The sequence below is a fragment of the Lysobacter soli genome (genome assembly GCF_003382285.1).
GTDB classification, from domain to species: domain Bacteria; phylum Pseudomonadota; class Gammaproteobacteria; order Xanthomonadales; family Xanthomonadaceae; genus Lysobacter_J; species Lysobacter_J soli.
The window spans coordinates 114,614-171,161 of sequence record NZ_QTJR01000007.1 but is presented as its reverse complement, the minus strand read 5'-3'; the positions used below and the strand labels follow the sequence as shown (position 1 = coordinate 171,161).

Below are 56,548 nucleotides of genomic sequence, written 5' to 3'. Positions count from 1 at the left end.
AACGGAGGACGCCGAGCAGGACGAAGACGAAGCTCCGCGCGTCACGCTGGAACAGGTGTTCGGTCGCGTGGCAGACGAAAGCGGCCTGCGCGACGGCGTGAACGCGCAGATGACCCCGCAGCCCGCGCCGCCGCCGACGGTGGTGACGCCCGGTGGTGAAGGCGCCGGCGGCGCAGCGCGCGGCTCGGGTGCCGGTCGTCCGCTCGCGGGCGACGGCGGCCTGCGTCGCGCGGTGGGCAAGGCGTATGAGGATCCGACCGTCTCGCCCAAGCGCAAGGTCGTCACCTGGAAGAAGCGCGACGCGAAGAAGCCCGAGCCGAAGAAGGTCGATCCGCCGCCACTGGGCTGGCTCGGCGAAACGATCGCGACCATCGGCGAGTTCGGCCTGTGGATCGTGTTCGCCGCGCTGCTGGTGGTGCTCGCCATCACCGCGCCGAAGTGGCTGGCGTGGTTCCGCGGCGGGCTTGCGCGCGCCGGTCGCGAGGAGGATGAAATCCGCCGCGACCGCGCCGACGAACCGCCACCGCCGTTGCCCGAAGACATCCCCAGTGCGATCCGCCGGCTCTGGCGCGAAGGCCGGGAGCGCGAGGCGCTCGCGATGCTCTATCGCGCCAGCGTCGAGACGATGGTCGCGCGCACGCAGGCGGTGCTCGTGCCGGGCGCGACCGAGGCCGAAGTGTTGCGTGCCTCGCGCAAGCTGCCACGCGGCGAGGATCGCGACGCCTTCGCGCGCGCCGTGCGCACCTGGCAGTACGCGGCGTACGCGCACAGCTTTCCGGCCGGTGGCGACTTCGAATTGCTGCTGGACGATCTGGCGTCGCGCTTCGGCTGGTCGCCGTCCGCGCGGAATGAATCGAGCGTGCCCGCATGACGTTCACGCGCCGGCACGGCTTCATCGCGCTGCTCGTGCTCGCCGTCGCCGGTGCGCTGGCCGGCGGCTATGCGTGGTGGCAGCACAACTTCGTGCGCGCCGAGGAGTGGGTCGATCTGCCGCGCACCGGCGAGGCGCGTCGCAATCCGCTGTACGTGCTCAAGCTCGCGCTGATCGGCGATGGCGTGAAGGCGCAGGCGCGTCCACGACTGCAACTGGACAGCATCGCGCTTGGCCCGCGCGACACGGTGCTGCTCTACAACGACCCGCGCACGATCTCCGACAAGGAAGAAGCCGCGCTGCTGGACTGGGTCGAACGCGGCGGCCACCTGCTGCTGCGCACGCCGCCGCCGGGGCCGCTGGACGTCGAGCTGCCGCTGCCGGTGATGAGCGCGTTCGGCGTGCATCCGCGTTCGGACCGGCTCTGCGCCGGGCTCGACGTCGCCGGCGAAGACCCGCACGTCGAGTTCTGCCGCGGCCGGCGCCTGGACGTGGACAACCTCGAATCCACCGCATCGCTGCACTGGGGCGAGCCGGAGATCGGCTACGTCTTCGCGCGCATCCCGCACGGGCGCGGGCACGTCGACGTGCTGTCGGATTTCGATTTCCTCGACAACGATTCGCTGAAGGACGGGCCGCATATCGCGCTGACGCGGCAGCTGCTCGATCCGAACTATCGCGCCGGCACGGTGCACCTCATCTACGAAGCGCAGATGCCGTCGTTCTGGATGACGCTGGTGCGCGAACACTGGCGCGTGTGGCTGCCGCTGCTGCTGGCGCTGATGGCGTGGCTGTGGCGGCGTTCGCAGCGCTTCGGGCCGCTGCTGGCCTCGCCGGCGGTGGAGCGGCGCTCGCTGCTGGAGCACGTTACCGCCAGCGGCGAGCACGTCTACCGCTACGGCTACGCGCACCTGCTGCACGAAGCCGCGCGCAAGGCCTTCCTTGCGCGGCTGCGTCGACGCGATCCGCAAGCCGCCGCGCTCGACGGCGATGCGCAGGCCTCGATGCTCGCCGAGCGTTTCGGCCTGTCGCAGAACGACGTCCGCGATGCTCTTTCAACGCCGATCGCGCGCGACCACGCCGCGTTCCGCAGCCGCATCGCGCTGCTCATGCGCATGCGCAATTCCCTTTGACCGAATCGAAACAGAGACCACGCCATGAACGCCGACGCCGCTCCCGCTCCCCTCGTTCCGATCACCGGCGAAGCCCTGGCCGCACGCGCCGCCGCGGTGCGCGAGGAAGTCGGCAAGGCCTTCATCGGGCAGGAAGCGGTGCTCGACCAGATCCTTATCGCGCTGCTCGCCGGCGGCCACGTGCTGATCGAGGGCGTGCCGGGCCTGGGCAAGACGCTGCTGGTGCGCGCGCTGTCGCGGGCGATCGATTGCAGCTTCGCGCGCGTGCAGTTCACGCCGGACCTGATGCCCAGCGACATCAGTGGCCACGCCGTGTGGAACCCGAAGACCGAGACGTTCAACATCCGTCGGGGCCCGGTGTTCACCAATCTGCTGCTGGCCGACGAAATCAACCGCGCGCCGGCGAAGACGCAGTCGGCGCTGCTGGAAGCGATGCAGGAGCTGCAGGTCACCATCGAAGGCCACAGCTTCCAGCTGACGCCGCCGTTCCTCACGCTCGCCACGCAGAACCCGGTCGAGCAGGAAGGCACGTACCCGCTGCCCGAAGCGCAGCTGGATCGCTTCCTGCTGAAGGTGCTGATCGGCTATCCCACGCGTGCCGACGAGAAGCGCATGGTCGCCGCGGTGAGCCAGGGCCGCGCGGCGTCGGACTTCGACCTGTCGCAGGTCGCGCGCGTGATCGGCCCGCAGGAGATCGTCGCGATGCAGGCCGGCACCGCGCTGGTCGCCGTGGACGATGCGGTGATCGACTACGCGGTGCGCATCGTCGCCGCGACGCGCGACTGGGCCGGCATCTCGCTCGGCGCGGGCCCGCGCGGCAGCCTCGCGCTGGTGCGTGCGGCGCGCGCGCAGGCGGTGCTGTCGGGCCGCGATTTCGTCACGCCCGACGACGTCCGCGAAATCGCCAAGCCCGCACTGCGCCACCGCATCGCGCTGGCGCCGGAGCTGCAGATCGAAGGCCAGTCGCCCGACGACGTGCTGCACGCGCTGCTCGCCAAGGTCGAGGCGCCGCGGAAGTAATCCCGATGAACGCCGTCGCCACCCCGCGCGCCTTCCCGCGACCTGCGCCCTTCGTGCTGGCGCTGCTGGTGCTGTGGTCGTTGCTGGGCATCGCGGTGGCGTTCGGGTTTGCCACCACCACCCAGTGGCAGGTCGCGGGCCTCGCGTTCGCGGCGCTGCTGCTGCTCGACTTCGCGCTGCTGTGGCGTGCGCCGACGCCGCAGGTGGAACGTCGCCTGGCCGACACGTGGCCCATCGGCATCGAACGACCCGTGACGCTGTCGCTGGAGACGCCCCAGCGTGGGCAGACGCTCGACGTGTTCGATCTGCATCCGGGCGGCTGGTCGATGCAGGGATTGCCGCGACGCCTGCGCCTGAAGCGCGGGGAGACCGCATCGGTCGACTACCAGCTGCGCGCGAAGGCGCGCGGCGATTTCCGCTTCGACGGCGTGCAGCTGCGCCTGCATTCGCCGCTGCGGTTGTGGTGGCAGTCGCGCGTGGCGGGCGGTGCGCAGGACGTGCGCGTGTTCCCGAACTTCGCGCCGCTGGCGAAGTTCGCGATGTTCAGCGCCGACCAGGCGTCGCGCCTTGTTGGCGCGCACCTGCGTCGTCGTCGCGGCGAAGGCACCGACTTCCACCAGATGCGCGAATACCGCATCGGCGACAGCCTGCGCCAGATCGACTGGAAGGCCACCGCGCGTGCGCGCCGCCTGATCTCGCGCGAATACCAGGACGAGAAGAACCAGCAGCTGGTGCTGCTGCTCGACACCGGCCGCCGCCTGCTCGCGCGCGACGGCGAACTGGCGCATTTCGACCACGTGCTCGATGCGGCGCTGGTGGTGGCGTATCTCGCGTTGCGGCAGGGCGATGCGGTCGGCCTGCTCGCCAGCGGCGGCGCGAACGCGTGGGTGCCGCCGCGACGCGGCGTCGGCGCGATCGACGAACTGCTGCGTGCGACGTACGCGCTGCAGCCGCAGCCAGTGGCGACGGACTTCCTCGCCGCGGCGACGGACCTGTCGGTGCGCCAGCGCCGGCGTTCATTGGTGATGCTGGTGACGAATCTTCGCGACGAGGACATGGACGACCTGCTCGCCGCGATCACGATGCTGCGCAAGCGCCACCTCGTCTGCGTGGCGAGCCTGCGCGAAGGGTCGCTCGACGCGGCACTCTCCGAACCGGTGAACGACCTGCCGGGCGCGATCCGCGCGGGCGCGACGGCGCAGTACCTCGACCAGCGCAACGCGGCGCACGAAGCGCTGCGGAATCATGGGGTGATGGTGCTAGACGTGGCGTGCGACCAGCTCGCGGCGTCGCTGGTGGAGCGGTATCTGGCGGTGAAGCGGGACGGGTTGTTGTAGCAGGTCGATCACGACGCGGCACGTTTCCAGTCGCACCATAGAGACTCTTGCAAAGGCCGATCGGGATGAGCGATCCGTACAAGACGCCGGCAGTCCGACCGGCGGCATCTGTGAGCAGCCTTGTCGCGTACGGGAAGCGGCTCGCGATCGCCTGGACGTCGTCCTTCGTTGTCGTCGCAGGCTATGCCTTGGCGCTTCAGATGGACTCGGAGATCAGCTCGGACGTCCTGCTGGCGATTGCACTGGTTGCGGCTGTCACGTCGCTGCTCGCCGGCAGCGTAGCGGCTGCCGTGTTCAGGTCGCGGCCCGTCGTGATGGTGGTCGCCACGCAACTGGCGTCTATCGCGGCGATCGGCGCGGTGTGGGCGTTGTAGGTCAGTCCGCGGTGACCAGCTCCGCGCGATGTTCGCGCAGCGTTTCGTACACCTCGTCGGTTTCCGGGCGCACGCCGTGCCAGCGCAGGAAGCTTTCCGCCGCCTGTTCCACCAGCATGCCCAGCCCGTCGATGCCGTCGTGCACGCCGGCGGCGCGCGCCCAGGCGAGGAACGGGATCGCCACTTCGCCGTAGCTCAGGTCCACCGCGGCGGTGCGCGGATTCGCCAGCGCCATCGGCAGCGACGGCAGGCCGTCGGCGCGCGCGGCGGAGGTGGCGTTCACGATCAGGTCGAACGTGCCCAGCGTGTCGATGTCGCGCAGGTAGCGCGGATGCACGCGGCCGGGCATCGCGAGCGCATCGGCCAATGCGTCGGCGCGCTCGGGCGTGCGGTTGACGATGTAGAGATCGCCGATGCCCGCGTCCAGCAGCGCCGGGGCGACGCCGCGCGCGGCACCGCCGGCGCCGATCAGCAGCGTGCGGCGCGAGCGCAGGTCCAGGCCCTGGCGTTCGGTGAGGTCGCGCACCAGGCCGACACCGTCGGTGTTGTCGCCTTCCCAGCCGGTGGCGGTGCGCACCAGCGTGTTCACCGCGCCGGCGCGGCGCGCGCGCTCGCTCAGCGTGGTGCACACGCTGACCGCGCGGTTCTTGTGCGGCAGCGTGACGTTGGCGCCGAGGCCGCCTTCGGCCGCGAACTCCGCGACGATCGCGTCGAACAGCTCCGGCGGCGCGTCCATCGCGGCGTAGTCCAGCGCGATCCCGAGCTGGCGGCCGAACGCGGCGTGGATGCGCGGCGACAGCGAGTGCGCGACCGGATGGCCGATCACCGCGAAACGCTTGACCAGGGCGGGATTTGCGACGGAGGCGAAGTCGGACACGGGGGACCCTCGCATAGACTGGAGTTCACACACCAAGGAGACGCACGATGCGACGCAGCCCGGCCTCGTTCGGCAGGTACCGCGTGGGCAGTGTAGTGGCGGCGCTCATCGTGGGCGGCGTTGCGTTGTCCGGCCCGGCGTCGGCCTTCCTTTCCGAATTCGGAATCGAAGGCATGGGCGTGGTGTCGACCAAGGCCAGCGAAATCCGCGGCAGCGTCAGCCCGGATGGCCAGCATATCGTCTGGGGCAGCACCGATCGTGAAGGCGGCGCCGGCGGCTGGGACCTGTGGCAGGCGCGCCTGAAGGACGGCCGCTGGCAGGACGCGCGCCCGCTCGACGTGAATTCGTCCGCCAACGATTTCGATCCGCTGTTCAGCGCCGACGGTCGCTGGTTGTACTTCTTCTCCAACCGGCCCGGTGGCATCGGCGGCGACGACCTGTACCGCGCCGCGGTGAAGCCCGACGGCCGCATCGGCAAGGCCGAGAACCTTGGCCGCGGCGTCAACACGCGCGGCGACGAATGGGCGCCCACGCCGAGCCGCGACGGCAGGCACCTGCTGTTCGCCAGCGACGGTCATGGCGGCGCGGGTCGGCACGACCTGTTCGTCGCGCGCTGGGATGGCACGGCGTTCGTCGAGCCGAAACCGGCGCCCGGCATCAACACGAAGGCGGACGAATTCGATGCCGCGTGGCTCGGCGACGGCCGCACGCTGGTGTACGCGCGTTCGCAGGATCCGGCGAGCAAGCCGGTGCGATTGTTCGTCGCGCATTGCGATGGCGCGCGCTACGACGACGCGGGGCCGCTGGCGCTGTCGTTCAACACCGACGACGCGACCACGCTTGGCCCGACGATCGACTGGAACAAGCCGGGCGAACTGCTCGTCAGCGGCGCGGCGAAGTCACCGCGCGCGGGGAAGCTGGACATCTACCGGATGAAGGCGCCGGCGGTGGCGGGGAAGGACGGGTGCGTGCTGTGAGCTTTGAGCCCCTCTCCCCCGGGGAGAGGGGTTGGGGTGAGGGCCGGTAGAGCGTCAAGGCGCGAACTCGCGGTGTCTGCTTCCAAGGTTGCCCACCATCACCGCGAAAGCAAAATGGATTCCAGCTTTCGCTGGAATGACGGTGAGGTTGTTCACCGGTCACGGCGTGCCCGAGCGCTGTCAGCCTGGGTCCCGGCTTTCGCCGGGATGACGGTAATTTGAAGTCAAACCACGGGACAAAGCCCCTCTCCCACCGGGAGAGGGGTTGGGGTGAGGGGCAACGAAGGGACAGCGCTGAACCGCAGCAACCGAACAGCGCTGCGATGTTGCTCCGAGGCGCGATCGCGACGATCAAAATGGATTCCAGCTTTCGCTGGAATGACGGTGAGGTTGTTCACCAGGCACGGCGTGCCCGGGCGCTGTCAGCCTGGGTCCCGGCTTTCGCCGGGATGACGGCACTTCGCCGGGATGACCGTACTTCGCCGGGATGACCTTACTTCGAAGTAAAGCCGCTGGATTTGGCCCCTCTCCCGCCTGCGGGAGAGGGGTTGGGGTGAGGGCAACGCAGCCCTACAACCCGCCCGCCACATCCACCAGGCTGCCCGTCATGTACGACGCCTCGTCCGACAGCAGCCACACGATCGCCCGCGCGATCTCGTCGGCTTCGCCGCCGCGCTGCATCGGGATGCGGGACTTCACGCGATCCACGCGTCCGGGCTCGCCGCCGCTGGCGTGGATCTCGGTGTAGATCGAGCCCGGGCGCACGCAGTTCACGCGGATGCCTTCGGCGGCAACTTCCTTCGCCAGGCCGACGGTGAGCGTGTCGATGGCCGCCTTCGACGCCGCGTAGTCGATGTACTCGTTCGGCGAACCCAGCCGCGCAGCGACCGAGGACACGTTGACGATCGCGCCGCCGTGGCCGCCATGCCGTGTGGACATGCGACGCACGGCTTCGCGCGCGCAGAGGAAACTGCCGACCACGTTCGCGTTGAACACGCGCGTGAGGCGCTCGGCGTCCATCTCCTCGACGCGCATCTGGCGTTCGAGGATGCCCGCGTTGTTCACCAGCGCCGTGACTTCGCCGAAGCGGCGATCCACCGCGTCGAACAACCGCATCACGTCGGCCTCGCGACCGACATCGGCGCCGACCGCCATCGCCTCGCCGCCGTCGCGTTCGATGGCGGACACGACGTCATCGGCCTCCTTCTGGCGATGGCGATACGCGATGCACACGCGATAGCCCGCCTGCGCGGCGAGTTTGGCCGTCGCCGCGCCGATGCCGCGGCTGCCGCCGGTGACGATGGCGATCCGGTTGCGTTCCATGCGTCTCCCGTCTGGATGGAAGGAAGTGCGTTGCGTTTCTCAGCGGTCCACGCGCCTGCGATACACGTGCTGCGTCTTGATGCGCTCGAATCCCGCGCGTTCGTAGAACGGATGCGACTCGTCGCGCGCGATGTTCGAACGCACGATCACTTCGGCGACGCCGATGTCGCGCGCCCAGTCGAGCGCGGCATCCACCAGCTGCTGGCCGATCCCGCGACGCCTGGCCGCATCGTCGACGACGAGGCCGACGATCTCGACGCGATCGCCCGTTTCCAGCATCAGCCGGTGTTCGATCGCGATGAAGCCGAGCAACATTGTGTCGTCGTCCGTTGCGACGATCACGGGATGATCGGCTGAAATCAGCAACCGACGCAGGCGGCGTTCGAATGCATCCGTCGCCTGCGGATAGCCCAGTTGCGCCGACAGGCGCGCCAGTTCGGCGGCATCGCCGATGCGGGCGCGGCGCAGCGTCGCGGTCGTCGGGGCGTCGCCCATGCTCAGTCTTCGCGCAGCCAGCGCGCCGCATCGAGCGCGTAGTACGTCAGCACGCCGTCGGCGCCGGCGCGCTTGAACGCGAGCAACGCCTCCATCGCGGTGGCGCGCTCGTCGAGCCAGCCGTTCTGCGCGGCGGCCTTCAGCATCGCGTACTCGCCGCTCACCTGGTACACGTACGTCGGCACGCGGAACTCGTCCTTCACGCGGCGAACGATGTCCAGGTACGGCATGCCCGGCTTCACCATCACCATGTCGGCGCCTTCTTCCAGGTCGAGCGCCACTTCGTGCAGCGCTTCGTCCGAATTGGCCGGGTCCATCTGGTAGGTGTACTTGTTGCCCTTGCCCAGCGCCGCGGCCGAACCCACCGCTGCGCGGAACGGGCCGTAGTAGGCGCTGGCGTACTTCGCGCTGTAGGCGAGGATGCGCGTGTTGACCAGCCCCGCATCTTCGAGCGCGCCGCGGATCGCGGCGATGCGGCCGTCCATCATGTCGCTGGGCGCGACGACGTCGGCGCCGGCCTGCGCGTGCGAGATGGACTGGCGCACCAGCGCCTCGACGGTGACGTCGTTGAGGATGTAGCCGCTCTCGTCGATCAGCCCGTCCTGCCCGTGCGTGGTGTACGGATCGAGCGCGACGTCGGTGATCACGCCCAGTTGCGGGAACCGTTCCTTTAGCGCACGCACCGCGCGCTGCACGATGCCGTCCTCGGACCAGGCGATCGCGCCGTCGTGCGTCTTGCGTTCGATGTCGGGCACGCCGAACAGCGTGATCGCCGGAATGCGCAGCTCGCTGCAGGTGTCCGCGACGCGCAGCAGTTCGTCGATCGACAGGCGCTCGACGCCGGGCATCGAGGCGACCGGATCGCGGCCGTCGCGCTCGTGCACGAAGACCGGGTAGATCAGGTCGTTGGTGGTGAGGACCGACTCGCGCATCAGGCGGCGCGAGAACTCATCGCGGCGCATCCGCCGCGGACGTGCATGGGGATAGGTGCTCATGGCGCGACATTGTACGCCGCGGCAGGGCTTGCCTTTCCGCCTGGGACGATGTGTCCGGGGAGCGTCAGCCCGCGCTCGAATACACCCGATACCGCAAAGGCACCAGCCTGAGCTCGCTGCCCGGTGCGGGCGTGGTGAGGCCCGGTGTCGCGGCGAAATCCAGTTCGACCGGACGCGCCTGGCCTTCGACGTGCAGTTCCAGCGTGATGCGGTCGGCGAGCCGGTGCGCGGCGACCACGCGCGCGGCGATGCCCTCGTCGCCCTCGCCGGGCGCGACGTCGTGCGCACGCGCGTACAGCCGCGCCGCGCCTTCGGGCACGCCGTCAGCGCTGAACGTGCGCGCGTGGCCGGGCAGATGGAAACGGCCGCCGCGTACTTCGCCTTCCAGCACGTTCGCGCGGCCGATGAAATCGAACACGTAGGCCGATGCCGGATCGCTGTAGATCTCGTCCGGCGTGCCGACCTGCTCGATGCGGCCTTCGCGCAGCACGACGATGCGATCGGCCAGTTCCAGCGCTTCTTCCTGGTCGTGCGTGACGAACAGCGTCGTCTGGCCCGTGCGTTCGTGCAGCTGTCGCAACCAGCGGCGCAATTCGACGCGCACCTTCGCGTCGAGCGCGCCGAACGGCTCGTCGAGCAGCAGCACCGTCGGATCGATCGCCAGCGCACGTGCGAGCGCGACGCGCTGCTTCTGTCCGCCGGAAAGCTGTTCGGGATAACGATCGCCGAAGCCCGGCAGCTGGATCAGGCCGAGCAGTTCCTCGACGCGGCGCTTGATCGTCGCCTTGTCCGGGCGCCGGCTGCGCGGACGGCTGCGCAGGCCGAAGGCGATGTTCTCGGCCACGGTCATGTGCTTGAACAGCGCGTAGTGCTGGAAGACGAAACCGACGTTGCGTTCGCGCAGGCTCAGGCGCGTGGCGTCGTCGCGCCCGAACAGCACCTGGCCGGCATCGGGATGCAGCAGGCCGGCGATCACGCGCAGCAGCGTGGTCTTGCCCGAACCCGATGGCCCGAGCAGCGCCACCAGTTCGCCCGCTTCGACGTGCAGGTCCACGCCGTCGAGCGCGGCCACGCCGGTGTAGCGCTTGCTGAGCTGGCGCAGGTGCAGGTCCATGCCGCTCCGGGATGGCCGAGGTGCGGGAGTGCCGGCGCCGAGCGTGACAGGTCCGGCCGGCGCGGTCGAATGCGCGGCCGTCACGGGCCGGGCGGGCGCTGCGCTGCGCGAGCCGACGAATTCGGCCGACTCAGTGTCGACGATGGGATTTCGCAAGGGCGTCGCCATGGCGGGACTCCAGCCAGAACTTCAGGATCAGGGTGATCAGGGCGAGGCCGGCCAGCAGCGAGGCGGCCGCGAAGGCGCCGGTGCTGTCGAACTCGTTGTAGAGGATTTCGATGTGCAGCGGCAGCGTGTTGGTGAGCCCGCGGATGTGGCCGGACACCACCGACACCGCGCCGAACTCGCCCATCGCCCGCGCCGAGCACAACAGCACGCCGTACAGCAGGCCCCATTTGATGTTGGGCAGCGTCACGCGACGGAACATCGTCCAGCCGCTGGCGCCGAGCGAACGCGCCGCGAGTTCCTCGTCGGCGCCCTGCTGCTGCATCAGCGGAATCAGTTCGCGCACGACGAACGGGAAGGTGATGAACAACGTCGCCAGCACGATGCCCGGCCGCGCGAACAGGATCTTGATGTCGTGCTCGCGCAGCAATTCCGCGAACCAGCCGTGCGAGCCGAACAGCAGCACCAGGCACAGGCCGGCGACCACGGGCGAGACGGCGAAGGGAAGGTCGATCAGCGACAGCAGCAGCTGCTTGCCGCGGAACTCGAAACGCGTCAGCGCCCAGGCCATGAACGTGCCGAAGATCGCGTTGACCGGCAGCACGATCGCCACCGTGAACAGCGTGAGCTTCAACGCGGATACCGCGTCGGGTTGCGTGAGCGACTCCAGCCAGGTGCCGAAGCCCTTCGCGAACGCCGCGCCGAGCACCATCAGCAGCGGCAGCACGACCAGCGACAGCATGACCAGCACCGCGAGCGCGATCAGCGCAACGCGCAGCCACGCCGGTTCCTGCAGGTCGTCGCGGTGACGGACATCAGACATCGCGCCCGGCTCCCTTGCGCTCGTGCGCGAACAGCAGCGGGATCGCGTTGATCGCCAGCAGGCACACGAAGGAGGCGGCCAGCAGCAACGCGGCGATCGCGACGGCGCCGCCGTAGTCGTATTCCTCCAGGCGGATCGTGATGAGCAGCGGTGCGATCTCGGTCTTGTACGGCAGGTTGCCGGCGATGAAGATCACCGAGCCGTACTCGCCCAGCGCACGCGCGAACGCGAGCGAGAAGCCCGTCAGCAGCGCGGGCAACAGTTCCGGCAACACGACGCGGCGCAAGGTGGTCAGGCGCGACGCGCCCAGCGAAGCGGCGGCTTCTTCCTGCTCGCGGCCCAGCACTTCCAGCACCGGCTGCACCGTGCGCACGGCGAAGGGCAGGCCGATGAAGATCAGCGCGATGGTGATGCCGATGGGCGTGTAGGCGATCTTGATGCCGAGCGGCTCGGTGTAGCGGCCGACCCAGCCATTGGCCGAGTAGATCGCCGTGAGCGCGATGCCGGCGACGGCCGTGGGCAACGCGAACGGCAGGTCGACCAGCGCGTCGAGCAGGCGCCGGCCCGGAAAGCGGTAGCGCACGACGACCCACGCGACCAGTGCGCCGGCGACCGAGGCGATCAATGCCGCGACGAACGATGCGGTGAAACTCAGCTTCAGCGACGCCTGCACGCGTGGATCCTGGATCGCGCGCAGCCAGCCTTCCGCGCCCAGTCCCGCCGCACGGAGCGCGAGCGCCGCGAGCGGCAGCAGCACCACCACGCTCAGCCACGCCAGGCCGAGGCCGAGGCTCAGGCCGAAGCCCGGCAGCGGTCGTCGGCCGCGGCGGGTGATCAGGGCGGGAAGGGCGAGGGTGGACATGATCGTTTAGGAGGTATTGCCTGCTTTGCGTTTGCTCTTTTGCCGTCATTCCCGCGAAGGCGGGCTCGCTCTACTTCGGCGAAGCCGAATATCCATGCGTCCGATGCATCACCACTCCCGAATGACGTGCCAGTTCGGACAGATGGATCCCCGCCTTCGCGGGGATGACGGCGGGAAAGCGGGGATGACGGCAGGAAAGCGCGGATGACGGCGGGAACGCGGGAACGTGAGGCGCGCGGGCGGCCCATGCCAACCCGCGCGCGTTCGCATCACCGCGGCCGATAGATCTTGTCGAAGAACCCGCCGTCGGCGAAATGCTCCGCCTGCGCCTTCTTCCAGCCGCCGAACGCGCTGTCGATCGTCACCTGCTTCACGTTCGGAAAGCGCGACAATTCCGCCGCCGGCACCTTGTCGGGCTCGGCCGGGCGATAGCCGTGCTTGGCTGCCAGGCGCTGGCCTTCGGGGGTGTAGAGGTAGCGCAGGTATGCCTCGGCGACCTTGCGCGTGCCATGGCGGTCGACGTTCTTGTCGACCCACGCCACCGGCGGCTCGGCCTTGATGCTCAGGCTCGGCACGACGATCTCGAACTTGTCGCGCGTGTCTGCATCGCTGAGCGTCAGCAACGCCTCGTTCTCCCACGCGAGCAGCACGTCGCCGATGCCGCGCTCGACGAATGTCGTCGTCGCGCCGCGCGCGCCGGTGTCGAGCACCGGCACGTTCTTGAACAGGCGCGTGAGGTAATCGACGACCTTGTCGCCGTCGCGGTATTCCTGCGATGCCCACGCCCACGCGGCGAGGTAGTTCCAGCGCGCACCGCCGGAGGTCTTCGGGTTCGGCGTGATCACGCCGACGCCCGGCTTCACCAGGTCGGCCCAGTCGCGGATCTGCTTGGGATTCCCCTTGCGAACGAGGAACACGATCGTCGAGGTGTACGGCGCGCTGTTGTGCGGCAGGCGCGTCTGCCAGTTCGCCGGCAGCAGCTTGCCGTTGGTGGCGATGGCATCGATGTCCGCGGCGAGTGCGAGGGTCACCACATCGGCTTCCAGGCCGTCGATCACCGCGCGCGCCTGCTTGCCGGAGCCGCCGTGCGAGGCGCGGATGTTGAGCGTCTCGCCGGTCTGCTGTTTCCATTGCGCGGCGAATTTCTGGTTGACCTCGGCGTAGAACTCGCGCGTCGGGTCGTACGACACGTTGAGCAGCTGCACGTCCTTCGCGTGCGCCAGGCCCGTGGCGAGCACCATGGCCAGACCGAGCGCCGCATTGCGGATCAGGGTTTTCATGAGTGGGGTTCCTGAAGGGCGGTAGGGTCAGAACGAGAACTGCGCGCGGGTGAAGAACGCCTTCTCGTCCTCGCGATCGGCGCCTGCGGCGGCACCGCCGTCGAAATCGGTCTGCGTGTAGTTGGCGACGAGCTTGAAGTTGCCGGTGAGATACCAGTTCACGCCCAGCGCCCAGCTCTTCGCGCGCTGCGCCACGGCATTGGGATCGGCGAACACGGGGAAGGCGTCCTCGTCGATCTCCAGCTCACCGTACCTCGCCACCAGTTCCCATGCGCCCCAGCCTGCACCGCCGACCGTAAAGGGATGGTTAGGCCGCGCGACGCCGCGATATCCCGCGTCCTCGCCGGTGAGCACGTAGCCGGCGAGCAGCTGCCACGCGGTGTTCTCGATCTTCGCGTTCGCGCCCGTGGTGGGCAGCCGCACTTCCTGTTCGGAACTGATGTATTCGCCGAGCAGGCCGAACGCGTTGCGGTAGTAGTACGCCTGCGGCGACCAGCGCGTCTGATCGCCGTCGGCGATCACCGCACTGCGATAGTTGAAGAACTGCACCTGTCCGGGCGTGCGATAGCGCGGCAGGAAGTTGTTGCCGGTGCCTTCCTTGTCGCCCTGGCTGCCGGCGATGCCGAAGCCCAGGCCCGACAGCGCGCTGGCGTCGTTCTTCCACGGTTCGACGAACACGCGCGCGGCCACTTCGAAATTGTTGTCGGGGTTGGTCGTGGTCGCGTCGCGGCCATCGACCGTGCCGTTGTACACGCCGACGACGTAGTTGACGGTGCTCTTCGCGACTTCGCCCTGCAGTTGCACGCCGATGTCGCGGCCCGGCGCGAGTTCGCTCGGGAAACCGAGCTCGATCGCTTCGGTCGCGTTGCTGGCCTGCAGGCGTTCGAGCCCGACGGGCGCCTTCGTCTTGCCGATGCGCAGCGTCGCCGCGGGACTGAAGCGCAGGTCGGCCCATGCATCGAGCAGCGTGACGCTGTCGCCGGCCAGTTCCGGCGTGATGCGGAACGCCAGCAGCGGGCCCCAGCTGCCTTCCAGCGTGAGCTGCGCGCGGCGCCACAGGAAGGTGTCGTTCTGCGGGATGGCGTTGTCGTCGATGTAGAAGCGACCGTCGGCCTGCGCGAGGCCGCGGAACTTCAGTTCGACGTCGCCCGGCGGCGGCGACTTGATCGACAGGCCCTTGCTCGCGCTCAGGCTCACGACCGGCGTGCTCGCGACGCGCGCCTCGGCTTCCTCGGCCTGGAGGTCCAGCTTGCGTTCGATCACGCGCAGACGCTGGTCGAGATCGGCCAGGCCGTTGGCGTCGACGGTTTCGCCCGCGGCGGGCGCCGTGCCCAGACGCTGCTCGATCGCCTGCAGGCGTCGCGCGAGTTCCTCGACGGTGAGCGGCGCCTTGGACTGCGCATGGACGGGCGATGCGAGCAGGGCACACGCCAGCGCGCTGCCGGCAAGCGCGGGGACGGACGATCTTCGCGTTCGATAGCTGGGCATGGCGGGTTTCCGTGAAGGGGAGGGTGGGCCTCCGAAGGTTATCCGGCGACACGGCGCGACTGTCGCCGGCCATCCCGCGCCGCACAAAGGCGGGTGCGTCATGCGGTCATGCCGAAGCGGTATGAGCGGGGAGCAGGCGCTAAAGGCGCGTGAAGCGGGGTGAGACGGGCCGCTTGCGCGGCACTGCCGCGTGGCCCCGAGGAACGCCCGACCATGGATGGTCGGGCAGGCCGTCCGTAGCCGACAGCGGGTCGCCATGGACGGCCGTGCGTGCGCGTCTGTTGCTTCTACCGACTGGAGGGGCCAATGCAAAAAGAAACCGGCGCCCGAAGGCGCCGGTTTCGAACCACACGGCGGACGCGACCGTTACGGACGCAGGTTCGTCGCCGTGCACACCAGGATCGCCGCACCCTGCAGCGGATGGATCAGGTGCGCGTTGCGCAGGCGCTGCTGCAGATCGACCATGCACTGCACGTACTTGCCCGGGTTCTTCGCGGACGTCTTGCACAGGTTGTTCCAGGCCTGCACGTTCGCGCCGACGATGAAACCACCCGGCTCGAGCACGTCGACGGTGGTGTTGCACTTGCCGATGCGCGCATCGCCCGTGTTCACCTTCCAGCCCATGTCGCGATACAGCGCCGGCGAGAGGTCGACGTTGTACTGCGCCTGCACCGTCGGCGTGTCGAACGGCTCCATCAGCGCGTTCGGCGACAGCGCGGTGTCGTAGTGCGAGAACGTCGAACCCGCCGCGACGACGGACGGTGCGTACAGCCTCACGCGGCCGGTGTCGTCGGCGCCCTGCAGCAGCACCGGATCGACCTGGAAGGTCACGTTCACCGGCAAGTTCGCCTTGAACGTGTTGCCATCGGCCAGCGTGATGCGGATCGCCGGAATCGTGATGTTCGGATCCGAACCGCCCAGATCCGGCGGCGGGCTGCCCGCGACGTTGTCGGCCACGACCATGCCGATGCCGCCGGCGGCCTGCACGTTCGCGGCCTTCACCACGAAACCGCAGGTGCCGCGATCGACCAGCACGATCTTGCCGGCCACCGCCGCGGCGTTGGTCAGCGGCGTGCACGCATCGCCCGTGGTCGGGCCCGCGGCGTTGGCTTCATCCACGCCGAGCACGACCTGCCCGGTGAAGTTCGCCGGCGACGCGACCGGGCCGAAGCTCGCCGTGCCGTACAGGTAACGACCGGCGATGCCCGCCGGCGCCGTCACGGTGAAGTACTGGCGGTTGTCGAGCACCAGCGCCGCTTCGTTCTTCACGCGCTGGCCGGACCACACCAGGCGACCGGAGGTCTTCATCACTTCGGCGCGCTGCGCCGCCGTGCTGGCCGGATCGTTGAAGCCGATGTTCAGCACGTTGTCGTACGCGTTCTGCGTGTACGCATCCGACCGCGGACCGGTGCCGTCGAAATCGCCGAACTGGCCGGTGAACTTGTCCAGGAAACCCTGGAAGCCCAGGCCGTGGCCGATCTCGTGCATCACCACGTTGAGGAAGTTGATCGAGCCGGCGGGCGTCTTGCCGTCCAGGCCGTAGTACCACGTCGTGCCGGCGAGGCAGTCGGGCTTGCCGAGATCGCCGTTGAAGCGCGACACGATGTCGGCCGGGTCTTCGGGAATCGGATCCAGGTCGACGCCGGCGAGCGAATCGGCGAGCGCGGAGTGGTACCAGATGCCCGGACGCGGCGCGTTCGGGAAATCGCGATCGATCCAGTTCGCGCCGGCCGAACCGAGCGTCGCGCCGGTGGCGGTGCAGTTCAGTCGCTGGAACGAGGCGCCGACCTTGATCGGCACGTCGCTCTTGAGCACCGCGCCCCACAGGTCCATCGCGAAGCGGTAGACGATCTGGCGCTGCTGGCCGACCGTCGTGCCGGGATTGAGGCCGACGGGCGCGGCGGCGGTGGGATCGTCCAGTCCGAGGCCGGTGCCGGCGTCGCCGTTGAGCAGCACGAGTTGCGCGGCGGACGCGTTGAAGGCGAATGCGCTGCCGAGGGCGAGCGCGCAGGCGAGAAGGTGCTTTCTCATTTCAGCAGCTCCTCGCTGTGGGCTTCGGTCGACTCGGACGGATCGGTGTGTTCGACGACGAGCTGGCCCGATGCATCGCGATGCGCGACGACGGAACTCATCATCGATTCGGGCACCTTCACCGACACTCCGCCGTGGGCGGACTTGCGCGCGGTGGCGCGCGCGGCGGCGGCATCGCGCGGCGCGGCGAACGTCTTCGCCATCGCCGGAGCGACCTTCGCCTGCTGGCCTTGCGTGAGCGCCTGGTCGAGCTGCGCGCTCTCGCCGGCGGTGAGCGGACGCAGACGCCCGGTTTCCGCGTCGATGCCGACCTTCACGCCGGCGACCATTACATGTTGCGTGGACTGGGATTCAGCGGCCTGGACACTGAAGCACAGCCCAAGCGCTACACCTGACAACCAAAGCGCGGATCCGATCCTTTTCATGGGTCACGTCCCGATCTGAAGGTGATATGCCCCCGGTCGATTCCGCCCTCGCGATGGCCATCGCGAAGAATCGACAGTGGGGATTGGGTGTGGGCTTCCCCCTTCAGCCCAGGCCGACTATGCGCCTGCTTCCACGCACGCGACAAGCTTGCGCCGCAACATCGCGCGGCCTACGTATTCAGCGGGAAAATGCGGCCATGCATGCGTGCGCGTACGGATCGCGCATGTGAAGAAGATCATCACGCGCGCGTCGTTCGAACGCGCGCGTGGAGCGTCAGATGATGCCGCCGCCGATGCCGAGGCGGACGATGCCGACGACGATCACGATGCCGTTGAGCACCAGTCCCGTCTTCGCGCGACCGCGATTGCCCGGACTGGTGAAGGCGATGCCGATGGCGGCGATGATTGCGCCCACCGCGGCGAACGGGATGAGCAGCCAGTTGCCCCATCCCAGCAGCGGAATCAGCGCGATGACCATCCAGACCATGGCGACGATGCCCCAGAGCAGGCTGATCAGACCCATTGCGACGACTCCTTCGGTTGACGGCGCGCACCTGGCGCGAGCGAGATGGAGCTTAGGGTGTGCGGCGGCCCGGGAACAGCGTCATCCGACGAAGCGGCTGTTTTCGCTCGTGAAATACCGGGCGCATGGAGCGGAAGCGCCAAGCTAGAGCCAAAGTGGGGTGAGGGATGACGGCTTTCAGTCCCTCTCCCGACGGGAGAGGGGTTGGGGTGAGGGGCAACGGAGCGGGTGCGGTGACCGACGGTTGCGTTACAGCGCTGCGCAGTTGCTTCGATCCAGCGCAACGCAGGCTTCGAAAATCAAAATGGATTCCAGCGTTCGCTGGAGGGACGGCTTTCAGCCCCTCTCCTGAGGGAGAGGGGTTGGGGTGAGGGGCAACGAAGCGGGTGCGGTGACTGGCCGTTGCGCTACAGCGCTGCGCTGTTGCTTCGAACCAGCGCGAACGCAAGCTTCGAAAATCAAATGAATTCGAGCGCTCGCTGGAGTGACAGCTTTTAGCCCCTCTCCTGCGGGAGAGGGGTTGGGGTGAGGGGTAACGAAGCGGATGTGATGACTGACCGCTGCGTTACAGCGCTGCGCTGTTGCTTCGATCCAGCGCGAACGTCGGCTTCGAAAACAAAAATGGATTCCAGCTTTCGCTGGAATGACGATGAGGTGGTTCGCCATGGTGGGAGTGCCCGAACGTGACGGGCCTGGATCCCGGCTTTCGCCGGGATGACGGCTTCGGAAAAGCTGCTGCGAATCCCGAATCCCGAATCCCGAATCCCGAATCCCGAATCACGAATCACGAATCACGAATCCCGAATCACGAATCACGAATCACGAATCCCGAATCACGAATCACGAACTACCCGTGCACCCCATCAATCTCCACGCGCAACTCGCGACGGCATACCGCCGCATGCAGCACCACGCGCGGCACCTCTGGCGGGAGGCGCGTTTCGAGCGCGCGCGCCACCACGTCGAGTTCGTCGCGATCGCGCACGTACACCTTCAACGGTGAGTACGCGCCGAAGCGTGTCGGCAGCGACGGCCACTGCGCGCGCGCGGCGGCGATGAGGCTGTCGAAATTCGCGAGTGTTTCGTCCAGCTGCGTCGCGACCGAATCGGCGTGCTGCGATTCGTGGCCGACGATGGCCGCCGTGCCCGACAGCATCAGCGGCATCGCGCTGCCGGCTGGCGGCAGCATCGCGCGCGCGAAGCTCGGCGGCTGCGGGCCGTACTGGCGCGGGTAGCGATAGGCGCTGATCTGGCGCGGATTCTCCAGCGGCGTGCCCGGCACGCGCGAGGCGAGCCAGTACACCTGCAGGCGACGCGGCGCGCCGTCCGGATTCACCTGGCCGATCGCGGTGGCTGCCGGCAGCGTGTGCGGATCGACTTCGCCCAGCCCGCGCGCGCGGCCGACGCAGAACTGCCGGTAGCGCTCCATGTCGCCTTCGCCGACGGTGATGCCGTCTAGGTAATTCCACACGCGCAGCAGGTGCGGCGTGCCGCGCTGCTGCACGAATTCCATCAGCCGGCGGTACAGGCGATCGGCCGTGGCCTCGATGTCGCTCACGCGGCCCGTCGGATCGGCCTCGCCTTCGTCCAGTTCGATCGCGCCGAACAGCAGCGCGCCATCGTCGGCCCAAGCCACGTCGCCATCGCGCCCGCACTGCACGGCGCCGCCGGCGCGCCAGACTTCCAGCGGCGTATCGCCGTGCGGTTCCAGCGCCACGCGCAGGTAGCGCGGATCGTCGACGTGCGGGGCCTTCGCGCCGAACGCGATGACGGCGAGCACGTCGGATTGCGCGAGCACGGACTCCGGCGTGTCGTGCACGTATTCCACCGACCAGCGCGGCTCATGGAAGGGCATCGGATGCACCGCGCTCACTGCGCGCGCTCCGGACCCGGCTGCAGCGTGTCGGCCGCGCCCTGCAGGCCAACGTCCACGCCGACCTGCCGGCGCCGCTTCAGCCAGCCGCGCAGCGCAAGCGGCGCCATGCGGATCGCCGTCACGTTGTAGATGAAACGGAACAGGCGCAGGCGCTTGAGCACTTCCGGGTTGTCGAACACGTCGCCGGCGAGCATCGAGATCACCGCCTGTTCCACCTGCCACACGTTGCGTGGATGGTTGAACAGGTGGCGCATCACCGGCGTGGTGAAGCGGTAGATGAACCACTGGAAATGCTTCAGGCCGCGCTTGAGGCGCGTGTCCATCTCGCGTTGCAGGGCGGCTTCGCGCGACGGGTCGCGCAGCGTGCCGTCGACGACCTGCGCGGCCTGCTCGGCGCTGTTCATGCCCAGGTAGACGCCCGAGGAGAACACCGGATCGACGAACGCGTAGGCGTCGCCGACCATCACCCAGCCTGGCCCGTGCATGCGCTCGCAGGTGTAGGAGTAGTTGCCGGTGACGTGGACCGGCGCGACGCGCTGCGCATTGGCCATGCGCTTTTTCACCTGCGGCTCGGACTCCAGCGTCTTCATCAGGAACGCTTCGTTTTCGCCGCGGCGCTGCTTGAGGTATTCGGGGAAACACACCGCGCCCACGCTCATCACGCCTTCGCGCAGCGGGATCAGCCACATCCAGCCGTGCGCGAAACGCTGCACGGTGATGTTGCCGGCGTCCTCGCCGGCGCGGCGTTCCACGCCGGTGAAATGGCTGAAGATCGCCGCCGACTGGTGCAGCGGGTTCTTCTTCTTCAGCTTGAGCTGGTTGCCGAACACCGTGTCGCGACCGCTCGCATCGACGATGTAGCGCGCCTGCACCGTGAACGCATTGCCCTGCGCATCGCGTGCGCGGACGATCGACGGACGCCCGTCGCTGCCGAACTCCACGCGTTCGACCTTGTGGCGTTCGCGCGCGTCCACGCCGTTCGCCTGCGCGTTGCGGAACAGCAGCTGGTCGAACTCCTCGCGCTTTACCTGGTAGGCGTAACCGAACGCCGGATTGAGCGCGCGCTCGAAGCGGAAGGTGTTGTACTGGTCGGCGCCTTCGTTGTCCGGCGCCATCGGCGTGCCGTCATCGTTGACGATCGGGAACTCCGCGCCCGGCTTGAAGGTGCCGATGGCCTTCACCTGGTCCAGGACGCCGAGGCGTTCGAGGATCGGCAGGTTCATCGGCAGCAGCGATTCGCCGATGTGGAAGCGCGGGTGCGCGTCCTTCTCCAGCAGCAGGACCTTCCAGCCCTTGCGGGCCAGCATCGTCGCGGCGGTGGTACCGGCGGGGCCGCCGCCGATCACCAGCACGTCGGGCTGGAGGACTGCAGGGTGGTCAGTGGGCGTGTTCAGCTCGGCCGGCGAGGCGCTCGCGCGGCCGGATTCGGCGACGGTATCGGTCATGCGCCCATCATAAGGGAAGGCCCGCGTGCGCCCGGTGCGCGAGGCGGCCTTCCGGGGCCGGCGCCGCCCGGCCGCCCCGGCGCCGGGCCACCGGTTGCACCGGGCGCGCCGATGCCGGATCGTGGCGTCCCTCGATACGCCTTGTGCTGGAAATCCCGATGTCTGAACAAAGTCCCGTCGAACGCGAACTGGCGGAGCTGCTGGTCGAAAGCCTGAACCTCGAGGACGTCGCCCCGGGCGACATCGACCCGGAAAGCCCGCTGTTCGGCGAAGGCCTGGGGCTGGATTCGATCGACGCGCTGGAACTGGCGCTGGCGATTTCCGGCAAATATGGCTTTCAGCTGCGTTCGGACAGCGACGAGAACCGCCGCATCTTCGCCTCGCTGCGCGCGCTCGCCGCGCACATCGAACAGCGCCGCGCGGCGTGAGCGCCGCCTGGGCGCGCACGGGCATGGCAACGGCCATCGTTCGCGCGATTCCCGCCATCGCGCTGGCCGTCGCCTACCCGCTGCTGGCGCACTGGGCCACGCACGACGGCGGCGGCGTGCCGGCGGCGATCGCGATGGCCGACCTGGTCGCGCTGTGCTTGGTCGCGCCGCTGATGCAGGGGCAGGGCTGGGCGTGGGGCGTGCTGGTCGTGTCCGGCGCCGCGCTGGCCTGGCTGGCGCAGACCCCGTACCCGCAGATGCTGCTGCTGGCGCCACCGATGCTGTTCGTCGGCTTCGTCGCGTGGATGTTCTGGCGCAGCCTGCGGCCGCCACGCGAGCCGCTGATCACCCGCATCGTGGCTGCGATGGAAGGCTGCGAGCCGGCCACGCTGCCGGCGCCACTGTATCGTTATTCGCGAAAGCTGACCGCCGCGTGGGCCTACGTGATGGCCGCACTGGCGGTCGCCAACGGCGTGCTGGCGCTGATCGCCGTGCCCGACGGCGTGCTGGCGCGGCTGGGCGTCGCCTCGCCGGTGACGATCGGGCAGGAAGCGTGGTCGCTGTTCGCCAACCTGCTCAATTACGGCATCGTCGGCGGCTTCTTCGTGGGCGAATACATGCTGCGGCGCTGGCTGTTCCCGCACCGCCCGTACCGGCATTTCTTCGATTTCCTGCGGCAGATGGCGGCGCTGGGCCCGCGGTTCTGGCGCGGCTTGTTCGACTAGCCCGGTATCCTGAGCGCACCTTCGCGCAGCCGCCGCCACGCATGGACTTCACGATCCGCACCGACCATCCGAGCCTGCCCGGGCACTTTCCCGGCCGGCCGCTGGTGCCCGGCGTGGTCGTGCTGGAGCGCGTGGTGGAGGCGATCGAGGCCGCGCACGGGCCGCTGCCCGCATTGCGCCTGCCGCAGGTGAAGTTCCTGCAACCGCTGCTTCCCGGCGAACGCGCGTGCATCGAGTTGGCGCGGATTGAACTAGACGGCGCCGCGCCGCGCTGGCGCTTCCGCGTGCTGCGCGAGGCGACGCTGATCGCCAGCGGCGAGATTCATGGCGGCGCGATTCATAGCGGCGCGATCCAGGCCACGCCATGAACGCGCACTGGAAGCAGCGCCCCGAAGGCGGCGGCTATGTCGCGCTGTGGATCATCCGCAGCATCGCGCGTTACGGCGGGCGCGCCGTGGGTCGCGCGTGCCTGTATCCGATCACGCTGTACTTCCTGATCGTGCGCGGCCCGGAGCGTCGCGCCTCGCGCGCCTACCTGTCGCGCGTGCTCGATCGCACGCCCACGCTGTGGGACGTCGCGCGCCACATCCACACGTTCGCCGCGACCATCCTCGACCGCGTCTTCCTGCTCAGCGGGCAACTGTCGCGATTCGACATCGCCACCGTCGGGCTGCCCGCGCTGGCCGCGCGCGTGGATCGCGGCGAAGGCGTGCTCATCTTCGGTTCGCACCACGGCAGTTTCGACGCGCTGCGCGTGCTGTCGCTCACGCGCCCGGCGCTGCGCGTGCGCATCGTGCTCGACATCGCGCACAACCAGGCGATCACGCGCCTGCTCGACGCCCTCAATCCGCAGCTCGCGCGCGACGTCATCGACGCGGGGCAGGACGGCGTGTCGATCGTGCTGGCGATCCAGGAAGCGCTCGCGCGCGGTGAGCTGGTCGCGCTGCTGGTCGATCGCGCCGAGGCCGGCGATGCCGCCGTGCGCGTGCCGTTCCTCGGGCGCGACGCGGCATTGCCCTCCGGCCCGTGGTCGCTCGCGGCGACGCTGAAGGTGCCGGTCATGCTGGCCTTCGGCCTGTATCGCGGCGGCAACCGCTATGAGCTGGTGTTCGAGGAATTCAGCGACGGCCTGGACATCCCGCGTCGCCAGCGCAGCGAACGCATCGCCGCGCTGGTTCGCGACTATTCCGCGCGGCTGCAGCACCACGTGCGCCGCGCACCCTACAACTGGTTCAACTTCTACGATTTCTGGCAGGGCGACGATGCAGCGGACGACACCTCCCTCAAGCACCTGGGCGAGGCGACTGGCGCCGGCGCTGCTGCTGACGCTCGCCAGCGCGGCGACCTTCGCCGCGCCGGCTGAGTCGCCGGTCGAGGCGGACTGGATCCTGGCGAAGATCGCGCGTCCCGCGCCGGCGCGGACGCCCTTCGTCGAAGTGCGCGGCTCGAAATTGCTCAAGGCGCCGCTGCGGCTCACCGGCGAATACCGCCGTCCCGATGCCGACACGCTCGTGCGCGAAGTGCGTTCGCCCTACGCCGAAACCACGACGCTGCGCGCCGGTGAAGCCACCATCGAGCGCGCCGGCCAGTCGCCGCGCAGATTCTCGCTGTCGCGCGTGCCCGAGCTCGCCGGCCTGCAGAACAGCTTCGGCGCGCTGCTCGGTGGCGATCACGCCGCCATCGAAGCCCACTATCGCCTGCAGGCCGACGGCACGCGCCAGCGCTGGACGTTGACGATGACGCCAAAAGACGCGGCGCTCGCGTCGAAAGTGCAGGCCATCGTGCTGAACGGTCGCGGCTCGGAGCTGCGCTGCATCCAGACGCGCGCGGCCGGCAACGGCGACACGCAGCGCACGCTGCTCGCCGGTGCCGCGCAGGAGGCGGCGAAGGCCACCGATGCCGCGGCGCTGGTCGCGCTGTGCGAAGGCGCGCCAGCACGATGAGCCACGACGCGGCGGGCGAACGCCCGATGAGCGCCACGCGGCGGCTCGCGCTCGCGCTGCTGTGGCTGGCGCTGCTCGCGTTGCTGGCGCTCTTCGTCGCGCCGCGCGTGCAGCTCAGCGGCGATCTGCGCAAGTTCATGCCGGCGCCGCAGACGCCGGCACAGAAGCTGCTGATCGACGAACTCGGCGAAGGCCCGGGTTCGCGGCTGCTGCTGCTTTCGTTGTCGGGCGAGGCGCAGGAAACGCTTGCCGCGCAGTCGCAGGCCCTGCGCGAGCGGCTGCTCGCCGCGCGCGTCGGCGTGGACGTGCCGTTCAAGCTCGTCGCCAACGGTGCCGACCTCGGCCTCGACGCGATTCCGCCACGCCTGCGCCCGTACCGCTATCTGCTGTCTCCGACGCTCGACACGCAGCGTTTCGATGCCGCCTTCCTGCGCCGCGAACTCGACGCGCGCGTGCAGGACTTGGGCTCGCCCGCCGCGGCGATGCTCGAACCTCTGCTGCCATCCGATCCAACGCTGGAAACGCTCAAGCTCGCGCAGGCCTGGCAACCGGCGAACGCGCCGCAGCGCCTGCATGGCGTGTGGTTCGACCGCGCCGGTCGCGAAGCGCTGCTCGCGATCGAAACGCACGCGGCCGGTTTCGATCCCGAAGGCCAGCAGGCTGCGGTCGATGCGATCCACGCCGCGTTCGATGCTGTCAGCGCGAACACGAAGACGAAGCTGACGCTGACCGGTCCGGGGGCGTTCTCGGTCGAGATCGGCGGTCGCACGGCGCGCGAGGCGAGCCTGATCGGCACCATCGACTCGCTCGTGTTCGTGCTGCTGCTGTGGGTGGCCTATCGCAGCTGGAAGGCGCCGCTGCTCGGCGGCCTGCCGCTGGCGAGCGCGGGACTGGCGGGCCTTGGCGCGGTGGCGCTCGCCTTCGACGGCGTGCATGGCATCACGGTCGCGTTCGGCTTCACGCTCATTGGCGTGGTGCAGGACTATCCGATCCATCTTTTCAGCCACCAGCGTGCTGGCGTGTCGCCGTGGGCGAGTGCGCGCGCGCTGTGGCCGACGCTCGGCACCGGCGTCGCCTCGACGTGCATCGCGTATGCGACGTTCCTCGTTTCCGGCGTCGATGGCCTGCAACAGCTCGCGGTCTTCACCGTCGTGGCGCTTGCGACTGCCGCGCTCGTGACGCGTTTCCTGCTGCCGGCGCTGATCGATCCCTCCCCGCGCGACGCCGCCGATTCGCGCTGGCTGGCGCGGTGCTGGAACGCGCTGGCGCGCTGGCCGCGCATGAACGCGACGGCCGCATGCATCGTCGCCGCGATCGCCGCCGCCGTCGTCGCCTTCGCGCCCGGCACGTTCTGGCAGAACGACCTCGCGCGCCTGACGCCCGTGCCGCCGGCCGCGCTCGCGCAGGACGCACGGCTGCGCGGCGAACTGGGCGCGCCCGACGTGCGCTACGTGATCGCGCTGGAAGCGCGCGATGCCGAACATGCGTTGCAGTCTTCCGAACGCATGATCGCCGCACTGGAAGGCCTGCGCGCGCAGGGCGTCGTCGGCGGTTTCGATCTCGCCGCGCGCTATCTGCCGAGCGCGGCGACGCAGCACGCGCGCCAGGCGAAGCTGCCGGGCGATGTCGAACTTCGCGCTGCATTGCACGATGCGATGAGCGGCGGCGCGTTCAACGACGACGCCTTCGACGACTTCGTGCGCGATGTCGCCGCGGCGCGCGAAGCGAGCCCGCTGACGACGGCGGACCTCGCCGGAACGCCGCTCGCCGCCAGCACCGAAGGCCTGCTGCTGCAGCGCGAAGGCCACGCGACCGCGCTCGTCGCACTGTCGAACCTGCGCGATCCCGCTGCGGTGGCGCGTGTCGCGCAGGCGCACGGCGCACAGCTGCTCGACCTGAAGCAGGCGTCGGAGTCGCTGGTCGCGCAGTACCGCGAACGCGTGCTGTGGGCGCTTGCGCTTGCGACCGTGCTGCTCGCCGCGGCGGTGTGGTTCGCGCTGCGCTCGCCGCGCCGCGTGCTGCGGGTGCTCGCGCCGATGGCGCTGACGACGCTGCTGATCCTCGCGGTGCTGCGCGGTTTCGGTGTCGAACTGAACCTGTTCCACCTGGTGTCGTTGATCCTCGCCGCGGGGCTCGGACTCGATTACGCGCTGTTCTTCGACCACGCCGGCGACGATCGCGCCGAACAGTTGCGCACGCTGCACGCGGTGATCGTGTGCAGCCTCACGACGCTGCTGGTGTTCGCGCTGCTGGCGACGTCGAGCATCCCGGTGCTGCGGGCGATCGGCGGCACGGTCGCGCTCGGCGTCGCGTTCAACTTCGTGCTGGCGCTGCTGATCGTTCGCGAGCCGGTGAAGGAGATCGCATGAGCGTCGGCATGATCGCGCGCGACGAGATCCTCACGCTCGTGCCGCATGGCGGCGCGATGTGCCTGTGGGACGAAGTCGTCGAGTTCGACGCGCAGTCGATCCGGCTGCGCGCGTTCAATCATCGCGATGCCGCGCATCCGTTGCGTCATCGCGACCGGCTCCACGGCGTGCACCTGGGCGAATATGGCGCGCAGGCGATGGCCGTCCACGGTGGGTTGCTGGCGCGCGCGGCAGGCGAGGGCGTCAGGCCCGGCATGCTGGTCGCGCTGCGCGATGTCACGCTGAACGTCGCACGCATCGACGACCTGCCCGGCGCGCTGGAAGTACACGCGCAATGCCTGATGGCCGACGCGTCCGGCAGCCAGTACCGTTTCGTCATCACGCACGACCGCGCGACGCTCGCGAGCGGGCGCGCCGCCATCCTGCATTCGCTTCCGGGAGACGCCGCATGAGCGCACGCAAGCACACCGGTCCGTGTCGCGCCCTCGTCACCGGCGGCAGCGGCGACATCGGCGGCGCGATCTGCCAACGCCTGGCGGCCGACGGCTGCGAGGTGATCGTGCACGCCAACCGCAATGTCGAGCGCGCGCAGGCCGTGGTCGACGCGATCGGGGCGGCTGGCGGATCGGGGCAAGCGGTCGCGTTCGACGTAGCCGACGCCGAGGCCACGCAGGCGGCGATCGCGACCTTGCTCGAAGCCGGCCCGATCCAGGTGGTCGTCAACAACGCCGGCGTGCACGACGACGGCCCGATGGCCGGCATGAGCGAGGCGAAGTGGAAGCGCGTCATCGACGTCTCCCTTCACGGTTTCTTCCACGTCACGCAGCCGCTGCTGCTGCCGATGGCGCGGACGCGCTGGGGCCGCGTGGTCAGCGTGTCGTCGGTGGCGGCGGTGCTGGGCAATCGCGGGCAGGCGAATTACGCCGCGGCCAAGGCGGCGCTGCACGGCGCGACCAAGTCGCTCGCGCGCGAGATGGGCAGCCGCGGCATCACCTGCAACGTGGTGGCGCCGGGCGTGGTCGAGGGCCGCATGGCCGACGCCGCATTCCCGGCCGAGGCCATCAAGCAGCTGGTTCCCGCCGGCCGGGCCGGGCGGCCCGACGAGGTCGCGGCGCTGATCGGATTCCTGTGCTCGGACGCCGCCGGCTACATCAACGGGCAGGTCATCGGCGTCGACGGCGGGATGACCTGAACGGACGGCGACTTTGTTCGCTTCGGCGCGACCGCCACTGTCGTAGGATCGCCGCAACCCAACACGGAGACGCCGCCATGCGCCGCATCGCCACGACGCTCGCAGCACTCGCACTGGCCGCGCTGGCCGGTTGTTCGTCCACTTCGCAACTGGTGACCGGCACGCCGCGCACGCCGATCGATCCGGCGCAGGTCCGCGTCTACTACACGCCGCCGCCAGGCGGATTCGAGGAAATCGCCCGCCTGGAGACGGCCAGCGGCAGCTTCACCTACGGCGAGCAGAACAAGCTGAACGACGTGATCGCCAAGCTGCGCACCGAGGCCGCGAAACTCGGCGCCAACGGCGTGCTGTTCATGGGCACGCAGGACACCGGCGGCGGCAGCAGCGTCGGCCTCGGCGTGGGCGGCGGCAGCTCCAGCGGCTACCACGGCGGCAGTTTCAGCGGCGGCGGCATCGGCGTGAACATCTCGCCGACCAAGAAGTTCGCGCAGGCCGTGGCGATCTACGTCGCCAACCCGCCGCCGGCGACCGCCCCCCAGACGCCTGCCACGGTGCCGCCGGCGCAGCCGGTGAAGTGATCTATTGGTGTCATCCCCGCGAAGGCGGGGATCCATCCGTCCGAGCCAACACGTCGTCCGCAGATTGACGCGCCGGATCGATGGATTCCCGCCTTCGCGGGAATGACGGCACAAAACCAGTAACGACGACTCCTACGACGACCGCGTCTGCACCACGCCCATTGGCGGCGGCGCGAACTCGCCCGATGGATCGTCGATCAACGCCGGATTCGCCTGGATCCGGCGGTACATCTCGGGAATGCCACCCTTCCGCAGCACACCCAGCACCACGTGCGAGGTGATGCGCGAGAAATCGCGCAGCGGTTTGAAATGGCTCGGGCGGAACTGCTCGTCGCTGTGCACGCACTTGTAACGCGATTCGATCGGCACCGAGACGCAGCGCGTGCCCAGCTGCTGCGCGGCGGAAATCAGGATCTGCGCCTCGAACACGAAATCCTCGCCGGGCACGTCGGTCAGCGCGGCGACCGCAGCCGGATACAGGCGTTGCCCGCTCTGCGTGTCGGCGATCTGGTAGCCCGTGCCCCACGCGATGCCCCAGTCGGCGAACTCGTTGGCGAGGCGTCGATAGACCGGTTGCTGCGAGCGGCGACGCAGGCGCGCGCCGATCACGATGTGGCCCGGATGTCGGTTCGCCGCCGCGAGCAGGCGCGGGATGTCGCTGGGAAGATGCTGTCCGTCGCCGTCCATGCTGACGATGGCGCGGGCGCCCATGCGCAGCGCGTGCGCGAAACCATCGCGCAGGCTCGCGCCCTTGCCCATGCGCTGCGCGTGCCGGATCACGGTGACCGGCAAGTCGGCGATGCGGTCGGCGGTGCCGTCGTCGGACCCGTCGTCGATCACCAGCACGCGCGGGCATTCGGCCAGCGCGCCCTCGACGACGTCGCGGATGCGCAGCGCTTCGTTCAGGGCGGGGATCACGACGATGACGTCGTCGCGGCTCAGGTACGGATGGATCATGGGTTCACCTCCACCAACAGGTCGTGCGCGGCGCTGGCGGGCAGCACCGCCGTGCCGGCGCCATGCGCGAGCACGTCGAACAACGGGAGCATCGGCGCCATCGCATTGGCCGACGCGAAGCGCGCGAGCGGGCCGCTGGCCGGCTCGCGGGTCGAAACCGGCACCAGGCGTGCCGAAAGGCGCGGGCCGGCACCGTCGCGCGACAGCACCAGCGCGCCGCCGAGCAGGCCTTCGCTCGGCGCCATCTTCGCCAGAGGCCCGGCGGACTGGCCGTCGTAGGCGACCAGCAGCACCGCGTCGGCGTCGTCGTGCAGCTGCGTGAGCGCCTCGATCAGGCCTTGCGCGAAGCTCGCCGTGTACGCGCTGATCGCGTTGGCCGGCTGCATCGCGCCGGTGCCGATGGTCCAGTAGCCGGCGGCGGCGTTGTGCACGGAATTGTGGAAACGCGTGGGCGACAACGCGCGCGGATCGGCCGCGAGCGTCGTGCACATGTAGTCGGTGATCGCCAGCTCGCCATGCGTCGATGCGAACACCGACGGCAGCGACGCGGGATCGCGCGACGCGGCTTCGCATGCGGCCATCGCGACTTCCAGCGCGATGGCGACGGTCTCCGGCGCGCGGCGGCGTTCGTTCGCCGGCAGCAACTGCGGCGACGGTCGCGCCGGCGCATCGGCGGGTTGCGCGCCGCTGGATGCGAACTCGCGCGCCGCCGGCCACGAGGGCAAGCCCCGCGTCCAGAAACCGATGCCTTCGACCTTCGCTTCCAGACGGCTCATGCGCGACCGAACACCAGCGAGCAGTTGTTGCCGCCGAAACCGAAGGAGTTGTTCATCGAGTAACGGATGTCGGCGCGCTGCGGCGCGAAGCGGATCTGCGGGCCGCAGGCGGTGTCTGGCGTGTCGCTGTTCAGCGTGCCGGGCAGTTCGCCGCGTTCCAGCGCGATCAGGGCGATCGTCGATTCGACGATGCCGGCCGCGCCGAGCGTATGGCCGGTCCAGCCCTTGGTCGAACTGGCATGCAGCGCATCGGGAAAGAGCGACGCCACGGCCGCGGCTTCGATGGAATCGTTGGCCGGCGTGGCGGTGCCGTGCAGGTTGAGGTAACCGACCTCGGCCGCGTCGATGCCGGCGCGTGCGAGCGCATCGCGCATCGCCAGCCGCGCGCCGAGGCCTTCCGGATGCGGCGAGGACATGTGGTGCGCGTCGCTGGATTCGCCGTAGCCGCGCAACTGCAGGCCGGTGTCGCCGTCGTTGGCGCGTTCGAGCAGCGCGAAACCGCCGGCTTCGCCGAGCGACAGACCATTGCGCGTCGCATCGAACGGACGACAGGGTTCGCTCGATACCAGCTGCAGCGAATTGAAACCGAACAGCACGCTGCCGCAGAGCGTATCCACGCCGCCGACGAGCGCGGCGTCGACGAGGCCGGCGTCGATCATGCGCGCGGCCTGCGCGAACACCTTCGCGCTCGACGAGCACGCGGTCGCCACCGTGATGCATGGGCCGCGAAGGCCGGTCGCCTGCTGCACGAACTCGCCGAGCGAATGCGGCGTGTGCACGTGCGGTCGGGCGAACCGCTCGGCGAACTCGCCGTCTTCCAGCGCGGTGTAGGCCGCTTCGGTGCTGCCGATGCTGGAGGTCGAGGTGCCGACGATCACCGCGACGCGCTCGGCGCCATGGCGCGCGACGGCGTCGTCGATCGCCGCGCGCAGGCCGTCCTGCGCCAGCGCCAGCCAGGCCAGGCGGTTGTTGCGCGAATCCCAGGGCTGGAGCGATGCGGGAAGCTCGACGGTTTCGAGCCCATCGACGCGGCCGATCCAGCAGTCCAGACGTGCGTCGTCGCCGAAATCGTTCCGGCGCAGCCCGGTGCGGCCTTCGGCCAACGCCTTCGCCAACGCATCCCGTCCGCGGCCGACGGCACTGGTGGCGGTGCAGGCGCGGATCGCAAGGGGCGCCATGCGGCGGGCAGTGGACGGCGGAAGCGTGGACGGCACGAAACATTCCCGGACAACGTTCGCGGAAGTATAGCGAGCGCTGTGTCGGTGCCTCCTGCACGGGCCGCCGGTGCCGCGGGAATTCACGGGGCGTGGAGGGGGTGTCGGAATTGGGTGAAGCGGGCGGCTGCCGACCAGCACGCCTCGGCGTCTGGCGCCTCACGCTCACAAGGCGCGGAAATCAGATCAAACACCGTCATCCCGGCGAAAGCCGGGACCCAGGCCCGTAGCGCCTGGGCACTGCCGAGGGACTTCACCAGATCCGCGTCACGCCGGCGAAAGCTGGAATCCATTTCGACGTGCGGTCAGTGCGAGCGAGTGAGGGTGAGAGAGCATGACTGCATCGCACGCCCCGACCCTCACCCCAACCCCTCTCCCGGTGGGAGAGGGGCTTAAGCGGCCGCCGCGGCCGCGTTTCCGCGCTTACTTTTTCAACTGCGCCGGAATGAACTGCTCGCGCACGGCCTTGGCCAGCAGGTCCGGCGGGAGCAGGCCCTGGTCGAGGAGGAAGTTGTTGAACGCGAGGCGATCGAACTTGTCGCCCAGCGCGATCTCGGTCTCCATGCGCAGTTCGAGGATGCGGGTGTAGCCGTAGAAGTAGCTGCCCGCCTGGCCCGGGGCGTTGAAGGTGTAGCGGTCCAGCTCCTGCTTCGTCATCGCCTCCGACAGCCCGACCTTCTCGCGCAGGATGCGGCCGGCCGCCTCGCGGTCGATCAGCCCCAGGTTCAGCATCGGATCGAGCATCGCGCGCGCGGCGCGCATGAGGCGGAACTGCAGCGCGATCAGCTGACCGTCCAGCGGCTCGTACGGCACCATCTCGGCTTCGGCGTACAGCGCCCAGCCTTCCACGTTGACCGAGTTGAACGCGAACATCGTGCGCGCCAGCGAGATGCCGCGCTCGACCATCGCGGTGAACTGCAGCTCGTGGCCCGGACGGCCTTCATGCGCCGACAGCGTCCAACGCACCGCATCGAAGTTGAAGTCGTCGTATTCCAGCGCCTTGCCCTCGGCGGTCGGCACCGACACCGGCAGCACGAACTGGCCCTGCTGCCCCGTGTTGCCGATCAGCGGCGCCGGCAGGAAATGCGGCGCGGGCTGCGCGGCCGATTCGGCTTCGCTGCCCAGGCGCATCACCATCGGACGGTTCGGCACGTCGACGATGCGCTCGGAGCGGATGATCGGATCGATCTGGTCGATCACCGTGCGATAGCGCGCCTCGAGCTGGTCGTTGGGCATGTTGCGCTTCTTCAGCGCATTGATGACGGCGACGTAATCGTGCGGATCGGCGACGGTGAGGTTGTTCGCCTTCGCCACCAGCGGCGCGAGCTGCTGCATCGCCGCTCGCGTTTCCATGAACTCCACCTGCGCGCGGCGGACCAGCAGCTGCGGGTCGATGTCGATGCCGTACTGCTTGAGGCTGTTGGCGTACAGCTCCGGCGGCAGCTTCGTGTCGGTGCGTGCAGTCGGCAGCACGTTGGCGCGTGCCCACGTGCCGTAATCCTTCAGCTGCGTCTCCATCGCGGCGAGCGCGGGCTCGGCCCCTTCGATCTTGTACTTGGCGAACAGCTTGCGGATGCCGTCGACGTAGGTGTCGACATTGCCCAGCGCCTGCTCGACCTCGAGCTTCGTCGGATGCACGAGCTGCGCATTCGCCGCGGCTTCGGTGTAACGCGCCTTCGCCAGCTCGGTGATCGGCGTCTTCTCGGTGCCCATCCCGACGTAGTTCTTCAGGCGGTCGAGCGCCTTGGCGCGGCGCTCGGGCGGCGTCTGGTCGGACAGCAGGCCCTGCAGGCCGCTGAACACCGTCTGCGGCACGTCGCTCCACGGCAGCGTCAGGCGCTGGGTGAGTTCGCTGGTGGCGATGTTCTCGTCGGCCGCGCGGATCATGATTTCCAGATCCTGGCGCACGTTCGGATCGCGTTCGACGGCGAGCTTGGCTTTCAGTTCGTCGCGCGCCTTGGCAGTCGCGGCACGGAAGCGCTCGGGATTCTGCGGCTTGAGGTCGGCAACGCGATCGTCGTAACCCGGCACGCCGAAGAACGACATGCCCTCCGGCGCGAACTCGGCCTGCGCCTTGAGCAGGATGTTGGCGTACTCGTTGCTGGTAGCGACCCATGCCGGCGTGGGCTTCGCAGCGGGCTTGGCGGCCGTCGACTTCGCGGCAGGCTGCGCCGCCTGCGCGAGCATCGGCGCGCCGGTGGCGAGGGTGAGGGACAGGGCAATCGCGAGGGTCAGCGGCTTGGTCATGGCATCGGCAGGAAGGGGTCCGACGGCGAGCATGGCGGCTGCGGCGTCCGGGCACCATGCCCCGAAGGTCACTGCGCGCCGTGCGGGGCAGGAATCAACGGACGGTCGTCCCGCAGTCGCCGGGATGATGGTTGCTCTGGACCGCTCCCGGTCTTCCCGGTCGACGCGAGCCGCGGTTAAAAAAAAGCCCGGCGAATGCCGGGCTCTCTCGTTCCTGCGACCAGCCGCGCTTACGGCTTGAGGCAACGGTCGAAGAAGTTCTCCGTCAGCTTCAGGCGGTGCAGGTTGTCCGCGCCCTTCAGGCCGTGCTTCGCGCCGGGGTAGGTCATCAGCTCGAACGGCAGGCCGCGCTTCTGCAACGCGCTCATCAGCGCGGTGGAGTTGGTGAACAGCACGTTGTCGTCGGCCATGCCGTGGATCAGCAGCAGCTTCGACGTCAGGCCGTCGATGTGCTCCAGCACGCGCGCTTCCTGGTAGCCGGCGACGTTGGCCTTCGGCAGGCCCATGTAGCGCTCGGTGTAATGCGTGTCGTACAGCGCCCAGTCGGTGACCGGCGCGCCCGCCGCGCCGCAGGCGTACTGGTTTGATGCCTTCGCAAGCAGCATCAGCGTCATGTAGCCGCCGTTGGACCAGCCGTACACGCCGATGCGCGAGCCGTCGATCCACGGCTGCGACTTCAACCACTCCACGCCCTTCAGCTGGTCGGCCACTTCCACCGTGCCCTGCTTCCCGTACAGCGCGCCGCCGAAGGCCGCGCCGCGACGCGGGGTGCCTCGGTTGTCGAGCGAGAACACCACATAGCCGTGCTGCGCGAGGTACTGGTTGAAGTCCGGCGCCCACGCGCGCTTGACCGTCTGCGACGCCGGACCCCCGTACACCATCACCACGACGGGATAGCGCTTGTTCGCGTCGAAGCCGGCGGGCTTGATGAGGCTGTACTGCAGCGGCGTCGTGCCATCGGCGGCCTTGAGCGTGCCGAACTCGATCGGACGATGCGCGCCGGCGTACTTCGCGTACGGATGCTGCGGATCGGCGAGGTCGTTCTTCAGCAGCGCGGCGATGCGCGTACCGTCGTTGCGGAACAGCTCCAGCTGCGGCGGCGTGGTCGGGTTCGACCAGTTGTCGACGTACACGCTCGCATTGGCGGCGAAGCTGGCCGCGTGCGTGCCGTCGGTCCTGGACAGGCGCTCGATCGCGCCGCCCGCGAGCGGCACGCGGTACACCTGTGCGTCCATCGGCGAATCCTTGCCGGCGGCGAAGTAGACGAAGCCGGCGGCTTCATCGACCGCGAGCACGCCATCCACCGGCCAGTCGCCGGAGGTCAGCGCGGTCGCCTTCGAGCCGTCTTCGCTCAATACGTACAGATGTTCGAAACCGCTGCGCTCGCTGTTCCAGAGGATGCGGCCGTCCTTGAGGAAACGCAGGTCGTCGTGCAGCGGAACCCAGGTCTTGCTCGTCTCGGTCTGCAGCACGCGCTGGCCGCCACTGGCGAGATCGGCCTCGATCAGTTCAAGCCGATGCTGGTCGCGCGACTGGCGCTGGAACGTCAGGCGCTGCGGATCGCGCCAATCGACGCGCGCGAGGTAGATGTCCTGTTCCTTGCCAAGGTCCACCCACTTCGGCGCGGCACCGGCTTTCGGCGCGATCACGCCGAGTTTCACCAGCACGTTGCGATCGCCTGCGGCGGGATAACGCTGTTCGACCACCTCGGTGCGATCCGGATACACCTCGTAGCGCTTCTGCACCGGCACCGGCGTTTCGTCGATGCGCGCGAAGGCGATGGCCGAGTCGTCCGGCGCCCACCAGTAGCCGGTGTGGCGGTTCATTTCCTCGTCGGCGACGAATTCCGCCACGCCGTTGCCGATGACGTCGCTGCCATCGCGCGTGAGCTGGATCGACTTGCCGCTCGCAAGGTCGATGACCCACAGGTTGCGGTTGCGCACGAAGCTGACGAAGCCGCCGCGGGGCGACAGCTTCGGATCGGTGGCGAAACCTTCGCCATTGGTGAGCTTGCGCACGGCCGACTTGCCGGTCTTCGCCAGGTCGTACAGGTACAGCTCGCCGCCGAGCGGGAACAGCAGCGAGCGGCCGTCCGGCGCCCACTGGTAATCGACGATGCCGCTGAGCGCGGCGATGCGCTGGCGCTCGCGGCGCGCCTTCTCCTCGTCGCTGAGCACTTCGTCGCCCGGCAGGATGTCGTCGGCGTCCACCAGCTTCGCCGTCTGCCCGCTGGCGATGTCGTACGCCCACAGGTCCAGCCGGTTCTTGTTGCTGTCCTTGCCGCGCAGGAACGTCACGCGCTTGCCGTCCGGCGAGACCTTCGCCTTCATCAGGCTGGGGCCCGACAGCGGGGCGTCGCCGGCCAGCGCTTCGAGCGTGAGCTTGATTGGCGCGGACGCGGTCTGGGCGGGAGCGGCGAGGGTGGGAAGGGCGACGGTCATGGCGAGCAGGCAGGCGGCGAGGCCGCGGACGTTGAGGTTCTTCATGCGTTGGAGTTGGCGGGCGTTCCGAAGAGGATCTTGTGCATTTCCGGCGTCATCTCGCGCTTGGCTCCGTAGCGCTCGGCCAGCGCGTAGGCGCGCTGCACGGCGGGGCGCTGGGCGACGGCTTCATGCCATCGGCGGACGTTGGCGAATTCGGTCAGGTCCAGCGGCGCCTTCGTGTAGGGATTGATCCACGGGTGCGCGGCCATGTCGGCGATGGAGTAGTCGCCGGCGATGAACTCGCGGCCTTCCAGCTGGCGGTCGAGCACGCCCAGCAGCCGCAGCACTTCGCGCTTGTAGCGGTCCTTCGCGTAGGCGATGTCTTCCGGCGCATAGACGTGGAAGTGGCCGTACTGGCCGGTCATCGGGCCCAGGCCGCCGATCTGCCAGTGCAGCCACTGGCTCACCAGCGTGCGCCCGCGCAGGTCCTGCGGGACGAAACGGCCGGTCTTGTTGGCGAGGTAGGCGAGGATCGCGCCGGACTCGAACACGCTGATGTGCATGCCCTCGTCGCCGGGATCGCGATCGACGATGGCCGGCATCTTGTTGTTCGGGGAGATCTTGAGGAACTCCGCCTTGAACTGGTCGCCGGCGCCGATGTCGACGGGGTGGATCGTGTAGTCCAGCCCGGCTTCCTCGAGGAAGATCGTGATCTTGTGGCCGTTGGGGGTGGGCCAGTAATGCAGGTCGATCATGGGGGCGGAACTCCGGCGGGCTGGGGGCCGTCCAGTGTAAGGGCAGGGGCGGTGTGCCCGGTCCGGCCGGACGCAATGCTGAATTCCAACGTCCTTCAGACGCGCATTGGCGGCTGTCATGGCCGGCCGGTACCCTAGCCGGCCCCCCGATCCCGAACCGAGCGCCGCCGCATGTCCGATCCGCGTCCCGCCCCGATGAACCCGCTTCCCGCCCTGATCTTCTCCTCGCGTTGGTTGCAGCTGCCGCTGTACCTGGGGCTGATCGTCGCTCAGGGCGTGTACGTATTCCTGTTCGGCAAGGAGCTGTGGCACCTGATCCACCGCGCGCCTTCCCTGGGCGAGCAGGAAATCATGCTGATCGTGCTCGGCCTGATCGACGTGGTGATGATCTCCAACCTGCTGGTGATGGTGATCGTCGGTGGCTACGAGACCTTCGTGTCGCGCCTGAACCTGCAGGGCCATCCGGACCAGCCGGAATGGCTGAGCCACGTCAACGCGAGCGTGCTGAAGGTGAAGCTGGCGATGGCGATCATCGGCATCTCGTCGATCCACCTGCTCAAGACGTTCATCGCCGCCGGCGCGCTCAAGGGGCTGCCGTTCTGTACCGCTGAACAGTTGGCGGAGATGAAGGCACAGCTGGCGATCACCAGCACGCAATGCACGCAGATGACGTCCGACGGCGTCATGTGGCAGACGATCATCCACTGCGTGTTCATCCTCTCGGCCATCGGCATCGCCTACACCGACCGTCTGATGTCCGCCGCGTCGAACGCGGCTCACAAGGACGCGCACGCGCACTAACGCGCGGGCGCGGGTTCCGCTGCGCCGCGCATGATCGAGCGGCGCAATGCGGCGCTCTCCGCACCTTCATCGAACGCCAGCGCATCGCCGCGCCGCATGATGCCAAGCTCGCGATACACCGCATCCAGCGGGGGAAAGGCGCGCGACTGGACCAGTCGCGCGTAGTTCGACGAGAACACCTTCGTGCCGGAGAGCCGGTCGAGTTCGGCGATGAACTTCGCAGGCGCCGTCTCGCCGGTGCCGCTGAGGCAGCAGTCCGAGTATTTCGACAGGACGGCATCCAGGCTGGTTGCGTGGTCGCGTCGCAGCGCGACGTCGGCCTGCAGCCAGAACGCCGCGCCAGCCCAGTACACGCGCATCGTGCCTTCGTGCGTGCGGCTGAGTTCGACCAGCGGCGCACCGCTGGATTCGCGGCGGCCGCGACCGAAGCCGGCGTCGAGCAACTCCCACGCGCGCTCCGGCGTGAGCAGCCCGGCGCGGGCGCGCAGCACGTTCTGGTAGTAGCTCGCGAGTCCTTCCGACAGCCAGCGGCCGTCGCGCCCCATGTACGGATGGAACAGGTGCGAGAGCTCGTGGATCGCCGTCCAGTCGGCACGAAGTTCCGCCGGCGTCGCGTCGTCGCGCACGAACAGCAGCACCGCCGTATCGCCGCGCCGCAGCGTCTGGCCCCACGGCACCGGGCTTTCGTCGTCGCGGGCGGCTTCGCGCGCGACCTGCTCGATGCGCACGCGCGCGCTGTGGAGCGGATAGCGCCCGAACGCGGTCAGCTGCGCCTGCGCGACTTCGGCCAGCCAGTCCTGCAACTGCGCGCGGCGGCGTGCGTCGTCCACGCCGATGACGCTGACCTGCAGCGCGCTGTCGCCGGCACGCAGGGTGCGTTCGGCGTCGCGGGCGGCATCGGAAGCCGCCTGCGCGGCGCTGCCGGCCGAGGCGGTGGCGAAGATCAGCCCGGCCGCGATCCGCAGCGTTTTCGACGTCGGACGCATTCAGCTCCCTCCGCGATGGCCCGCGACGCGGGCGATGAGACCGCCGCCGCTACAATACCCGCATGGATGTCTCCCACCTGCTCGACGCGCTGAATCCAGCGCAGCGCGAGGCCGTCAGCGCCCCGCCCGGTCATTACCTCGTCCTCGCCGGCGCCGGTTCCGGCAAGACCCGCGTGCTCACTCACCGCATCGCCTGGATGAACGAAGTCCACGGCGTGCCGACCCACGGCATCCTCGCGGTGACCTTCACCAACAAGGCCGCCGGCGAGATGCGCCACCGCGTCGACGGCCAGCTGCGCCACGGCGCGCGCGGCATGTGGATCGGCACCTTCCACGGACTCGCGCATCGCCTGCTGCGCCTGCACTGGCAGGAAGCGAAATTGCCCGAAGGCTTCCAGGTGCTCGATTCGGACGACCAGCTGCGCCTGGTCAAGCGCGTCGTGCAGGCGCTGGAATTCGATGAAACGCGCTTCCCGCCGCGGCAGATCGTGTGGTGGATCAACGCGCAGAAGGACGAAGGCCGCCGCCCGCACAACCTGCAACCGACGTCCGGCGATCCGTGGGCCGACGTCATGCACAAATGCTACGAGGCCTACCAGGAGCGCTGCGAACGCGCGGGCCTGGTCGATTTCGCCGAACTGCTGCTGCGCGCGCACGAGCTGCTGCGCGACAACCCGGCGCTGCTGGCGCATTACCGGCATCGCTTCCGCGAGATCCTCGTCGACGAGTTCCAGGACACCAACGCGATCCAGTACGCCTTCGTGCGCGTGCTCGCGGGCGACACCGGGCACGTGTTCGTCGTCGGCGACGACGACCAGTCGATCTACGGCTGGCGCGGCGCGAAGGTCGAGAACATGCAGCGGTTCCTGAAGGATTTTTCCGGCACGCACACGATCCGCCTGGAGCAGAACTACCGCTCCAGCGCGAACATCCTGGAAGCGGCGAACGCGGTCATCGCGCACAACCCGGATCGCCTGGGCAAGAACCTCTGGACTGACAGCGGCACGGGCGAGCCGATCGACCTGTACGCCGCGTACAACGAGATGGACGAGGCGCGCTTCGTCGTCGAACGCCTGCGCCAGTGGGTGCGCGACGGCGGCAGCTACGGCGAGGTCGCCATCCTCTACCGCAGCAACGCGCAGTCGCGCGCGTTCGAAGAATCGCTGCTGTCCGAACAGGTGCCGTACCGTGTCTACGGCGGCTTGCGCTTCTTCGAGCGCGCCGAAATCAAGGACACGCTGGCCTACCTGCGCCTGATTGCCTCGCGCCTGGACGACGCGGCGTTCGAGCGCGCCGTGAACACGCCGACGCGTGGCATCGGCGAGCGCACGCTGGACGAAGTGCGACGCCGCGCGCGGGCCGATGGCGTTTCGCTGTGGGAGGCGTCGCGTCGGATCGTCGGCGAGAACGGCCTGGCGGCTCGCGCGCGCAATGCGGTCGCGGGCTTCCTCGCGATGATCGACGACCTCGACAACGAACTGGCGTCGATGACGCTGCCGGAGAAGATCGACCACGTGTTGATCCGCTCGGGTCTTCGCGAGCATTACTTCAACGAATCGCGTGGCCAGCTGGATTCGCGCGTGGACAACCTGGACGAACTGGTGTCGGTAGCCTCGCGCTTCACGCGCACCGACGACGAGGACGCGGCGGCGATGCCGGAACTGGTGGCCTTCCTCAGCTACGCCGCGCTGGAAGCCGGCGAAGGCCAGGCCCAGGCCGGCGAGGAAGGCGTGCAGCTGATGACGCTGCACAGCGCGAAGGGGCTGGAATTCCCGCTGGTGTTCCTGGCCGGCATGGAAGAGGGCGTGTTCCCGAGCGGCCGCTCCACGGAAGAGTCCGGTCGCCTCGAAGAGGAGCGGCGCCTCGCGTACGTCGGCATCACGCGCGCGCGGCAGAAACTCGTGCTCAGCTACGCCGAATCGCGCCGCATCCACGGCGCCGACATGTACGGCGTGCCGTCGCGTTTCCTGCGCGAGATCCCGGCACCGCTGCTCAACGAAGTGCGCCCGAAGGTGCAGGTCTCGCGCCCGTACAGCGGCGGCGTGCAACGCGGCGTGCTGGGCGCCAGTCGCGGCCACGCGCCGCTGGAGCAGCCGGCGGTGCGCTTGGGCTCGCAGGTGAAGCATCCCTCGTTCGGCATGGGAACCGTGACCGATTACGAAGGCAGCGGCGCGCACGCGCGCGTGCAGGTGAACTTCGACGATGCCGGCAGCAAGTGGCTGGTGCTGGCGTATGCGAATCTGCAGCCGGCGTGAGGAATAAGATCTGAGGACGTGCAGCGGTTCGCGCGTCGCAGTTCGTCGAGATAGCCCCTCATTAAGCCGTCATCCCGGCGAAAGCCGGGACCCAGGCTGATAGCGCGTCAGATGTGCGATGTGGGGCCTGCGGATGAGCTTCCAGCCTGGGTCCCGGCTTTCGCCGGGATGACAGCGGAAAGAAAGCTGGTAGAACGGGCGCGCGCCCGCCTCACTTCCTCAACTTCACCGTCTCGTCGAGCGAGCCATCGGGCAGCAGCGCCACGCAGCGCTTGCGGTCGCGGTCGAACAGCACCGGCATCGGGTCCTGGAAGAGCGGTCGGCGGACGAACTCCAGCGTCCACTGGAAATGCTCCAGCTGTTCCAGCGTGCGCGTCTGCTCGGGCGTGAGGCCGGCGCGCAGCGCGGCGGCGTCGGGCGTCGGCTTGGGCGTGCGTCGTTCTTTCCCGGACACTCCGGTGTTTCCTCCGTTGCGCCGCATACAGACGGTGCGGCGACCCGTTAACGGCGTCGCGCGAGGAAACTTGAGCCCGCGGACATCGATCGACGCGCAGACTATGGCGCAGGCTTACAGCGCGTCGTGAAACACGATGCCCAAAGTGTGACGTCGACCTGAACGCACGCGACTGACGCCGTGCCGGAGGTTCACGCGGTACGTGCCGCGCGTTCCTTTCACGGGCCGGTGATGCACGGCGAACACGACCGCATCGCCACGTCGCAGCGGCACCACATCGGCGCGCGACTGCATGCGCGGTCGCTGCTCGGTGAGCACGAACTCGCCGCCCTCGAAGTCGTCATCCGGCTCCGACAACAGCACCGCCATCTGAAGCGGGAAGACGTGTTCGCCGTAGAGATCCTGATGCAGGCAGTTGTAGTCGCCGGCGTCGTAGCGCAACAGCAGCGGCGTCGGCCGCACCTGTCCGGCGTCATGGCAGCGTTGCAGGAAATCGACGTGAGCCTCGGGATAGCGCACGTCGATCCCCATCGCCGCGTTCCAGCGGTTCGCCACCGGCGACAGGTGGGGATACACCGCCGTGCGCAGCATCGCGACGGTCTCGGGCAACGGATAGGCGAAGTAGCGGTACTCGCCGCTGCCGAAGCCGTGGCGCGCCATCACGACACGGCTGCGGAATCCGTCCGGCCGGTCGTAGAGCGCGGCGATCGCGCGGCATTCGGTTTGGTCGAGCAGGCCCGGCAGGATCGCGTGGCCGCAGGCGTCGAGCGCCGCGGCGACGCGTTCCCAGTCCTGCCACGCGATGCGCTGGGCGAGCGCCTTCGCGTCGCGGCGCAGGGCGACGGCGGCGCTCATGCGTGCGCCTCGCGCTGCAGCAGCGCCCGCTTGCGTGCGACGCCCCAGCGGTAGCCGGAGAGGCCGCCGTCGGCTGCCACCACGCGATGGCACGGCACGACCACGGCCAGCGGGTTCGCCGCGCATGCGGCCGCGACGGCCCGCGCCGAATCCGGCATCCCGAGGCGCCGCGCCAGTTCGCCGTAGCTCACGGTCGAGCCCTCCGGAATGCGGCGCAGCGCCTGCCAGACCTTCACCTGGAACGGCGTGCCCTGCAGGTCGACGGGTACGCCGAACCCGAGGTGTGGCGCCTCGATGCAGTCGACGACCGCTTCCAGCACCGCTTGCACGCCCCCCGTGTCCACCGCGAGCGCGGCGCCGGGCAGCCGCGATTGCAGATCGCGCACCAGGACGTCGGCGTCATCGCCGAACAGCACCGCCCGCAGTCCCGCATCGCCCTGCGCGACCAGCACAAGCCCGAGCGAGCTGTCGCCGATGGCGAAGCGGATGGTCTGGCGCACGTTATCGCGGCGCGGATGGCAACGCCGGCATGCGCGGAAACCGGCGCGTTCGGCGTCGTCCGGCGTTGCGTGGAAGTCCACGTTGCGCGGCAGCGGCCGGCGCGCGGCGCACGAGGGCCGGCAGTACACGCCGGTGGTTTTCACCGAGTAGATGAAGCGCCCATCGGCGGCGCGATCGCGTGCGCACAGCGCGAGCCAGCGCGGGTCGCGTTCGATGTCGAAGGAAAGTGTCTGGAGCGTCATCGCGTTCTCCCGTGGGACGTCACGCGATGGAGTCTGTACGGCGCGCCGCACGCCCGATATCCGGATCGTGCGGCGGCTTTGCGGCGCGGATTACCAGCTCAGCAACTTGTACTGCACCGGCGAGATCGGACCTTCGCCCTTGCTGCTGTCGAGGATGCCGTCGGCGTTGTTGTCGACGAGGTAGTACACCGGACCACGCGCGGGCGTGATGCGCACCACGCGCAGCTGGCCGGCGACGTAGTACTCGTCGATGGTGTCGCCGCCGCTGACGGTGCGCGAGCGCACTTCGGGATCCTGGAGCCCGACCGTCGGATCGTCGTTGCCCATCGTCGCGCAGCCGATCAGGGTCAACGGGAGCAGCAGGGCGAGCAGAGCGTGGCGCATGGCGGACTCCTTGCCGGTCGGCGGGATGCGGATGGCGATGCCCGCAAGGATACGCGCCGGGGCCGCTGCGAGGGGTGATGGGCCGGCCTGCACGGTCGCCAGAGCCGTGCAGCGTAGAATTCCGGCCATGACCGACACGCCCCGCCTCGTCCTCATCGACGGCTCCAGCTATCTCTATCGCGCCTTCCACGCGCTCCCGCCGCTCACCAACGACGCCGGCGAACCCACCGGCGCCTTGTTCGGCGTGGTCAACATGCTGCGCGCGACGCTGAAGGAGCAACCCGCGTACGTGGCCTTCGTCGTCGACGCGCCGGGCAAGACCTTCCGCGACGACCTGTACCCCGAGTACAAGGCCAACCGCGCCGCGATGCCCGACGAACTGCGCGCGCAGGTGCAGCCGATGTGCGACATCGTCAACGCGCTCGGCATGACGATCCTGCGCATCGAAGGCGTCGAAGCCGACGACGTCATCGGCACGCTTGCCGTGCGCGCGGCCGAGCAGGGCATCGACGTCACCATTTCCACCAGCGACAAGGACTTCGCGCAACTCGTGCGTCCCGGCATCGCGCTGGTCAACACGATGAGCGGCAGCCGGCTCGATTCGGAAGCCGGCGTGATCGACAAGTTCGGCGTGCGGCCGGACCAGATCATCGACCTGCTCGCGCTCATGGGCGACAGCGTCGACAACATCCCCGGCGTCGAGAAGTGCGGTCCGAAGACCGCGGCGAAATGGCTCGGCGAATACGGCACGCTCGACAACGTCATCGCGCATGCGGAGTCGATCAAGGGCAAGATCGGCGAGAACCTCCGCGCCGCGCTGCCGCGCCTGCCGCTCAACCGCATGTTGACGACGATCCGCACCGACGTCGATCTCGATCGCGGCCCGACTGATCTCGCTCTTCGCGATCGCCATGTCGATAAATTGCGCGAACTGTACGCGCGCTACGGCTTCAAGCAGGCGCTGCGCGAGCTCGAAGGCCCGGGCGCGGTGGTCGAGGATCACGCGAACAGCCCGACGGGCCTTCGCAACACGGCCGCCGGCCACGCGCGTTCCGGCGCGCCGGCGGAAGCGGTCGATCCGTCGCTGTCGGCGAAGGGCGATTACGAAGCGATCCTGACGCCGGAGCAGTTCGACGACCTGCTTACGCGACTGCGCGATTCGGAGGAGTTCGCGTTCGACACCGAAACCGACTCGCTCGATCCGATGCAGGCCAACCTCATCGGCCTGAGTCTGGCGGCGGAACCGGGCCGCGGCGCATACCTGCCGCTCGGCCACGATTATCCGGGGGCGCCGAAGCAGCTCGACCGCACCGAGGCGCTGGCGGCGCTGCGCACGCTGTTCGAGGATCCCACGCGCAAGAAGATGGGCCAGCACGGCAAGTACGACCTGCACGTGCTGCGTCGAAACGGCATCGAAGTTCGCAATTACGCCGACGACACGATGCTGCAGAGCTTCGTCTACAACGCGACGGCGACGCGCCACGACATGGATTCGCTGGCCAAGCGCTATCTCGGCTACGACACGGTGCGCTACGAGGACGTCGCCGGAAAGGGCGCGAAGTCGATTCCGTTCTCGCAGGTGTCCATCGAGGACGCGATGCGTTACGCCGCCGAGGACGCCGACGTCACGCTGCGCCTGCATCGCGTGCTTTCGCCGAAGGTCGAAGCGGTGCCGGGCCTGGCGCACGTGTACCACGAGATCGAAATGCCGCTGGTGCAGGTGCTCGAACGCGTCGAAGCCAACGGCGTGATGGTCGATGCCGACGAACTGCGCCGGCAATCGGCCGACCTCGGCAAGCGCATGCTCGCCGCGCAGCAGAAGGCGACGGAGCTGGCTGGTCGCACCTTCAACCTGGATTCGCCCAAGCAGCTCGGGCAATTGCTGTTCGACGAACTGAAACTGCCGGCGCTGGTGAAGACGCCGTCCGGTGCGCCGTCGACAAATGAGGAAGCGCTGGAAGCGATCGCCGACCAGCACGAATTGCCGCGGGTGATCCTGGAATACCGCGGCTTGTCGAAGCTGCGGAGCACGTACACCGACAAGTTGCCGGAGATGGTGAACCGCGACACCGGCCGCGTGCACACCAGCTACCACCAGGCCGGCGCGGCGACGGGACGGCTCGCGTCGAGCGATCCGAACCTGCAGAACATCCCGATCCGCACCGACGACGGCCGCCGCATCCGGCAGGCGTTCGTCGCGCCGGAAGGGCGCTGCATCGTCGCGTGCGACTACTCGCAGATCGAGCTGCGGATCATGGCGCACCTGTCGGAGGATCCGAGCCTGCTGCGTGCGTTCGAATCCGGCGCCGACATCCACCGCGCGACGGCGGCCGAAGTCTTCGGCAAGCCGTTCGACGAGGTCAGCAACAACGAGCGCCGCGCCGCGAAGGCCATCAACTTCGGCCTGATGTACGGCATGGGCGCCTTCGGCCTGGCGCGGCAGCTGAACATCTCGCGCGGCGAGGCGCAGGATTACATCGCGCTGTATTTCAGCCGGTATCCGGGCGTGCGCGATTTCATGGAGCGCACGCGCCAGCAGGCGCGCGAGCAGGGGTACGTGGAAACCGTATTCGGCCGCCGCCTGTACCTGGACAACATCCACGCGCGGAACCAGGGCCTGCGCGCGGGCGCGGAGCGAGCGGCGATCAACGCGCCGATGCAGGGCACCGCCGCGGATATCATCAAGCTGGCGATGATCTCCATCGATGGCTGGCTGGCCGATCACCGCGACCGCGCGCTGATGGTGCTGCAGGTGCACGACGAACTGGTGTTCGAGGTCGAGACCGGTTTCGTCGACACCCTGGTGAACGAGGCGCGCGACCGCATGTCCCGGGTGGCCGGATTGCGGGTTCCGCTGCTGGTCGACAGCGGTATCGGCGCGAACTGGGACGAGGCCCACTGACCGTTCGTCGGAAGCCGGATCCGGCAGTTTTCGTGCCACGACCGCCGGGAGGCGGATTTCGCGCGGAACGCGGGGAAAAACGTTTCCAATTCGGTGAATGCCTCCTGAATCCAACGAATTGTTAACCCGGATCTTCACGAACCATCCATGTACGGAATGGTCATATAGGTCGCGACAGGTGCAACGCCTGTCGCCGATCTCTCCCTCCCCTGGAGTGATCCCGGAGCGAAGGCCCCTCCCCAGGTCCCGCTCCCCAGCCCCGCCGGCCCCCCCTGCCTGCGGGGCTTTTTATTTTCCGCGCCGCGGAAAATAAAACCCAAATTTTCGCTGCGCGAAAACTCGGGCCCCACGCTCGCGCCTTCCAATCCCCTGCGGCTGCCGCCGCGCTCCCCTTACTAAGGGGAGCTCCCCGCTCCGGTCAGGACGCAGTGGCCGTCAGCCATTCACTTCCGTCATCCCGGCGAAAGCCGGGACCCAGGCCGTCACGCCATCCGCTCGCCCGACGTGGCGGCGCGAGTTTTCCTCCCCTCGAATTACCGCTAGCGTTCCCGCATCGCGGAAGCGGAGGCGGCCATGTTCGAGATGTCGATGCCGTGGTGGGAGTTCATCCTGCGCGCGGTGGCGGTGTACGTCGTGCTGCTGGGGATGATCCGGATCTCGGGCAAGCGGACGATGGGGCAGTTCACCGCGTTCGACATGCTGCTGATCGTGCTGCTCGGCAATGCGGTGCAGAACGCGCTGCTCGGCAAGGACACCTCGATGACGGGCGGGCTGCTGCTCGCGGCCACGCTCATCGTGCTGAACTGGTCGGTGGGCCTGCTCACTTCTCGCAGCCGCAAGATGGAGCGCCTGCTCGAAGGGGTGCCGGTCGTGCTCGCGCACAACGGGAACGTCTATCGCGACGTGCTGCGTCGCGAGCTGGTCAGCCGCTACGACTTTTCCAAGGCCATGCGCGAGGCCGGCTGCAACGACGTGGACCGCATCCACCTCGCGCTGCTGGAAACCGACGGTCGCATCACCATCCTGTTGCGCGAGCCCCCGGGCAATGGCGACGAGGACGTCTGACCTGCGCGATCAGCCCAGCTCGGCGAGCCAGTCGCGCGGGCGCAGGTAATCGGCCAGGCGCGCCTCGGGGCTGCCGTCTTCGGGCTCGAAACCGTATTCCCATCGCACCAGCGGCGGCAGGCTCATGAGGATCGATTCGGTGCGTCCGCCCGATTGCAGGCCGAACAGCGTGCCGCGATCGAAGACCAGGTTGAACTCGACGTAGCGGCCACGGCGATACAGCTGGAACTGGCGCTCGCGTTCGCCGTGCGGCGTGTCCTTGCGGCGCTCGACGATGGGCAGGTACGCATCGAGGAAACCGTCGCCCACGGCGCGCAGGTAGGCGAAGTCGGCATGGGCATCCTCATGCAGGTCGTCGAAGAACAGGCCGCCGACGCCGCGCGTTTCGTTGCGGTGCTTCAGGAAGAAATACTCGTCGCACCAGTGCTTGTGCTTCTCGTAGCGCGCCTGGCCGCCGAAGGGTTCGCACAGTTCGCGCGCGGTGTGGTGCCAGTGCAGCACGTCCTCGTCCACGGGATAGAACGGCGTGAGATCGAAGCCGCCACCGAACCACCACGCCACCGTCTCGCCGTCCCGCACGGCGCGGAAATGGCGCACGTTCGCGTGCGTGGTCGGTAGGTGCGGATTGCGTGGATGGAACACGAGCGAGACACCAACCGCGCGCCACGACGCGCCGGCCAGTTCCGGCCGCGCGGCGGTGGCCGAGGGCGGCAGCTTCGTGCCGGAGACGTCGGAAAAGCCGATGCCCGCCTGTTCGAACACCGCGCCGTCGCGAAGGATGCGCGTGCGGCCCCCGCCGCCTTCCGGGCGCTGCCACACGTCCTCGCGGAAGCGCGCGCCGCCGTCTGCGTGCTCGATCGCGGCGCAGATGCGGTCCTGCAGGTCGGTGAGGTAGGCGCGGACGTCGTCGAAGGCCGGGGCAGGCGAGCTCATGTTCACAGGGACATAGCGGGGCAGGCGCGCATGATAGCCGCCGCCCGTTCAGGGGGCCGTCGAAGGACCGGCGTTGCGCCGGGGCCATCGACGCTCTTCAGGTGTGGGAGGTGTGTGATGCGCATGCTCCGCCCGTGTGTGCTGTCCGCCGTTCTCGTCGCCGCGCTGTCGGCGACCTCGTGCAAGCGCGAGGCCGCGCCCGCGGCCACCACTGCGCCGGCACCCGCCGCTCCCGCGCCCGCCGCCACGACACCGGCCGCGATGACCGCAGCGCCGGCGCAGCGTGTGTTCGCGCAGGAAGAGCTCGACCAGATGGTCGCGCCGATCGCGCTGTATCCCGATTCGCTGCTGACGCAGGTGCTGATGGCGGCGACGTATCCCGGCAACGTCGCCGACGCCGTCGCGTGGTCGAAGGCGCATCCCGACGCGAAGGGCGATGCCGCGGTGAAGCTGGTCGCGGACCAGCCGTGGGATCCGAGCGTGCAGTCGCTGGTCGCCTTCCCGCCTGTGATGTCGACGCTTTCGCAGGATCCGGGCTGGGTGCAGCGTCTGGGCGATGCGTTCCTCGCGCAGCCGGGCGACGTGATGGACGCCGTGCAGCGGCTGCGTCGCGCCGCGCAGGCCGCCGGCAATCTGCAGAGTTCGGAACAGCAGAAGGTCACGGTCGTGGCGGCACCATCCGCACCGGCGCCGGTCGTGGTCGAAGGCCAGGCGCCACCTCCGCCCCCGCCGACGCAGATCATCCAGATCGAGCCGGCCAATCCCGAAGTCGTCTACGTGCCCAGCTACAACCCGACCACCGTGTACGGGTCGTGGCCGTATCCGTCGTATCCGCCCGCGTACTACCCGCCGGCGCCGGCGTGGTATCCGGGCAGCGTGCTCGCGGCCGGCCTCGCGTTCGGCACCGGCGTCGCCGTCGCCGATGCGCTGTGGGGCGACTGGGACTGGCACGGCGGCGACGTCGACATCGACGTGAACCGCTACAACAACATCAACGTCAACCGGCAGATCGACGCGAGCCGCAGCACGTGGCGGCACGACGCGAATTTCCGCGGCGACGTGCCGTATCGCGATGCGCGCAGCCGCGAACAGTTCGGCCAGCAGCGACTGCCCGGCGCCGACCAGCGCCAGCAGTTCCGCGGCAACGACGCGGCGCACCAGGCCAATCGCGATCGCGCGCGGCAGGAGATGGAACGTCGCGGCTTCGAAGCACCCGCGGCCAGCAACCGCCAGGCGCAGGAGCGCGCGCGCGAAGCAGGACGCGATATCCAGAATCGACCCGGCGGGCTCGATTCGCGTCCCGGGCAGGGCGGCGCCGGTGTGCAGCGCGATCCGTCGCGCGAACGCGCCCGCGAGACCGCGCAGGCCCGCACACGCGACGCATCGCAACGCGACGTGTCACGCGACCATGCGCGCGAGGTCGCGCAGCAGCGCGGCGATCGCGCGCAGGCAGGCACGCATCGCGATGCCGGCCCGCGCACCACGCACGCCAACGCCCAGCAGCGCGACCATGCCCGCAACGAGGCGCGCGGTGCGCAGGCGCAGCACATGCAACGCTCGCAGGCGAACCAGCCGCGCCTGCAGGACCACGCGCAGCAGCGGCAGACGCACGAGGTCTCGCGCAACAACGCATTCGAGGGCGCGCGGCACCCGCAGCAATCGCGCCAGCAGCTCGAACGCGGGCAGCAGAGCCGGCAGATGCAGCAGCGGCCGCAATCGCAGCGCTCGGGCGGGCACCAGGTGCAGCGGCAGTCGCGCCCGTCGCACGGCGGCGGTGGCGCGCGTCGTCGCGGTTGATCGCGCAGGTTCGAGGAGGAGTCCTTCGATGAAACTTGCAAACCCCTTGCTGCTGGCCTTGCTGGTCGCGCTGTGCGTTTCGCCGGCCTTCGCGCAGAGCGCCTATCCCACGGCGGACGCCGCAGCCGACGCGTTCGTCGCTGCGGTCGAGAAACACGACCAGGCCGCGTTGCAGAAGGTGCTCGGTGCGCAGTGGCGCGACTACATCCCGATGGAAGGCATCGATCGCGAGGACGTCGACGCGTTCCTCGCGATGTGGAAGCAGTCGCATCGCATCCTCGCCGAGGGCGCGACGGCGAAGCTGGCCGTGGGCGACGGTGGCTGGACCCTGCCCATTCCGCTGAAACAGGACAAGAGCGGCTGGCGCTTCGATCCGAAGGCCGGCGGCGAGGAGATGCGCGTGCGACGCATCGGTCGCAATGAGCTTGCCGTGCTGCAGGCGGTGCAGGCCTACCGCGACGCGCAGCTGGATTACGCCGAGAACGACCACGATGGCGACGGGGTGCTCGAATACGCGCAGCACATCCTCAGCAGCGACGGAAAGCACGACGGGCTCTACTGGCCCGAAGACGGCAGCGCGGACGTGAGCCCGCTCGGCCCGCTCTTCGGCGACGACCTGCCGAAGGGCGATTACCTCGGCTACCGCTATCGCATCCTGACCTCGCAGGGCGCCTCGGCGCCGGGCGGCGCGCGCAACTACCTCGTCGACGGACGCATGACGCGCGGCTTCGCGCTCGTCGCATGGCCGGCGAAATACGGCGATACCGGCGTGATGAGCTTCATGATCGGCCCGGACGGACAGGTGTTCGAGAAGGATCTCGGGCCGGGCGGCGAAGCGATCGCGAAGGCGATGAAGGGCTTCGATCCGGATTCGAGCTGGAGCGAGGCGAAGATGCCGGCGGTGGAGGCTGCGGCGACGCGGTGATGCGGGCGGGATTCCGGTGATGTCTGCCGGTTGCTTGCTGTCATTCCCGCGAAAGCGGGCATCCATCCTTCCATGCCGGTCATCCCTTCTCCCGCTTGCGGGAGAAGGTGCCCGGAGGGCGGATGAGGGCAGGGCGGTGTTGTCGCTTCGCTTGCCCTCACCCCAACCCCTCTCCCGCAGGCGGGAGAGGGGCTAGAGACATCCCTGCCGCTTACTTCAACGTCCGCTCGAACAGCTCGTAGATGCGGCGGTACTCGTCGTACCAGCTGTCCGAACGCGTGAAGCTGTGGCGCTCCAGCGGGTACGGCGCGATTTCCCACTTGTCCTTGCGCAGTTCGATCAGGCGCTGGCTCAGCATCACCGAATCCTTGAAGAACACGTTGTCGTCGATCATGCCGTGGGCGATCAGCAGGTTGTCCTGCAGCTTGTCGGCGAAGTTGATCGGCGAGGAGACCTGGTAGGCCTCCGGATCGAGTTCCGGTGTGTTGAGGATGTTGCTGGTGTATTCGTGGTTGTACTGCGACCAGTCGGCCACCGGGCGCAGCGCCGCGCCGGCCTTGAACGTGCCCGGCGAGCGGAACAGCGCCATGAACGTCATGAAGCCGCCGTACGAACCGCCGTAGATGCCGGCGCGGTCCTTGTCGCCCTGCTTGTTGGCGACCAGCCAGTCCAGGCCGTCCAGGTAATCCTCCAGTTCCGGATGGCCCATCTGGCGATAGATCGCCGTGCGCCAGTCGCGGCCGTAGCCTTCGGATGCGCGGTAATCCAGGTCGAGCACGACGTAACCCTGCTGCACGAGCAGGTTGTGGAACATCTGCTCGCGGAAGTAGTTCGGATATCGCTCCGACACGTTCTGCAGGTAACCGGCACCATGCACGAACATCACGACCGGATACTTGCGGCCCGGCTCGTAGTTCTTCGGACCGTAGAACTTGCCCCACACCACGCCCGCGCCATGCTTGCTCGGCACCTGCACGTACTCGGGCTGGATCCACTGGCGGCCCTTGAATTCAGGCTTGCGCGTGTCGGTCAGCTGCGTCGCGTTGCCGCCGGCGGCATTCACCACGGACAGCTGCGGCGGCATGTAGCTCGACGAATGGCGCACGAGCACCTTGCTGCCGTCCGGCGAAAGCGCGAAGTCTTCGACGCCGTCGAGCGAGGTCACTTCGCGCACGTCGCCACCGGCGACCGGCACGGCGCAGACTTCGTAATCGCCCGGCCACTTGCGGTTGCAGGTGAAGAAGAACGATGCGCCATCGGCCGAGAGCGTCGGCGCCGAGACCTCCCACTTGCCGCTGGTGAGCTGGCGCGACTTGCCGCCGTCGTTCACGTACAGGTGCGAATAGCCGCTGCGTTCGGACAGGAACCACAGCGCGCCGTCGCCGGTCCAGCCGAAATCGTTGAAGCCCCAGTTGATCCACGCCTTGTCGGTGAGGCGGTCGCGCGTGACAAGCTTGGTGTTCGCCGCGTCGCCGCTCGCGGGCGAGAGCGACACGATCCAGCGATCCTTGTTGTCGACCGCGCGCACGAGCATCGCGACATTGCGCGAGTCGTCGCTCCAGTGGATCGCAGGGCCCGAACCATCGCCGTCGCTCTCGATGCGGACCGGACGATCGCCCTTCAGCGGATCCTGCTTGGCGGCCTTGCGCATCGCGGCGAGCGGATCGTCCTTGATGCCCGGCAGCGAATCGAACTTCAGTTCGGTCGCCTTCGATGCATTGACGTCCACCAGCCACAGGCGATGCGGCAGCGGATCGTTGCGGCCCACGCGCGTGCGCGCGTCCTCGAATTCCTCGTAACCCGATTCGGTCACGTACTTCGGCATCTTGCCGGCCTGGCCCTCGTCGGCTCCCTTGGCGGTGGTGACGACGAGCAGCCATCGGCCATCCGGCGACAGCGCGCTGTCGGCGACGACGACGTCGGTGCCCAGGTACGTCGGCGCGGGTGCGCGCGTGGGATCGGCGCGACGCCAGGCTTCGTTCTGGTCGCGCGCGCCGTCGCGCAGTTCCTTGTCCTTCTTCAGCGTGGCGATCATCGCCAGCTGGCGTTCGCGGAGATCGTCGGCCTTCGGCGGCGCGGCGGGATCCTTTTCGGCCTTCACCACCGCGGCCTGGCTCACGCCGCGACCGGCGCGCCACTGGTACCAGTCGTTGGCCTGGCGGAAGACGAGGTTGCCGTCGCTGCTCCACTGCGGCGTGGCTTCATCGGCATTGGTGCGCGTGACCTGCGTCAGCGCGCCGGTGCGCAGGTCGCGCACGAAGACATCGCCGTTGCGGACGAACGCCATGCGCTGGCGCGATGCGTCGTACACGGCGCGCGGCGCGTCGAGGTCGGCGCGCGCGGCACCGTCGAGCACGGCGCCGTTGCCGCCTGCAATGGCTTGCTGGTACGTGTCGCGGATCGCAGCCCCTTCACGCTTGAGTTGGTACTGAACACGTTGGCCGTCCCAGGCCCACCAGGCCTGTTCGACCGGCGGACCGATCCAGTCGGGATCGGCCATGGCCTCGGTCAAGGTGACCGGCGTCTGCGCGCAGGCCGCGCTCGCCAGGAAGGCGCCGGTCGAAAGGACGGCGGCAAGGGAAGTCAGGCGCGCAAGGGAAGTAAGGCGGATGGGACGCGATGGCATGAGGTCGTACCGGCACGGTTGGACAAAACCCCCGCAGCCTAGCAGCCCGCCGCTTCGCCGGATCGGGTCATGCGTCATGGGTGGGACGATTTGGCCGAAGACAGCCTGCGCGAGGCGGCACACACTTCGTGCCCGGCCCCACCCGAGGAGCTGAGCCGTGGACCCGCTGCTGCTGTCGCGCATCCAGTTCGGATTCGTCATTTCGTTCCACATCCTGTTCCCGGCCTTCACCATCGGCCTCGCGAGCTGGCTGGCCTTCGTCGAATGGCGCTGGCTGCGCACGCGCGACACGCTCTGGCGCGATCTGTATTTCTTCTGGATCAAGATCTTCGCCGTGTCCTTCGGCATGGGCGTGGTGTCGGGCATCGTCATGAGTTTCCAGTTCGGCACGAACTGGGCGACGCTGAGCGAACAGGCAGGCAACATCCTCGGGCCGCTGCTGAGCTACGAAGTGCTCACGGCGTTCTTCCTGGAAGCGACGTTCCTCGGCGTGATGCTGTTCGGCTGGGGTCGCGTGAGCGAGAAGCTGCACTTCCTCAGCACCTCGATGGTCGCGCTGGGCACGCTGATTTCCACGTTCTGGATCATCTCGGCCAATAGCTGGATGCAGACGCCGCAGGGCTACAGCATCGTCGACGGCGTGTTCCACCCGGACGACTGGTTCGCGATCATCTTCAACCCGTCGTTCCCGGTGCGGCTGGCGCACATGGTGCTCGCCGCGTTCATCACGACGTGCTTCGTCATCGGCGGCGTCGGTGCGTCGTACCTGCTGCGCGGCGTGCATGTCGATGCCGGCAAGCGGATGCTCAAGGCCGCCGTGTTGTTCGCGGCGATCACGGTGCCGGCGCAGGTGATCGTCGGCGACCTGCACGGCCTGAACGCGCTCGAACACCAGCCGACGAAGGTCGCCGCGCTCGAAGGCCACTGGGAAAGCGAGCCCGAGGGCGAAGGGATGCCGTTCGTGGTGTTCGCGGTGCCGAACGAACGCGCCGAACGCAACGATTTCGAGTTCGCCATTCCGCGCGCGGGCAGCATCATCCTCACGCATTCGTGGAACGGCGAGATCCCGCCGCTGAAATCCGTGCCGGCCAGCGAGCGTCCGCCGGTGAAACCGGTGTTCTATGCGTTCCGCGTCATGGTCGGGCTCGGCACGCTGATGCTGATCCTCACGCTGTATTCGCTCTACCAGTTCTGGCGCGGACGCCTGTACGAATCGCGCCTGGCGCTGCGCGGCTGGCGCCTGCTGACGCTCGCGGGCTTCGTCTGCATGCTCGCCGGCTGGTACGTCACCGAGATCGGCCGCCAGCCGTACGTGATCTACGGCCTGCTGCGCACGGCGGACGCGGTGAGCCCGACGCTCGCGGCGGCGGCCGTGCTGACGTCGCTGATCGTCTACATGGTCGTGTACTCGATCGTGTTCGGCTCGGGCATGTGGTACCTCACGCGCCTGGTGAAGAAGGGACCGCTACCGCACGAACCGCCGCAGCACACGCGCGGCGGCGACAAGACGCCGGCGCGTCCGCTGTCCGCCGCAGGCGAGGATCTCGAGGAGGGCGTGTGATGGACATGGCCACCGTGCTGCCCGTGATCTGGTTCGGCGTGATCGGCTTCGGCGTGCTGATGTACGTCGTGCTCGACGGTTTCGTGCTGGGGCTCGGCATCCTCGCGCCGTTCGCCGAAACCGAAGCGCAGCTCGATCACATGATGAACACCGCCGCGCCCATCTGGGACGGCAACGAAACCTGGCTGGTGCTCGGCGGCGCGGGCCTGCTCGCGGCGTTCCCGAAGGCGTACGCCGTGGTGCTGTCGGCGCTCTATTTGCCGGTGCTGCTGATGCTCATCGCGCTGGTGTTCCGTGGCGTCGCGTTCGAATTCCGCTTCAAGGCCAATCGCGCGAAGTTCGCGTGGGGGCTCGCGTTCTCGCTGGGTTCGATGGTGTGCGCGTTCGCGCAGGGCGTGATCCTCGGCGCGCTGGTGGAAGGCATGCCGCTGCAGGACGGCAAGTACATGGCCGGCGCGTTCGGCTGGTTCAGCCCGTTCTCGATGCTGACCGGCATCGCGGTGCTGTTCGGCTACGCGCTGTTGGGATCGACGTGGCTGATCCTGAAAACCGAAGGCCGCATGCAGGACATCGCACGCGGCCTGACGCGACCACTGGTGCTGGTGGTCGTCGCGTTCATGGGGCTGGTGAGCGCGTGGCTGCCGTTCCTGGACTCGCGGGTGATGGCGCGCTGGTTCGAGGACGGGAATTTCTGGTGGCTGGCGCCGGTGCCGCTGCTGGCGCTGGCCAACGCCTTCGCGCTGTGGCGCGCGGCGATGCGCCGCGGGCGCGATGCGAAGCCGTTCGTGCTGACGCTGTGCTTCTTCGCGCTGGGCTTCGCCGGGCTGGTGCTCGGCATCTGGCCGAACATCGTGCCGCCCGGCCTGACGATCTGGGACGCCGCCTCGCCGCCGTCGTCGCAGGGCTTCGTGCTGGTGGGCCTGATCGTGCTGCTGCCCGCGATCCTGGGCTACACGTACTGGTCCTACAGCGTGTTCAAGGGGAAGGTCGCGGCGGACGCGGGGTATCACTGAATTGGGATTCGGGGCCCGGCGCCCGGGACTTGAAGCTCGGCACGCCGAGCTCTGAGTCCGAAACGTCGGGCTCAAAGCTCGGAGCGTCGAGATTGGAGCTCGGAGGGTCGAGCTCAAAGCCCGGAACGTCGAGTTCGAAGCTCGGGACGCGGAGCTCAAAGCTCGGAGCGTCGAGCTCAAAGCCCGGAATGCCGAGTTCCAAGCTCG

50 protein-coding genes (1 of these 50 only partly in view) are annotated in these 56,548 nt (G+C 68.7%); 23 read left to right on the top strand and 27 right to left on the bottom strand.

The annotated features are described in order from the left end of the window. The 5 genes from DX912_RS11985 to DX912_RS11965 all read left to right on the top strand — a co-directional run. On the top strand, positions 1-871 hold the 3' portion of the coding sequence (locus DX912_RS11985) for a DUF4129 domain-containing protein (RefSeq protein ID WP_115842747.1). It extends 866 nt beyond the left edge of the window; the window shows 871 of its 1,737 coding nt (coding positions 867-1,737); its start codon lies off the left edge, out of view; its stop codon occupies positions 869-871. After that, entirely contained in the window at positions 868-2,004 is a 1,137-nt protein-coding gene (locus DX912_RS11980) for a DUF4350 domain-containing protein (RefSeq protein ID WP_233433576.1), read from the top strand. Before DX912_RS11985 ends, DX912_RS11980 begins: the two co-directional genes overlap by 4 nt. A 24-nt stretch (positions 2,005-2,028) precedes the next feature. Beyond that, positions 2,029-3,024: an AAA family ATPase gene (locus tag DX912_RS11975; protein ID WP_115842746.1), complete on the top strand. Its 996-nt coding sequence runs from the start codon at positions 2,029-2,031 to the stop codon at positions 3,022-3,024. A gap of 5 nt (positions 3,025-3,029) precedes the next feature. After that, complete coding sequence (locus tag DX912_RS11970) at positions 3,030-4,361, top strand: DUF58 domain-containing protein (protein ID WP_115842745.1); 1,332 nt, start codon at positions 3,030-3,032, stop codon at positions 4,359-4,361. A gap of 65 nt (positions 4,362-4,426) precedes the next feature. Then, positions 4,427-4,735, top strand: coding sequence for a hypothetical protein (locus DX912_RS11965; protein WP_115842744.1), 309 nt, complete (start codon positions 4,427-4,429; stop codon positions 4,733-4,735). A 1-nt stretch (position 4,736) separates the two neighbouring features. Here DX912_RS11965 and aroE read toward each other — a convergent pair whose 3' ends face one another. Next, entirely contained in the window at positions 4,737-5,579 is an 843-nt protein-coding gene (aroE, locus tag DX912_RS11960) for a shikimate dehydrogenase (protein WP_233433583.1), read from the bottom strand. Between the two features lie 80 nt (positions 5,580-5,659). Here aroE and DX912_RS11955 point away from each other — a divergent pair, with 80 nt between their 5' ends. Next, positions 5,660-6,589 (top strand): TolB family protein, encoded by a 930-nt coding sequence (locus tag DX912_RS11955; RefSeq protein ID WP_115842742.1) that lies wholly within the window; start codon positions 5,660-5,662, stop codon positions 6,587-6,589. Between the two features lie 570 nt (positions 6,590-7,159). Here the strand turns inward: DX912_RS11955 and DX912_RS11950 are convergent. The 13 genes from DX912_RS11950 to DX912_RS11890 form a co-directional block, all read right to left on the bottom strand. Further along, the gene (locus DX912_RS11950) at positions 7,160-7,912 is read right to left on the bottom strand and encodes an SDR family oxidoreductase (RefSeq protein ID WP_115842741.1); all 753 of its coding nucleotides are present in this window, start codon (positions 7,910-7,912) and stop codon (positions 7,160-7,162) included. Between the two features lie 39 nt (positions 7,913-7,951). Next, entirely contained in the window at positions 7,952-8,407 is a 456-nt protein-coding gene (locus DX912_RS11945; RefSeq protein WP_115842740.1) for a GNAT family N-acetyltransferase, read from the bottom strand. Between the two features lie 2 nt (positions 8,408-8,409). Next, on the bottom strand, positions 8,410-9,402 hold the full coding sequence (hemB, locus tag DX912_RS11940) for a porphobilinogen synthase (RefSeq protein ID WP_115842739.1): 993 nt from the start codon (positions 9,400-9,402) through the stop codon (positions 8,410-8,412). A gap of 64 nt (positions 9,403-9,466) precedes the next feature. Then, positions 9,467-10,516 carry a sulfate/molybdate ABC transporter ATP-binding protein gene (locus DX912_RS11935; protein ID WP_115842738.1) on the bottom strand — a complete coding sequence of 350 codons (1,050 nt, stop codon included), beginning with the start codon at positions 10,514-10,516 and terminating at the stop codon, positions 9,467-9,469. 130 nt (positions 10,517-10,646) lie between these two features. Continuing rightward, entirely contained in the window at positions 10,647-11,504 is an 858-nt protein-coding gene (gene cysW / locus DX912_RS11930) for a sulfate ABC transporter permease subunit CysW (RefSeq protein WP_115842737.1), read from the bottom strand. Then, positions 11,497-12,366: a sulfate ABC transporter permease subunit CysT gene (gene cysT / locus DX912_RS11925; protein WP_115842736.1), complete on the bottom strand. Its 870-nt coding sequence runs from the start codon at positions 12,364-12,366 to the stop codon at positions 11,497-11,499. Before cysT ends, cysW begins: the two co-directional genes overlap by 8 nt. A 269-nt stretch (positions 12,367-12,635) precedes the next feature. Beyond that, complete coding sequence (locus tag DX912_RS11920) at positions 12,636-13,646, bottom strand: sulfate ABC transporter substrate-binding protein (RefSeq protein WP_115842735.1); 1,011 nt, start codon at positions 13,644-13,646, stop codon at positions 12,636-12,638. Between the two features lie 27 nt (positions 13,647-13,673). Then, positions 13,674-15,134 carry an OprO/OprP family phosphate-selective porin gene (locus tag DX912_RS11915; RefSeq protein WP_115842734.1) on the bottom strand — a complete coding sequence of 487 codons (1,461 nt, stop codon included), beginning with the start codon at positions 15,132-15,134 and terminating at the stop codon, positions 13,674-13,676. A gap of 366 nt (positions 15,135-15,500) precedes the next feature. Beyond that, a complete protein-coding gene (locus DX912_RS11910) occupies positions 15,501-17,165 on the bottom strand; it encodes a PA domain-containing protein (RefSeq protein WP_115842733.1) in 1,665 nt (554 codons plus the stop codon). After that, positions 17,162-17,494: a post-PEP-CTERM-1 domain-containing protein gene (locus DX912_RS11905; RefSeq protein ID WP_115842732.1), complete on the bottom strand. Its 333-nt coding sequence runs from the start codon at positions 17,492-17,494 to the stop codon at positions 17,162-17,164. Before DX912_RS11905 ends, DX912_RS11910 begins: the two co-directional genes overlap by 4 nt. A gap of 370 nt (positions 17,495-17,864) precedes the next feature. Beyond that, complete coding sequence (locus tag DX912_RS11900) at positions 17,865-18,113, bottom strand: hypothetical protein (protein WP_115842731.1); 249 nt, start codon at positions 18,111-18,113, stop codon at positions 17,865-17,867. Positions 18,114-18,960: 847 nt separating this feature from the next. Continuing rightward, a complete protein-coding gene (locus DX912_RS11895) occupies positions 18,961-19,968 on the bottom strand; it encodes a chorismate transformation FkbO/Hyg5 family protein (RefSeq protein WP_115842730.1) in 1,008 nt (335 codons plus the stop codon). Positions 19,969-19,982: 14 nt separating this feature from the next. Then, the gene (locus DX912_RS11890; protein ID WP_115842729.1) at positions 19,983-21,434 is read right to left on the bottom strand and encodes an NAD(P)/FAD-dependent oxidoreductase; all 1,452 of its coding nucleotides are present in this window, start codon (positions 21,432-21,434) and stop codon (positions 19,983-19,985) included. A 158-nt stretch (positions 21,435-21,592) separates the two neighbouring features. Between DX912_RS11890 and DX912_RS11885 the strand changes: the two genes are divergently transcribed. From DX912_RS11885 to DX912_RS11845, 9 genes are all read left to right on the top strand, one after another. Beyond that, positions 21,593-21,862, top strand: coding sequence for a phosphopantetheine-binding protein (locus DX912_RS11885; protein ID WP_115842728.1), 270 nt, complete (start codon positions 21,593-21,595; stop codon positions 21,860-21,862). 23 nt (positions 21,863-21,885) lie between these two features. Further along, a complete protein-coding gene (locus DX912_RS11880; RefSeq protein WP_115842837.1) occupies positions 21,886-22,587 on the top strand; it encodes a COG4648 family protein in 702 nt (233 codons plus the stop codon). Between the two features lie 41 nt (positions 22,588-22,628). Continuing rightward, positions 22,629-22,955: an ApeI family dehydratase gene (locus tag DX912_RS11875; protein ID WP_115842727.1), complete on the top strand. Its 327-nt coding sequence runs from the start codon at positions 22,629-22,631 to the stop codon at positions 22,953-22,955. After that, positions 22,952-23,950, top strand: coding sequence for a lysophospholipid acyltransferase family protein (locus tag DX912_RS11870; protein ID WP_115842726.1), 999 nt, complete (start codon positions 22,952-22,954; stop codon positions 23,948-23,950). Before DX912_RS11875 ends, DX912_RS11870 begins: the two co-directional genes overlap by 4 nt. Then, complete coding sequence (locus tag DX912_RS11865) at positions 23,850-24,530, top strand: LolA-related protein (RefSeq protein ID WP_115842725.1); 681 nt, start codon at positions 23,850-23,852, stop codon at positions 24,528-24,530. The genes DX912_RS11870 and DX912_RS11865 overlap by 101 nt, the downstream gene beginning before the upstream one ends. Continuing rightward, positions 24,527-26,899 carry an MMPL family transporter gene (locus DX912_RS11860; protein WP_233433575.1) on the top strand — a complete coding sequence of 791 codons (2,373 nt, stop codon included), beginning with the start codon at positions 24,527-24,529 and terminating at the stop codon, positions 26,897-26,899. Before DX912_RS11865 ends, DX912_RS11860 begins: the two co-directional genes overlap by 4 nt. Before the next feature lie 8 nt (positions 26,900-26,907). Then, positions 26,908-27,351, top strand: a complete 444-nt coding sequence (locus DX912_RS11855) for a hotdog family protein (RefSeq protein ID WP_115842835.1) — start codon at positions 26,908-26,910, stop codon at positions 27,349-27,351. After that, positions 27,348-28,091 (top strand): 3-oxoacyl-ACP reductase FabG, encoded by a 744-nt coding sequence (fabG, locus tag DX912_RS11850; protein WP_115842724.1) that lies wholly within the window; start codon positions 27,348-27,350, stop codon positions 28,089-28,091. The genes DX912_RS11855 and fabG overlap by 4 nt, the downstream gene beginning before the upstream one ends. A 77-nt stretch (positions 28,092-28,168) precedes the next feature. Continuing rightward, positions 28,169-28,669, top strand: coding sequence for a DUF4156 domain-containing protein (locus DX912_RS11845; protein WP_115842723.1), 501 nt, complete (start codon positions 28,169-28,171; stop codon positions 28,667-28,669). Between the two features lie 132 nt (positions 28,670-28,801). Here the strand turns inward: DX912_RS11845 and DX912_RS11840 are convergent, their stop codons facing one another. From DX912_RS11840 to DX912_RS11810, 6 genes are all read right to left on the bottom strand, one after another. Then, positions 28,802-29,626: a glycosyltransferase family 2 protein gene (locus DX912_RS11840; protein WP_115842722.1), complete on the bottom strand. Its 825-nt coding sequence runs from the start codon at positions 29,624-29,626 to the stop codon at positions 28,802-28,804. Then, entirely contained in the window at positions 29,623-30,402 is a 780-nt protein-coding gene (locus DX912_RS11835) for a beta-ketoacyl synthase chain length factor (RefSeq protein ID WP_115842721.1), read from the bottom strand. The genes DX912_RS11840 and DX912_RS11835 overlap by 4 nt, the downstream gene beginning before the upstream one ends. Beyond that, positions 30,399-31,580 carry a beta-ketoacyl-[acyl-carrier-protein] synthase family protein gene (locus DX912_RS11830; RefSeq protein WP_115842720.1) on the bottom strand — a complete coding sequence of 394 codons (1,182 nt, stop codon included), beginning with the start codon at positions 31,578-31,580 and terminating at the stop codon, positions 30,399-30,401. The genes DX912_RS11835 and DX912_RS11830 overlap by 4 nt, the downstream gene beginning before the upstream one ends. A gap of 459 nt (positions 31,581-32,039) precedes the next feature. After that, positions 32,040-33,863 carry a DUF885 domain-containing protein gene (locus tag DX912_RS11820; RefSeq protein ID WP_115842718.1) on the bottom strand — a complete coding sequence of 608 codons (1,824 nt, stop codon included), beginning with the start codon at positions 33,861-33,863 and terminating at the stop codon, positions 32,040-32,042. A 230-nt stretch (positions 33,864-34,093) separates the two neighbouring features. Further along, positions 34,094-36,304 carry a S9 family peptidase gene (locus DX912_RS11815; protein ID WP_115842834.1) on the bottom strand — a complete coding sequence of 737 codons (2,211 nt, stop codon included), beginning with the start codon at positions 36,302-36,304 and terminating at the stop codon, positions 34,094-34,096. Between the two features lie 41 nt (positions 36,305-36,345). Next, positions 36,346-37,041, bottom strand: a complete 696-nt coding sequence (locus tag DX912_RS11810) for a glutathione S-transferase N-terminal domain-containing protein (RefSeq protein WP_115842717.1) — start codon at positions 37,039-37,041, stop codon at positions 36,346-36,348. Between the two features lie 171 nt (positions 37,042-37,212). Between DX912_RS11810 and DX912_RS11805 the strand changes: the two genes are divergently transcribed. Further along, positions 37,213-37,842: a TIGR00645 family protein gene (locus tag DX912_RS11805; RefSeq protein WP_115842716.1), complete on the top strand. Its 630-nt coding sequence runs from the start codon at positions 37,213-37,215 to the stop codon at positions 37,840-37,842. On the opposite strand, the gene DX912_RS11800 is transcribed toward DX912_RS11805, so the two are convergent. After that, complete coding sequence (locus DX912_RS11800; protein WP_115842715.1) at positions 37,839-38,828, bottom strand: M61 family metallopeptidase; 990 nt, start codon at positions 38,826-38,828, stop codon at positions 37,839-37,841. The genes DX912_RS11805 and DX912_RS11800 overlap by 4 nt on opposite strands. A gap of 62 nt (positions 38,829-38,890) precedes the next feature. Here DX912_RS11800 and uvrD point away from each other — a divergent pair, with 62 nt between their 5' ends. Then, on the top strand, positions 38,891-41,083 hold the full coding sequence (uvrD, locus tag DX912_RS11795; protein ID WP_115842714.1) for a DNA helicase II: 2,193 nt from the start codon (positions 38,891-38,893) through the stop codon (positions 41,081-41,083). Positions 41,084-41,294: 211 nt separating this feature from the next. Here the strand turns inward: uvrD and DX912_RS11790 are convergent, their stop codons facing one another. The 4 genes from DX912_RS11790 to DX912_RS11775 all read right to left on the bottom strand — a co-directional run bounded on the left by DX912_RS11790 (position 41,295) and on the right by DX912_RS11775 (position 43,519). Continuing rightward, entirely contained in the window at positions 41,295-41,537 is a 243-nt protein-coding gene (locus DX912_RS11790; RefSeq protein ID WP_115842713.1) for a hypothetical protein, read from the bottom strand. Positions 41,538-41,651: 114 nt separating this feature from the next. Next, positions 41,652-42,392: a 2OG-Fe(II) oxygenase gene (locus tag DX912_RS11785; protein WP_115842712.1), complete on the bottom strand. Its 741-nt coding sequence runs from the start codon at positions 42,390-42,392 to the stop codon at positions 41,652-41,654. After that, entirely contained in the window at positions 42,389-43,135 is a 747-nt protein-coding gene (locus DX912_RS11780; protein WP_115842711.1) for a bifunctional transcriptional activator/DNA repair enzyme AdaA, read from the bottom strand. Before DX912_RS11780 ends, DX912_RS11785 begins: the two co-directional genes overlap by 4 nt. A 90-nt stretch (positions 43,136-43,225) precedes the next feature. Further along, positions 43,226-43,519 (bottom strand): DUF2782 domain-containing protein, encoded by a 294-nt coding sequence (locus tag DX912_RS11775; protein WP_181902811.1) that lies wholly within the window; start codon positions 43,517-43,519, stop codon positions 43,226-43,228. Positions 43,520-43,646: 127 nt separating this feature from the next. On the opposite strand from DX912_RS11775, the gene polA reads away from it, so the two are divergent. Next, positions 43,647-46,421: a DNA polymerase I gene (gene polA, locus DX912_RS11770; protein ID WP_115842710.1), complete on the top strand. Its 2,775-nt coding sequence runs from the start codon at positions 43,647-43,649 to the stop codon at positions 46,419-46,421. 573 nt (positions 46,422-46,994) lie between these two features. Continuing rightward, on the top strand, positions 46,995-47,486 hold the full coding sequence (locus DX912_RS11765) for a DUF421 domain-containing protein (RefSeq protein WP_115842709.1): 492 nt from the start codon (positions 46,995-46,997) through the stop codon (positions 47,484-47,486). Positions 47,487-47,495: 9 nt separating this feature from the next. Here DX912_RS11765 and hemF read toward each other — a convergent pair whose 3' ends face one another. Beyond that, positions 47,496-48,419 (bottom strand): oxygen-dependent coproporphyrinogen oxidase, encoded by a 924-nt coding sequence (hemF, locus tag DX912_RS11760; RefSeq protein ID WP_115842708.1) that lies wholly within the window; start codon positions 48,417-48,419, stop codon positions 47,496-47,498. 117 nt (positions 48,420-48,536) lie between these two features. Here hemF and DX912_RS11755 point away from each other — a divergent pair, with 117 nt between their 5' ends. Beyond that, complete coding sequence (locus DX912_RS11755; RefSeq protein WP_115842707.1) at positions 48,537-50,216, top strand: DUF3300 domain-containing protein; 1,680 nt, start codon at positions 48,537-48,539, stop codon at positions 50,214-50,216. A gap of 28 nt (positions 50,217-50,244) precedes the next feature. After that, complete coding sequence (locus tag DX912_RS11750; RefSeq protein ID WP_115842706.1) at positions 50,245-51,141, top strand: DUF2950 domain-containing protein; 897 nt, start codon at positions 50,245-50,247, stop codon at positions 51,139-51,141. Between the two features lie 211 nt (positions 51,142-51,352). Here the strand turns inward: DX912_RS11750 and DX912_RS11745 are convergent, their stop codons facing one another. Next, the gene (locus DX912_RS11745) at positions 51,353-53,767 is read right to left on the bottom strand and encodes a S9 family peptidase (RefSeq protein ID WP_115842705.1); all 2,415 of its coding nucleotides are present in this window, start codon (positions 53,765-53,767) and stop codon (positions 51,353-51,355) included. Positions 53,768-53,924: 157 nt separating this feature from the next. Between DX912_RS11745 and DX912_RS11740 the strand changes: the two genes are divergently transcribed. Together DX912_RS11740 and cydB are read left to right on the top strand one after the other, a co-directional pair. Next, positions 53,925-55,328 (top strand): cytochrome ubiquinol oxidase subunit I, encoded by a 1,404-nt coding sequence (locus DX912_RS11740; RefSeq protein ID WP_115842704.1) that lies wholly within the window; start codon positions 53,925-53,927, stop codon positions 55,326-55,328. Next, complete coding sequence (gene cydB, locus DX912_RS11735) at positions 55,328-56,341, top strand: cytochrome d ubiquinol oxidase subunit II (protein WP_115842703.1); 1,014 nt, start codon at positions 55,328-55,330, stop codon at positions 56,339-56,341. The genes DX912_RS11740 and cydB overlap by 1 nt, the downstream gene beginning before the upstream one ends. Positions 56,342-56,548 lie beyond the last annotated feature (207 nt).

Excerpts from the sequence above, each read along its gene's own strand:
- DX912_RS11980 (WP_233433576.1), top strand. The coding sequence starts at position 868 with ATGACGTTCACGCGCCGGCACGGCTTCATCGCGCTGCTCGTGCTCGCC.
- DX912_RS11975 (WP_115842746.1), top strand. The coding sequence starts at position 2,029 with ATGAACGCCGACGCCGCTCCCGCTCCCCTCGTTCCGATCACCGGCGAA.
- DX912_RS11970 (WP_115842745.1), top strand. The coding sequence starts at position 3,030 with ATGAACGCCGTCGCCACCCCGCGCGCCTTCCCGCGACCTGCGCCCTTC.
- DX912_RS11965 (WP_115842744.1), top strand. The coding sequence starts at position 4,427 with ATGAGCGATCCGTACAAGACGCCGGCAGTCCGACCGGCGGCATCTGTG.
- DX912_RS11955 (WP_115842742.1), top strand. The coding sequence starts at position 5,660 with ATGCGACGCAGCCCGGCCTCGTTCGGCAGGTACCGCGTGGGCAGTGTA.
- DX912_RS11950 (WP_115842741.1), bottom strand. The coding sequence starts at position 7,912 with ATGGAACGCAACCGGATCGCCATCGTCACCGGCGGCAGCCGCGGCATC.
- DX912_RS11945 (WP_115842740.1), bottom strand. The coding sequence starts at position 8,407 with ATGGGCGACGCCCCGACGACCGCGACGCTGCGCCGCGCCCGCATCGGC.
- hemB (WP_115842739.1), bottom strand. The coding sequence starts at position 9,402 with ATGAGCACCTATCCCCATGCACGTCCGCGGCGGATGCGCCGCGATGAG.
- DX912_RS11935 (WP_115842738.1), bottom strand. The coding sequence starts at position 10,516 with ATGGACCTGCACCTGCGCCAGCTCAGCAAGCGCTACACCGGCGTGGCC.
- cysW (WP_115842737.1), bottom strand. The coding sequence starts at position 11,504 with ATGTCTGATGTCCGTCACCGCGACGACCTGCAGGAACCGGCGTGGCTG.
- cysT (WP_115842736.1), bottom strand. The coding sequence starts at position 12,366 with ATGTCCACCCTCGCCCTTCCCGCCCTGATCACCCGCCGCGGCCGACGA.
- DX912_RS11920 (WP_115842735.1), bottom strand. The coding sequence starts at position 13,646 with ATGAAAACCCTGATCCGCAATGCGGCGCTCGGTCTGGCCATGGTGCTC.
- DX912_RS11915 (WP_115842734.1), bottom strand. The coding sequence starts at position 15,134 with ATGCCCAGCTATCGAACGCGAAGATCGTCCGTCCCCGCGCTTGCCGGC.
- DX912_RS11910 (WP_115842733.1), bottom strand. The coding sequence starts at position 17,165 with ATGAGAAAGCACCTTCTCGCCTGCGCGCTCGCCCTCGGCAGCGCATTC.
- DX912_RS11905 (WP_115842732.1), bottom strand. The coding sequence starts at position 17,494 with ATGGTCGCCGGCGTGAAGGTCGGCATCGACGCGGAAACCGGGCGTCTG.
- DX912_RS11900 (WP_115842731.1), bottom strand. The coding sequence starts at position 18,113 with ATGGGTCTGATCAGCCTGCTCTGGGGCATCGTCGCCATGGTCTGGATG.
- DX912_RS11895 (WP_115842730.1), bottom strand. The coding sequence starts at position 19,968 with ATGCCCTTCCATGAGCCGCGCTGGTCGGTGGAATACGTGCACGACACG.
- DX912_RS11890 (WP_115842729.1), bottom strand. The coding sequence starts at position 21,434 with ATGACCGATACCGTCGCCGAATCCGGCCGCGCGAGCGCCTCGCCGGCC.
- DX912_RS11885 (WP_115842728.1), top strand. The coding sequence starts at position 21,593 with ATGTCTGAACAAAGTCCCGTCGAACGCGAACTGGCGGAGCTGCTGGTC.
- DX912_RS11880 (WP_115842837.1), top strand. The coding sequence starts at position 21,886 with ATGGCAACGGCCATCGTTCGCGCGATTCCCGCCATCGCGCTGGCCGTC.
- DX912_RS11875 (WP_115842727.1), top strand. The coding sequence starts at position 22,629 with ATGGACTTCACGATCCGCACCGACCATCCGAGCCTGCCCGGGCACTTT.
- DX912_RS11870 (WP_115842726.1), top strand. The coding sequence starts at position 22,952 with ATGAACGCGCACTGGAAGCAGCGCCCCGAAGGCGGCGGCTATGTCGCG.
- DX912_RS11865 (WP_115842725.1), top strand. The coding sequence starts at position 23,850 with ATGCAGCGGACGACACCTCCCTCAAGCACCTGGGCGAGGCGACTGGCG.
- DX912_RS11860 (WP_233433575.1), top strand. The coding sequence starts at position 24,527 with ATGAGCCACGACGCGGCGGGCGAACGCCCGATGAGCGCCACGCGGCGG.
- DX912_RS11855 (WP_115842835.1), top strand. The coding sequence starts at position 26,908 with ATGATCGCGCGCGACGAGATCCTCACGCTCGTGCCGCATGGCGGCGCG.
- fabG (WP_115842724.1), top strand. The coding sequence starts at position 27,348 with ATGAGCGCACGCAAGCACACCGGTCCGTGTCGCGCCCTCGTCACCGGC.
- DX912_RS11845 (WP_115842723.1), top strand. The coding sequence starts at position 28,169 with ATGCGCCGCATCGCCACGACGCTCGCAGCACTCGCACTGGCCGCGCTG.
- DX912_RS11840 (WP_115842722.1), bottom strand. The coding sequence starts at position 29,626 with ATGATCCATCCGTACCTGAGCCGCGACGACGTCATCGTCGTGATCCCC.
- DX912_RS11835 (WP_115842721.1), bottom strand. The coding sequence starts at position 30,402 with ATGAGCCGTCTGGAAGCGAAGGTCGAAGGCATCGGTTTCTGGACGCGG.
- DX912_RS11830 (WP_115842720.1), bottom strand. The coding sequence starts at position 31,580 with ATGGCGCCCCTTGCGATCCGCGCCTGCACCGCCACCAGTGCCGTCGGC.
- DX912_RS11820 (WP_115842718.1), bottom strand. The coding sequence starts at position 33,863 with ATGACCAAGCCGCTGACCCTCGCGATTGCCCTGTCCCTCACCCTCGCC.
- DX912_RS11815 (WP_115842834.1), bottom strand. The coding sequence starts at position 36,304 with ATGACCGTCGCCCTTCCCACCCTCGCCGCTCCCGCCCAGACCGCGTCC.
- DX912_RS11810 (WP_115842717.1), bottom strand. The coding sequence starts at position 37,041 with ATGATCGACCTGCATTACTGGCCCACCCCCAACGGCCACAAGATCACG.
- DX912_RS11805 (WP_115842716.1), top strand. The coding sequence starts at position 37,213 with ATGTCCGATCCGCGTCCCGCCCCGATGAACCCGCTTCCCGCCCTGATC.
- DX912_RS11800 (WP_115842715.1), bottom strand. The coding sequence starts at position 38,828 with ATGCGTCCGACGTCGAAAACGCTGCGGATCGCGGCCGGGCTGATCTTC.
- uvrD (WP_115842714.1), top strand. The coding sequence starts at position 38,891 with ATGGATGTCTCCCACCTGCTCGACGCGCTGAATCCAGCGCAGCGCGAG.
- DX912_RS11785 (WP_115842712.1), bottom strand. The coding sequence starts at position 42,392 with ATGAGCGCCGCCGTCGCCCTGCGCCGCGACGCGAAGGCGCTCGCCCAG.
- DX912_RS11780 (WP_115842711.1), bottom strand. The coding sequence starts at position 43,135 with ATGACGCTCCAGACACTTTCCTTCGACATCGAACGCGACCCGCGCTGG.
- DX912_RS11775 (WP_181902811.1), bottom strand. The coding sequence starts at position 43,519 with ATGCGCCACGCTCTGCTCGCCCTGCTGCTCCCGTTGACCCTGATCGGC.
- polA (WP_115842710.1), top strand. The coding sequence starts at position 43,647 with ATGACCGACACGCCCCGCCTCGTCCTCATCGACGGCTCCAGCTATCTC.
- DX912_RS11765 (WP_115842709.1), top strand. The coding sequence starts at position 46,995 with ATGTTCGAGATGTCGATGCCGTGGTGGGAGTTCATCCTGCGCGCGGTG.
- hemF (WP_115842708.1), bottom strand. The coding sequence starts at position 48,419 with ATGAGCTCGCCTGCCCCGGCCTTCGACGACGTCCGCGCCTACCTCACC.
- DX912_RS11755 (WP_115842707.1), top strand. The coding sequence starts at position 48,537 with ATGCGCATGCTCCGCCCGTGTGTGCTGTCCGCCGTTCTCGTCGCCGCG.
- DX912_RS11750 (WP_115842706.1), top strand. The coding sequence starts at position 50,245 with ATGAAACTTGCAAACCCCTTGCTGCTGGCCTTGCTGGTCGCGCTGTGC.
- DX912_RS11745 (WP_115842705.1), bottom strand. The coding sequence starts at position 53,767 with ATGCCATCGCGTCCCATCCGCCTTACTTCCCTTGCGCGCCTGACTTCC.
- cydB (WP_115842703.1), top strand. The coding sequence starts at position 55,328 with ATGGACATGGCCACCGTGCTGCCCGTGATCTGGTTCGGCGTGATCGGC.